Here is a 55050-nt window from a genome sequence, read left to right on the forward strand (position 1 = left end):
CACCGACAGTGAGCCAACCAGCACCGAGGGTACAAGGAACAGTGCCAACAGTGAGTCAACCAGCACCAGCGGTACAAAGCTCAACACCGACAGTGAGTCAACCAGCACCAGCGGTACAAGGCTCAACACCGACAGCGAGCCAACCAGCACCAGCAGCGGTACAAGGCTCAACACCGACAGCGAGCCAACCAGCACCGAGGGTACAAGAAACAGCGCCAACAGTGAGTCAACCAGCACCAGCGGTACAAGGCTCAACACCGACAGTGAGCCAACCAGCACCAGCGGTACAAGGAACAGCGCCAACAGTGAGTCAACCAGTACCAGCGGTACAAGGAACAGCACCAACAATGGGTCAAAAGAAAGTCGTTCAGCAAGAAAATAAGGTTATTCAAAAGACTGAGATTGTACAAGAGACAGAGGTAATTCAAAGAAATCATGTGAAGCAAGAAACAGAGAGTGCTTTACATGAGAATAATAAACGAACTGTGTTGGAAAGTGAGCATTTAGATGATAACGCAGAAAAAACGCCTAGCGTTCATGAAGATTTATGGTTATAAAGCAATTAAATAAAGGAAAGGTGAGGATCTAATTGAGTTATGAAATACCTAAAGAAATAAAATCACCTATCAAGTTAATTTTTTCGCTGTACGCAAAGGATTTATCCATTATTGGTGTAGGAACATTGTTCCTTTTAAATGTGGGCAGTGAATTTGTTCATAATTGGTTTGCCATTCCCTACTACATCGTAGGGTTTGGCGCTCTGCTTTTTATGGTTATGAGCTCTTCCACCAATCCAGGAAAACGCAACTATGTTGCATTATATTTTTTAATTAAACGTAATAAAACTACTTATCATCCTATTGATGCTAATGCGATAGAAAATGAATCTAAATACTCAAATGAAAATAAGGAGGAAAAGAGAAATGAGTACGGAGCAAAAATTAAATGATGTTGCAGGTGTTCCAACAATAGTTGTACCTGTAATAACAGATGAAGAAAAACCAGAGAAATCTGGTTTTTTTTCTATAAAGAAGAAAGAAAAGAAACCAAAAAAGAAAAAGAATATAAAGAGCGAAAAAAAAGAAAAAAAGCCAAAGGTTCGAGTGCCAAACCAAACTTTAAGCATGCTTCCTTTTGTAAGGTATGAGGGGAATCATATTGTTTTAAAAAATGGCGTTATGGATATTTTACAAATTACTACTACGGACTTAAATACACTGAATGAATCGGACGAAATGCTTATGATCTATCAAAGAGTTAGGTTCATGCGGAGTTATGCATATGATTATAAAGAAGTATCTTTAAATTTTCCTTCTAATACATCTATCCAACAAGAGTATTGGAGAAAAAAAAGAGAAGAAACGCAAGATCCTATTAATCACAAATATATTGATCGTAAATTATTTGAATTGAACTTTTTAGAAGAAAAGAGAACGGATAGGGAGTTTTTCCTATTTATCTATGGTAGTAATAAAGAACAATTATCAGAAAGACGTAGAATGGCAGAGAACCATTTTAAAAATTCTTTTCCACTAGTAAGAATCACAAAAGAAAAGAAAATAGATGTGCTGTGTGTATTAAATAACCAAAATTCTAAATTGTAAGGAGGACTAATCATGGCGTTTGAATTAGCTAATATCATTCCTATGTTAGAAAAAAAGAAGCAAAGGGAAAATAAATCTGAGAAGAAGCAGAAATATGATCTAGAATTTATTGCAAAAATTCAGCCGAGAGGTGGCATAAAGTTTGGTGATAACTTTATAAAAAAAGGAGATGGTTATGAAGCTATTATTCACATAGTGGACTATCCTACAAACGTAGATGCGAAGTGGATGAAAACAATAGCTACAATGAAGAATGTTATAGTGGCTACAGATGGTTCTACAATGGAGAGAAGTGAGTCGGTGACGAATATTAATAAGTCCATGTTAGAACAAAAAATGCGCTTTAGTAATGAAAAACAAGGGATTGCTCAATTGGATGCAGTTCAAAAACATGATGAGTTAACCAAACTATATCATCAAATATCACAATTGGGAGAAGTCATTAAGTTAGCTCAAATTCGTTTATACGTTCATGGAAAAACGATTTTGGAATTAGAAAAGAGTGTTGGGGATGTTTTAACGGAACTAGAGGCACAAAGCTTCAAGGGGACTGTACTTTTAAATGAACAAGAGCATGAGTGGAAAGCTTTGTTTAGCCCGTATGAAGAACAAATTACATACGCTAATAAGAGAGAAGGAAAGGGAATGCCTGGGCTTACATTAGCTGCTGGCCTTCCCTTTCATTATGCACAATTACGTGATCCAAGAGGATCTTATTTAGGTACTACATTTACTGGTGGTAGCGTGTTATTTGATTTGTTTCATAAAGATAAGCAACGTAGATACTATAACGGTGTACTTATTGGAGAAATGGGTTCAGGGAAAAGTACACTTCTTAAAAAGTTGTTTTTAGATAATAAAATTAGAAATAACTTTATTAGGGGATTTGATGTAACAGGAGAATTTGAGACGTTAATTAAAGAAGTAAACGGGCAAATGGTAGCACTTGATGGTACACAAGGTTTAATTAACCCGTTGCAAATTTATCGTTCCAGGATAGACGATGAAGATAAAAAAACAAAGGCAGAAATAGAAAATCATTCTTTCTTACAACATCTTTCTAAGGCAGCTACTTTCTATTGCCTGTTATCTCCACAAGTTACAGATGCAGATATTCAAGAATATAAAAAAGTACTTAGAGAATTCTATGAATCATTAGGGTTCTTAGAGAAAATAAAAACAACAGGTATAACTAATCTAAAAAATGAAGAGTATCCTATCTTCTCACAATTACTTGAATACGTTAAGAAAGAGCTGTATTCGAATGTAGAAGAAAGAATTATTAACCCAACATTATCTCTTTCTAGATCGGCTCGTCTAGAGAAGATTGAATTAGCACTCGATGATATTGTAAATGGGTATGGTCATTTATTTAACGGGCATACAACTTTAGAAGATTTAACAAATGAACAAGTTGTATTCTTCTCTGTAAAATCATTACGTAGTTTGGAGAAAAAAGTTTTCAATGCTCAGATGTATAATGCATTTAGTCTAATTTGGGATCACCTAATTCAAATTGGTGAACCACAACGTAAAGCTGTTTATAAAGAAGGTTTTGACTTTGATCTTATAAGACGTTTATTAGTTATTTTAGATGAATCGCATTTAACGATTAATACTAGTAACCCAATTGCAGTAGACTTTATATTGGAATTTGCACGTGAAGCTCGTAAGTATTTTGGTGGGCTTCTTTTTGCTTCACAATCAATTCGAGATTATGTTTCGGATACAAAAAAAGATGACAGTGAAGTAGCAACTAAGATTAAAACACTATTTGAATTAACGCAGTATAAGTTTGTTTTACAGCAAGATGCCAACTCATTAGATACATTAAGGTATATTTTCCAAGGTCAGTTATCTGAAAGTGAGCTAAGACAAATTCCATTATTACAGCAGGGAGAATGCGTTTTAGCCATTAAAGGTGTACAGAACTTAACAATGACAGTAGAAGCCTCCGAAGATGAAATAATCCTCTTTGAAGGTGGTCTATAGTGAATGGATATTAAAAAAATAATAATTAAAAAGATTTTTTTATGGCTTGGGATTCCTGGTGTTTTAATACTAGGAGTCCTTTTTATTGGGGCCATATCAGCAATATCAATATCTAGTTCTCATAAGTCCTCCAGCGGAAGTGGAGGGGGTTCTGGATTAATTATAGGGGCTGGTTGTAAATTAACAGGACAGGTTGATCGTGCGAAGTTTGATGCCAAAATAAATCAATCTGGAGCGTTTGCTAATCATGCAGATGGATTTATGAAAGCAGCTGAATCAGCAAAGATTGATCCAGTCCTATTAGCAGCAATTGCACTTCATGAAACGGGATACGGGAAGTCAAATGCAGTTGTTAATAAAAATAATCCTGGAGGATTAATGGACCCAAAAACGAACTGGCAAACCTTACAGACCTTCTCAAGTTTGGAGGAAGGGCTTGTATATATGGCAGGGAACTTAAATAGACTTTATATCTCACAAGGACTAACAACTATTGATCAAATTGGTGGAAAATATGCACCAGTAGGGGCAGACAATGATCCTGGTGGGCTTAATAAATATTGGATTCCAACTGTTACAAAAATTGCTCAAGAATTAGGTGGAGCAATGCAATGTGAGGTTGTAGAAGGTGGAGGAGCAGGAGAAATTAAAGTTGATGAAAATATGAAAGGAGACTTTCAATTTCCCTTTGTGGGAATCAATTATGTTGTTACAAGTGATTATGGCGGTCGTTGGGGAACACTTCATGCAGGGATAGACTTAGTGGCGTATCGTGGAGCACCGGTTAGTGCTGTAGGGGATGGAAAAGTTGTGGATGCTCGTTTATCTAGTTCGTATGGAAACATGGTTACAATTCAACATCCTAATGGAGTATTTACACGTTATGCGCACATGGATGGATTAAATGTATCAACTGGACAAGAGGTAAAAAAAGGACAACAGATTGGGATACAAGGAAATACAGGAGACTCAACTGGAACACATCTGCATTTTGAAGCTAGGAGAGGAAATGATTATAAGCAAGGAACTTCTTTTGATCCAAGACAGCTATTGCCATTTCCACCAAGCCAATCTGCCAATCACTAAATAAAAGGAGGCTTTCGCTTGTCTGCATATAGAGTTGGAAGTAATCAAAATAAAATTTACTATGCTATTATGATAGGAATTGTTTTCATTTTAACCGTTTGTTTAACATCAAAAGAGTTTATGTTTAATGACGATCCTATTGTTCAAACTGAATTTAATCGTCCGTTACCTGGGTTGAATTATACTACTGTTTATCTAAAAAAGTGGGAGTACAACCCAGATAAAGACATAATGCAAGTTCACCTTAAAACAGGAGAAAAAAGTGGAACGTATGTAAGTACAAAATTATCTTTTACAGCTAAACAAAAAGGAAATGCTAAAGAACTACCAACGAAAGTTGTGTTTAATCAAGGGGATATGTATGTTATCCAAATCAGTGAAGTGCCAAAAGAATATAAGGTCATAGGTTTATTTGTAAATGAAAAAGCAGAGATTGATTCATTTGAAAGTAGTACAACTATCGAAGGTGGAACAATTCAAAAAGAAGAAAATAATAATCTAAAAGAAAAGAAAATTGTTTTAACAGGGGATTATCGAAAGATAAAAACAAACAAAGAACTATTAAGAAAAAATGCTAATGAGTATGCTCAAGATGAAACGGAAGAAGAGTTACAATCTGTAAAGATAGAAATAAAAAATGTAAAGAAAACAATCCCATTACAAGATGAATTATCAGATAAAATTGTAAATGAGATTGAAAGGATTGAAGCAAATAAGGCATATCAAACTGAGGAGGAAAAAGAAAAAAGTGAATCAGAAATTCAAAAAAGAAAGCTTCAAATAGAACAATATAAAAAGAGAAAATTAGAGCTAGAAAGCAAAATAAAAGAGCTAGAAGCAAAAGAGAAAAATCTTCAGAAGAAATTAGAAGATCAGCGTAAAAAGTTTAATCTAGCAGAATGAAATTAAAAGATTTTAGAAGTTAGATAGAAGTATAAATATTACGAATATAATTATCTGATAATTTTTTGATTGTATTAAAAAGTTATCAGATAATTTTTTTTTGCCATTATAAAGATTTTTGTGGTTCAAAATAGATTGGAAAAATTACATTGAAACTACATTGGATAGTACATTGAAAATACATTGAAATCACACTGAAACTACATTGAATTTCTCTTTCTCATGATATCACGTTTTTGTTAGGCTCTGCCTAACCTGTCACCTTCGGTGATAGCAAAAAACCCTTATGCTCTTGCAATTAAAATTACTAATTTGGAGGTTTCCCCTATGGATGTGTTAATCCGTGATCTTGATGCTAGTTTAGTGAAACGAATTGACGAACAAGCAAAGGCAAAAAAGATTTCTAGACAAGAATTTTTGCATAGATACATTAGCAATCTTGCAGTACTAGAAGATATGAAAGATATGCAAGATAAATTTACAGAACTACAAAAGCAAAACATGATCCTCATAAAACAAAATTCACAAACCATGAATCGTATGTTGCGAGTTATTGAAGAGATTGAATTGGAAAATGAATAAATAAAAATATTGAAAGGGGTTTAAATATGTCTAAGAAAAAGATAGATAAGATTTATTATTTAAACGAAAATACGGTGGCATATATAAAAGAATATGCAGAGGAAAAAGGAATCAAGCCTAGCCATGCACTAGAAAGAATTATTGCTGAACATCAAAACCAAAATCATGATTTATTAGAACAAATTAAAGGAGCAGTTAAAGAAGTTGTTCATGAAGATTTAGGGAGAATTAGAGCTGGTACAAATCTAGCTGATAAACATACAAGGATGTTATTACAATTTGCAAATCACTATTTTACAGTGAATAAATTTGAACGATTGGCTACAACAAATCAGTTTATGTCTAAAGGCATGGTACAAGCAGAAGAGTTTGTTAAAGACCAAATTTCAAATGCTCGGATGAAAAAGTTAGAAAGACAAAAAGGAACAAGTGATTCAAATTAGGGAGGTAATATATGAATACGCCTGGTGTAGTAATTAAAAGTCAATTTGTATATTCCAAAAATGATTTTAGTAAAAATCAAGATAAAGAATTCGGGGATTATATTGATTATATCGGAAGAAAAGATGCTATTGAAAAAGAAAGAAATGAATTTAGTTCCTATCAAGATTATATGGGGAATGAGGAAAAAACGTCTTCGCTTTTTACAAAAGAGGAAGACGTAGTTTCATTAGATGGTAAGAATAGATTAAAAGAAGCCTTTAAAAAGGCTCAAAATAATAAAAGTGTTTTATGGCAGGATGTAATTAGTTTTAACAATGAATGGCTAGAGAAACACGGTATTTATGATTCAAAAACCAAAACGTTAGATGAAGAGAAATTAAAAGATGTAACAAGAAAAGCAATGGATGTTATGACGACAAAAGAACGATTACGTGATACAGCAATTTGGTCAGCAGCCATTCATTATAATACGGATAATATTCATGTTCATGTAGCAATGGTCGAACCTGTACCGAGTGCTGGAAGGATAATTTCAAAAGGCAGATTTAAAGGAATGCATCGAGGAAAAAGAAAACAAAAATCAATTGATGCAATGAAATCAAAAGTAGTAAATAGCATTATGGATCGTAGCGAAGAGTACAAAAAAATTAATGATTTAATACGAAATAAAATTGTTAAAAGTAAAAAAGATGTGCAGCTTTCTGAAAAAAGAAAAATGAAAAAGTTGTTTGTCGAAATTATGAAAGAGCTACCTGAAGATAAAAAACAGTGGCAGTATAACTATAATTCTATTAGCCATGTAAGGGATAAGATAGATCAATTAAGTGATATGTACATAGAGAAATACCATAAGAAAGAGTTTAAAGAATTAAAAGAGAAATTAGAAGAAGAAATGAAGATTATGAAAGAAGCTTATGGAGGGAGTGAAGAAGATAAAAAACGTTATAGTCAATTTGGTGATACAAAGGTTAATGATTTATATACTAGATTGGGGAACGCTGTCTTAAAAGAAATGAAGCAGGTAGCAAAAGAACAACAACAAGCTAAATTTCAAAAGAAGAAAAATATTTTTTCTCGTGGTAAACGTATACGATCTGGTTTTAAACAACGTACCAACATTATGAGAAGCTTAAAAAATATGAACTATCATATGAATAATGAATATGAAAAATGGAAGAACCAGCGACAATATGAACAATTGCAAGAACAAATTGAAAATGGATACGAGAGATAAAAATGAGAGTTTATTGGGAGTATAGTGAGAGGGAAGTACCTGTTTTTAAAGATATAATTATATTATGAGGTTTAAACTAATAATTTCTTTTAAATAAATTAGAAGGAGAAATATAATGTTAGCTTTCTTTAAAAACAAGAATGTTAAGGACGATGTTTATTTAACAAGTGGTTATGATTCTGTTGTAAAAAAACTAAAACATTATCCAGAAGTAAAAAATAAGTTAGATTCATTTTCAGAAGAGATTTTATTTGAATTAGGATACAGTGTTCTTATGGATGCAATTCTTAACATAAGAAATTTATCCTATGGAGAAGATACTTTACTTGGGAAAAATTTTGCTTCATGGATGTACTTTATTAGTAATGCTGTTCATAATATTCCAGCTAAATTAAAAGAAAAAGAAGTTAGTCATTTAAAAGAAGAGTTAGTACAAACCATTATGACGCTATACTCTTTAAAAGAATCTCAAATAGATAAAAGTTATATAGTGATTTCAACAACAAATATTGATTTGTTTTTAAGAAAATATAGTTAAGTAGGAGACTTTTAATATAAAAGTCTCCTTTTTATATGGAAAATATAATTTTATCTTTCTTAAAAAATAAGATTGTTAAGGACAATATTTTTTATTGTAATAGAATTTGAATTTTGTACAAAAGCTTTACTATAAACACCGTTCAAAAGGGGATTATCTAATGAAAAATAGAAGGTTTTTTATAAAATTGTCATGTGTTATAGCACTTTCTATGGTAGGAGGATGCACTAGTTTTAACATATCTAATAAAGAATCAACAGTACAAAATTCTGTTGGGACTAAATCACAATTACCAAAAGAAAGCGACTATTCAAATTCAAGATTCAAGGCAATAGAGCTTGATAAATATACACTTGTTTTAATTGATAAACAAACAAAAGTTCAATATTTAAAAGTGGTTCGAAATGCAGGATTTGATGGTGGATTAGATATTGTACCTTTGTTTCAAGCGAATGGTAAACCATATGTAGGTGACGAAGTAAAAAATAATCGTTTTTCCACAAAAAAATTAGATGATCATACTTTTATTATCACTGATGAAGAAACAAAAGTTCAATATTTAAAAGTAGTTCGAAATGCAGGAATGGATGGTGGAGTTGTAATAGAACCTTTATTAAATCCAGAAGGGGGATTACTTACAACTCAATAAAAAGGAGAATGGCCATGAAGTTTTTATTAGTTAGATGTATTAAAGATGTTGTTATTATAGGTAGAAATACAGATGGAACTCCAGATCATTGTTTTATTAAAGGAAAAGAATACGATATGTGTTTGGATGAACGAAAAAATGAATGTTTCACTTTGAATGAAGTTAAAGAAATGCACTTTCTTAGTTATAAAAATGATTGGTATTTCGATGAAAATTTTGAATTTGTGAAACCTTTAAAAGATGAGGACTTTGAGCGTAATGAAATTAGGTTGCAAAGATTGCGAAAGATGGCTAAAGAGAAAAACAACTATAAGGAATAGAAACTATAAGACTAAACCAAAGTGTTATTTATTTAAGTTCATTAGAAGATAGGGATTTATCCTGGGATTAAATATAAAAGAAAGGGTGAATTGAATATGAGGATCTTCATGAAGAATGGTGATATTACAAGATATGATAGTAAAGTTGATGTAATAGTTAATGCATGGAATAGAAACTTTTTACCACGTTATTTTTTAAATGAAGCTGGTGTTTCAAAAGCAATTAGGAAAAAGGCAGGTCATGAACCATTTAAACAATTGAAAAAAGAAGGTCTATTAAAGCTAGGTGAGGCGGTTATTACTTCATCTGGCTTTTTAAATTGCAAAGCATTAATTCATGTAGCTGGTATTAATGCTTTGTGGAAAGCAACAGAGTATTCAATTAGGCGGTCAATTTATAACGCATTACAATTAGTAATCAAGAAAAAATATAGTTCGGTTGCAATGCCGATTATAGGTAGCGGTACAGGAGGATTAAAAAAAGAAAAATGTTTAGCGATTATTAAAGATGAATGTAAGAAGTTTATTCATCATGAAGTGGATGTATATATTGTAGATTTTTGTACCTCGTAGTCGATCTATTAGTTTAACAAGTAAGAATTGAAAGGAGGTGAATAAGTGAATAATTGGTTATTTGCGTTATGCATGGTAGCTGTTGCATGTGTTTTAAATGTAATTGTTTCTTTTTTTATTAAAGGGGGTAGGTTACTTAAGAAAAATCGGAAGAAAAATAGAAAGGGAAAGGCACATAGAGCATGATTTTCGATGATATGCATTGGAACATTCTAATAATTATAGCGCTAATTTTTATAGTAATTTTTTCTTTGTATTATGTATCTAATTTAATAGTTAGATTTACTACATGGTTATTTTTAAATGGAAATACAATGAAGAGAATCGCAATAAATACAGAAGAATTGGATAATCTGTCTCAAAAATTTTATTCTGGTTTTGGTGAAAAGGAAGACATAGTAACGTGGAATGAAATTTTGTATAAAATGCAAAATGAGTTAATACGAGTAAGAAGTCATACAATAAATACTCATGAATTAAAATTTTTAGCAAAAATAGAAGAAATACAAATGCAGTATATCTACTATAAGGGAGTATTCAAAAATTACCTGGTTATATATCATCCTGATCATAAAGATTTAAAACATATCGTAGATCCTTTGGAATATAAGATTGAGATGTTTAAGGAAATGGCATATAGCCTATTATATGAATCAGTAATATTTCTGAATCAATCTAAGACCATTGATGCTAAAGAGTTGATTAAAAAAATTTCTGGAATTATTGATTTAGACAGTAGTAATAAACGTGCGATTATGACAAGGCTTCATTCAGAAGCTTACCCAATACACGAGTTAGCAAAAATCTTGTGTGAAGTTCGAAAGCATTTACCTAGTAGTGGAATTGAGTCATGGCATGAAACATTGGTTTTTTGTTTATCCGGATTATATGGGGATATTTAAAGAGTAAAAAAGGTAAATTTACACTTTTACACTTGTGTAAAAGTGTAAAGGTGATATAATAATTTTATCAATAAATTGGGGGTTTTAGCATGGAAAACAAAAAATCAATTGATTTTTTATCGGGTTATAAATGGAAAGGGAAAGAGAGAGAACAAATTATCAAGGAAATGGAACTTGAAGATTACGAACAAAAATATCTAGATCAAGCAATGAAAGAGTTAGCGGCAGAAGAAAAATATACTGGATACGATTTGGATAGAAGAATACTTTTACTAATTGATATGCATGAAGATGAAGATGATTTTGATGAAAATGATGTTGTTTATATCAGATAAAGGAATAGGTGAATCAAATGGAAATATATAATTCAGGCGATATTGTAAGGGTGTTTTATCCTTTTAAATCAAAAGCATTAAGTAACGATAATGAGGAACAGACAGGAAAAAGAAGATTCGGTCTTATTATAAATGCTGGGAATAACAGAACGCTAGCTTTACCAATTCTTCAAATAACTTCGCATGGAGGAAGAACAGAGCAAACTAATTATAAGTTGAGAGCAGATGAAATTAAAGTTCCAGAAAGTGTTACATATTACAAACGTTCTGCTCAAGGAAAAGTTCCTGTATATGGAGTAATCAAGACTGAAAGAATTGAGTTTTTTGATGATGATGAAATATCAAGGCCATTAACTAGCGTAGGTTTAGATACAAAAATTGCTGTACTTAACAATTATAAAGAGCTTTTGAAAAAGAGGAACTTTGTAGAAGTTTTAAACGAAGAATCACCAGGTCATATGGAGGCAATGAAATGTTTTGAACGTGCAATTATCGCTGAAAAGTTAAGTTTTTTAACTACAGATCTAGGGGAATGCAAATATGAGCATATGGAAGATAAAGTACTTAAAATAAATAAAATACAACCATTAGGGAAATCAGATACAAATAAAAGAATCCATTTCTACGCTGTTGAATTAACAGATGAAGAAAACATGGATTCTTTTTTTTATAGCATCGCAACAATGAAGCAGCCTAAACAGGTGGCCAGAGAATGGGGAAAGCCAAAAACAGCTGTTGATTGGTTAAAAGAAGATGAAAGGTTTTATAATTTACAAAAAGATATTAGTAAGGTGTTTAAAGATCTACCTAATCCACACCCTAATAAATATAAAGCTTTTTCCTTATTCCGAAAAAATATGTTAGAAAATGCTATGGAAAGATAAAGGGAATTTAATACCACGTTAAGTCTAGAGCAACTGATAGAGTTGGTCTTTTTTTATTATTTCTTTTTAAAAAGGAGGTGTAGACTTGCTTCTCATAGATGTTTCACCTTATATGTATTTTTACAGCATAATATTATTTGTGCTGTTGATGCTTTATAAGGTAATGCAAAAGCGTAAAGTGAAAAATATATTCTTAAAGTCAGGGATCAGAGACGTTGATCAAATGGATGGACGACAATTTGAATTCTTTCTTGATGCTATATTTACAAAGCTGGGATATAAGGCAGCTGTCACGAACAGTAGTCATGATTTTGGGGCAGATCTAATATTTGAAGGTGAAAATAAAGTTGTTATTCAAGCGAAACGATATGGTTTTAAGAACAGAGTAGGAATTAAAGCTATACAAGAAATTTATGCAGCTAAAGCCTTCTATAAAGCTAATGAAGCATGGGTAATCACAAATAGTACATATACATCATCAGCAAAACAGTTAGCAAGAGCATGTGATGTGAAATTACTGGATAGATCATCTTTACAAGAATTTATTGTACAAGTAAATCCAGAACAGAAGCCAGCAGATATAAGAAAATCAGTAGAACCAGCAACAAGAAAGTGTCCGAAATGCGGAAAGGTATTGGTATCTCGGACTCATGATGGACGAATGTTCTTAGGGTGTTCATCATTTCCACAATGCAGACACACTGAAAAAGTGGCAAATTAATACTCGGGGGTATTAGAATGGGACGACTTTGTTTGTTAGAAGAAATTACACCAAAAGAAATGGTATTTTCCACGAGAGGCGAGAAAGTTTCAATACCAATTGGAGATTTTGCAATTGATCACCTTGAGCAACAATTAACAGCAGGTGAACCAATTATGTTAGAAATAGATATTGAAAAGAAAAGATTAGTAGGTTTTCATGAACAAATAATTCATCATGAGAGAGAAATAGAAAATATAGCCCTTTTAAGAGCGGATAATCCATTTGCAGGGGGGCAAAAGTAATGGCAAAGGCAACTTATAAGAAAAAGACACCAGAGCAGCAGAAAGCAGAAGTAGCAGCTTTAACAGAGAACATGGATAAAGCCATAGAGGGACATTTTTTTTCACCAGAAAATCTAAGGGAATACCTTCAATTTATGGCACAATTTTATCAATACTCGTCAAATAATGTCTCCTTAATTCAAAATCAGTTTAGAGGGGCAAGTGCCGTAGGTTCATTTAAATTTTGGAAGGATAAAGGTTATTCGGTCCAAAAAGGTGAGAAAGGTATTAAAATTCTAACTCCATGCCCTGTTAAAGGACGTTTTCAAGATGCAGAAGGAAATTGGAAGCTTTTAAAGGAAGCAAAACCAGATGAAAAAAAGAAAATAAAAAGTAAAGAGTTTAAAAGTTATCCAGATTATATGAAGTACTCTATAGGGCATGTTTATGATATTAGTCAAACAAATGCCCCAGCTAGTGATTTACCTAAAATTTTTCCCAATAGATGGCTAGATGGAAAGGTAGATAATTATGAGGTATTTCAAAAGGGATTAGAGAAAGTGGCAGATCATATTGGTGTTAAAATACAACCATGTAGAACAGATTTAGGGGCTGCAAAAGGCGTATTTTATCCGATGGAGAACGCTATAGAGTTAAATCATCGTAATTCAGAAGTGCAAAATGCTACAACACTTATACATGAATTAGCTCATGCTAAGCTTCATTCTGGAATGAAAGTCTTTAATATTGAAACACATGAAGCAGAATTTCAAGCAGAAATGGTATCCTATGCCGTTTCTGCTTATTTTGGTTTGGGTGGCGGAGATAAAGAAGAGAAGAGTCTTCAATATATCTATAACTGGACGAAAGATCAAACTTTAGATAATAAAGAAAAATTATTAAAAGAGGTCCGAGCAGCTAGTGTGGAATTTATTGAAATCATTGAGAAAGAGCTTGTAAAAGCTAAAGAAATAGAAGCAGAGCGTATAAATGACCAAGCAGGTAATAAAGTATACTTAGTACGTTATGAGGGGATAGACAACGCTAGAATTGAGGAAATGGGGAAGGAGCAATTTGTAAACTGGTCAATAACAAATGAGTTTGCTCCAGAAATGTTTAAAGATAAACATGATCTTCTAATTAAACGTTTTAATGGAAAGAATAAAGAAAAATTCTTTGCGATCAACGAAGAGGATTGGCCGACTACACAAAATAATGTCAAACGTCCTCTAATGTTGGTAAAGTGGTCTGAACATCATCAGCTCTCTGGTAATTCAGCTATGCCTTTTGGACAGGCAAATGAATTAATTTCAAGATTAGAAAAAGAAGTGCAGCTGGATAAAGAGGCAGGAAGGGAAGAACTAGGTTATTATAAGACACGTTACAATGTGCTAGTTCCACAAGAAGATAAAGTTTCTATTATTAATCCCCAACGATATGATATTGGGGATTATTTTTATTCTGGACCAATGGAACAAATGGTGAAGGATCAGGAACAGTATGGAATTCAGTACTTAACAGATGATCAAAGAAGTATTTTATTAAATGAAATTGTATACCATAACGAATACTCAAAATTAGATGTTAAAGAGGATTTAAAACATGGCCAGTTAGAACGGGAAAAACGAGAACTGGAGTTTTCTAGATAAATTAAAAATAGCAGGGTGATTAGATGTGTGAAGGAAAAGAAGATATAAGAATTCCGTTAGATTATGATGAAATTGGGGAATGTGATCTTTGCGAAAAAGAAAGTCGTTACTTAAAACATGGTTATGATAACTTTGGTGTACATGTCATAAATCATTGTATGTTTGGTTGCAATAATGAAAAAAGTACTTTTCACAACTCTAAATGTGATATTGAAAAAGAACTGAAGCTAAATAATAAACATTTATAGTAATGGTCCCTTTCCTTTATAGGTAAGGGACCATTTTTTATTTATAAAAATGAGAGTTTTATGGGAGTATTTTGATAGCCATGTGATCGGCATCATACGTAATGTCGAGTTAAAATTAATTGATGTATAAAAATGTTAGATGAAAATAGAAGTTAATACAATTTGAATTTTATAGGAAAGTAGGGATGAAAATGGAACTATATTATTGGGAAAAACAACTTATTTTATATACAAAAGGACATTTTAAACGTATTGATTACAAAAATGATATAAAACTATTTACTGCTAAATTATATGGTTTGGGTTTAGAGGATGTAGGGATACAAAATGTTTTGCATATGGTATTAGATGTATACAATACATTGTGTGAGAACGGATTTATTAACTTTAATTTAAAAACGTTTATTTTCTCCCTTTTAAGGGAATCCTCTTTTAAAAGTGAACCACATAAGATTGATGAGTATGTCATTTTACATAAACTGTTAGCAGAAATTCAAGGTATTCCTGTTTTGAGCAAAGGATTAGATTTGGGAGAAGCCGATAATGAATTGTTAGAAAAAATAATAGCAGATCAATAAATATTTTATTTAATAGATTGCTATAGTATTTGAATTTTGTCGAGAAGGGGGATGGAAAGAATGTCAACTAAGTACACGGCTTTACGTGGAAAGGTAGTTATTAAAGAAGAGTATAAAGGGTTAATTAATTTGATTAATAATGGAAAATGGGAAGATGCAGTTATCCAATATCCATTTTTAAAAGATAATTATGCAATTGAAGGGAGTAAACTGATTCCGTTTAGTAAAAATACTATTAATGATTTAACTAATCTAGAGTCAAGCGGAAGTCTATATGGAGAATTAGATTTAGAAGCAGATCCTAGTTATTGGGCAGAGGATAAAAGTTATTTCACGGATTTACAAGGGTTAGAGTGGAGTTTTATTACCTGTGTAAGAGATTATCCAGACAGAAAACAGTTTAATAAAACACCAATTGCTTCCTTTATTGATATGGTTTTAACGAAAGTAGTCGATCGTATTATACGAGTGGAAGAATACTACCAAGAATGGGACTATGAATCCGTAGGATATGAGTTTGATAAAACAGTTGTAAATAAGATCGTAGGAACATCAAGATATAGTTATATCTGTAACAAGTGTGAAAGACCTATTTATATGTGTGATGGAGAATGCTAAAGGATTAGGCATTATTTTATAGATTGTAATCAAATTTTAATTTTATTAAGCAATGAGGTGACGACAGATGGATAATGAAAAAAATAAAACGGTAAGTTGCGAATGTAAAAGTTGTGAGTGTGATTTTTTGGCGATAACTGGGACCAAAGAATTCGAATTGAAAATTTGTTATAGATGTTTTCTGAACGGAATGGCAGAATCATATTTAGCTAGACAAAAACGAGTAATGGACGAAGAACAGTATAAATAGTCTAACCAAATTTGAATACAATAAGGAGATAGAAAATGAAAATAAAGAATGAATTAATTCCAAAATTAGATGGGGTTATAGCTATATTTGTAGGGGTACTTATTACTAGCGGTGCATTAGCTGGTTTATGTAGAGTAGTTACTTATAAAACAATTGAAAAGATTAGTGGCGTTACTTTTAGTTTATCAGTAATTATAATAGCTCTTATGATACTTTATCAAGATAAAAAGAAATAAATTGAAATGCTTGAAGCCGTGTTGTCCTGAATGTGAATAACCTCTTTATTTTGAACATATTTTCAGTTGATACAACCAAGAGTTTGTATAAGCCAAATAGACATTTTTCTTTAATTAAAATGATTTAAAGATAGACTTTCACTTATGTTAGTGAAGGTCTATTTTTATTTATGAATAAAAATGAGAGTTTTACGGGAGTTTTTGGCTAGTTAATTGGTCGGCAGCATGGGAAATGAAGAGTTAACCTAGTAGTATGGTAAAACAAAAAAATTTAGAGAAGGGGGAGGGTATATATGAGCCTTACACCAAAAGAAAAGATTTTACAACGGATTGCAGAGAAAGAAATTCATATTAAAGAGAGTTTTATACATTCGGTTCTCTCCGTAGAAATGGGTGGTCTAACAGGCTATCAATTTGGTGGAGATAGTCAGAGCGACAAAGGGGAAAAATATAGTGGAGTTATTACGATACCAAAATTTAGTGATGCAAATGACACTGTACAAGTTATTGATTTAGCTTGGGCATTAGCAGGTTATGAGTTATATATATGCCAGAAAAAAAGAGTGAAAATAATAGCTGAATTGTTAGGAAATCAATCGTATTTTTATCAAAAAATACTATGGGAAAAGGCAGAGGAAATATGCGTACAGGAAGGTTTTATGGATGCTAGACCTAAGTGGCAAATAGAAAATCTTAAGGGTCTATTTAAAATAGAAGGTTCGGAGAGAAAAAAGAAAAATCCAGAAGAAAAACAAAGATTTCGATATGAATTTGAATACCGGAAAAATTTGTTGTTACAAAAGGCTAAAGCAGAATCTTTTTCATTAGGAAAAGAAATTCCAAGAGTAGCGAGCTTTATTGTTAAATCATATGTACGAGTTTTATTCATACTACTGTTTTGTGCGCTTTTAGATAAAGCAGCTCTCTCCGTTCCTATTATTAAGGGTCTAGGGAATTGTACACTTCCAGAATTGGTATTAGGGGCTTCACGAATCACTTTTGCATTTTTAATATTTAACTCCATTTGGATGCTTATTAAGAAGAGATGCTGGATTTAGGAAGGGAGAACATTATATGGAAAACATAGTGCAAATTGAAGAAAATCCATTTGCTTTTATAGAAGGATGTATTAATGCTTTCTTCTTAGTATTCCCCTTTTGGCTAGTAGTATTTTTAGTCGTTTATTGGAATTTGTTTTAAACCTCTAATTGATAATAATTAAATTTAAATGTAAACAGGAGTGAATTATGATGAAAGAATTATTTGTCTGTGAAAAACCGTCGCAAGCGGAGGATTATGCAAAAGCCTTAAGTGGTGGTTCTACAAGAAAGAATGGTTATTATGAAGGCAATGATGGACGGATATATACATATGCATTTGGTCATTTAGTTGAATGTGTAAATCCAGATCAGATTAATCCTGATTTTGGTTGGAAGGGTGATCCATCAAATTTACCATTTTTTTTAAGGGATATTCCTTTACAAGTAAAGGATGATGCAGGAGTTAGAAAACAGTATAAGATTGTTGTTGATTTGATGAAGCAAGCAGAATTAATATATTGCTCAACAGATGCTGGGAGAGAGGGACAGCATATATTTTCTAAAATTTTCAAGAAAGGAAATATCGGCAATAAAAAAGTAATGCGACTTTGGGTCCGTGATCAAACGGAGAGTGGTATTAAGAAAGCTTTTCAAGAGGCAAAAGATAATAGTGAGTATGCTGGTCTAGTTCTTGCTGGTAAGCTTCGTGAAGAGAGTGACATGTTAATTGGTTTAAATGCAACGCAATTGCTTACGAAATTAAGTAATAGCCCTTCTGTCTTATCTCTTGGACGAGTACAAACACCTACATTGGCTATGATTGTAAAAAGGGACTATATAATTGAAAACTTTAAAAAGGTAAAACACTTTACCATTGTTGCTCCGGTAATGAATTTAGGAAAGGATTCAACAAAATTATTTGAAATGGTATTAGAAAAGGACGAGCAGCTGACACAAGGGGATGCACAAGCTAGATTAGATGTGCTGGGGAATCGTACAGGCTACTCGGTTAAATCGGAACGAGTAAAGGAAAAACCTCGTAAGCTCTTTAGTTTAACGTCCTTACAGGTATATATGAACAAAAAAGTAGGATGGAGTGCATCAAAAACATTAGAAGTATTACAAAAATTATATGATAAAAAATTTGTATCGTATCCACGTACCAGCAGTGAATATCTAGCAAATGATGAAGAGTTACCAGGACTATTAGCGTGTCATTCGTCAAATGAATGGGTTAAATCGATTATTGATAATGGATGGGAAATTGAACAAACATTTGTAGATCCAAGCAAAGTATCAGACCATGAAGCAGTTATTATTACCACTGAAAAACCTAATAATCTAGTTTCAGATGAAAGAAAGCTATATGATGAAATTTTCTTACGTTTTGTAAGTGCATTTTATCCTCCAGCAGTATTTGAGAAAGTAACAGCATCTTTTCAAGATGGCCCAGAAACATTTAAATCAACCGAGAAAGTGTTAAGAGAACAAGGTTGGTTAGTCTTAGAAAATAAAGAAGTTCAAGAAAGCGTATTACAAAAAACTACTTTAGATATTATTGGAGATTACTCTTTAAAAGAGAAAGAAACTAAGCCGCCAGCTAGGTATAGTGAAGGTACAATACTTGAAGACATGGAGAAGGCTGGGAAGTATGTTGAAAGTAAAGAAAGTAAGGCAATACTAAAAGCTGCAGAAGGTGTAGGTACTCCAGCAACGAGGGCACAAATTCTTGAGACATTAAAAAAACGAAATTTTATTGAAGAAAAAGGAAAGCACTTGATCTCAACAAAATTAGGTAGAACAGTTATTATGATGATGCCACCGTCATTCTGCTTATATAGTGCGGAATTAACAGCAGAATTTGAGACTTCTTTAGCTCAAATAGAACGAAATGAGAAAACAGAGCAAGAGTTTTATGATGATTTAGAGAACTTAATTGGTCGTATAGCCGCTGAAATTAGGGCAAACATCAAGAATGTACAAGGTGCAGTAAAAGCAGCTACAGCTAGAGAGGTTATTGCAAAATGTCCGAAATGTGGAAAGCCAATCTATGAAAATACTAAGTCATTCTCATGTAGTGGATATAAAGAGGGATGCAAGGTAGCTTTATGGAAAAATGGACTAGAGAAATTGGGTAAAAAAAATATAACAAAAAATGAAGCGGCAAAGCTTTTATCTGGCCAAGTAATTAAAGTTAAATTAAAAAGCGCAAATACAGGTAATCCATATAGTAAAGAAGTTAAGTTTAACCTAGAAAAGTGTTGGATTGAATTTGCTAAATAATTAGGAAAAGGGGATCTCTTAAATTTAAAGATATCCCTATTTCTATCGTTAATTTGGAGGAGAAGATTAATGAGTGGCAATGAAAACATTATTTTTAAGAATCCATTTAAAGGAAGCTTCCGTATAAATTCACAGGATGTTTATACCTGGGAACAGAGAAATTTAGTGTTTTGTAGTAATTGCAATAAGATTTCGGATGCTTTTGAGCTAGAAACGGGAAGACATAAATACTGCTGTCCTATTTGTAAGAAAAGAATAATTAAACATTTTAAAAAAGCAACTTATATTACTAAAGTGTACGGGAAGGTTTTTGATTATCAGGATAAGATAGTATATAGTTGCGCATTTTACCATCATATTTTAAAGTTTCATTTTAACAGCAGAAAGATGCAAAAAATGTCTTTGTTATATAAATACAATGTTACTCATAACAAGAAGACCAAACATACTTATTTAGTAAGAAAAGCTAAAAATCCTAAAAACAATAGAATTGCAAATTTGACATTTGGATGTATTCCTAAAGAATGGGCTTTTATTTTTGAACATTTACAGTATATGCAGCAAGATCCAGCTTGCAATGAATTTATGGAGGCTCTTTTGCCTTCATGGTTAATGCAAAAGCAGTCTCTAGGTTTAAGTGATTTTCCGTTGTTTATAATGTATCCGCAGTTAACTGCGTTACCTATAGATTTCGCTTTAAATAGTAAATTTCGTAATGAATTTAAAAAAGCAAAAGAAAAGAGAAAACAGCTTTTAGAGGTTGGATACAAACAAGAAAAAATATTAGAGTGGTTAACTGAGGAATCATCTACAAAAAAAGAGCGGAAATATATAGCTGATAACCCCAAAATGCTATTTTTATATAAGTTTACCTTGTCAATATTTAGAAATGTGGATATTAGACAGTACTTCTTACGAGAATTTGAGAAGGTTATGCGTAATGGTGGTTACGGGATGTTTATTGAGGGTATGTTTAAAAAGAGGTATTTAAAGGAATTTTTAGATCTGAAAATGTATTTTTCGAGTGAAAAGCAATATGCAAATGCTCTTATTGATTTTATGAATGATATAGTAACAGGCTATTACCATAGCCCATCAGAATTCTTTACAATAGTGAAAGATATTTTCAAAATGAAGAAGAAATTAATTAAAGAAATTTCTGATTATCAAACTCCCAAATTTAGAAGTATTGGCTCTTTTCATGATCAATTAGCTAGAGATTATAGAAAAATTAAGGAAAAGTATATAGAAATACAATACACCGATGAAGAACAGAGAAAATTAGAAATGGAAACAGATACACATAAATTAGTATTAGCTAAGAGTAATCACCAATTAGTAGATGTAGGATCTCGGTTAGGGATTTGTGTTGGGTCTTATGCGGATGCTGCTATAAACAAAAAATTATTCATTGTTTTGGTAGAGGATAAAGTAGAAGATAAAATTACTCATTGCTTGGAAATTAATTATGATCGTAAGTGGAAAATTGTACAAGCAAAAGCAAAGTATAATGATTGTCCTTCAGAAGAGGTTACTAGAATGCTTATAAGTTATTGTAAGAGAAAGAAAATTTTAATAGACACTTATGATATTCGAATGGAGTTAGCAAGCTAATAAGGAGTTCAGATAATATGAAATATGTACTAGAAGGTGCTAAAAAGCTTTGGTGGAAATGTAGGACTGTTTGTCTAATGATAGTGTGTTTTTGGTTAATGATGTTTTTAATAGCTGGTGAACATTTTTTTTAAAGTTTTATAGAGGTTACTAAAAATGAGCTTTCAAATTAATTTGTAAGAGTTTTTAATAATGAATGTAATACCATAGGGTTTAATGGATGTAAAACCTCGTATATGGAATATAAGAGGGGTATATTTTGAAATGATTTTAAAAATAAGAAAGATCCCCATTTAAAGTAAGAAATTTAACTTGAATGGGGATCTTTCTATTTTGGTGTATTTAATGTTATTTGAAGTTTTTCTAATCCCATAGCATACAATTTTCCCAGAATGATATGAGAATCCAATTATAGAAAACTTTTTAACAAAAATAAAAAACTCATATTTTACCTTCTGCCTTATTTTTTTCTATCTCGTTCTTTGCTTGCTGTATTAAAATACTGTTAGCAATAATACCTCCAACAGATAAAAGCATAATTACAGGTGTAATAATAATAGCGAACCGCACATAAATTACAAAAGGCGAAAATTCTTTTAGGTATTGTAAACCAATATCTATGATTAAAAACGTTATTGAAGAAAGCATAAAAAGAATAACCATTAACATTCTATCTCTATAAATTCCATCAAGTCTTTCCATGATTTTTAAATTCCTTGCTGTATTATTAATTTATTATAAAATATTAATTATTAAATAAAAAATAATTATTTGGATAAATGAAGCTAATAGCATTTTATTTAGATTGAGCAGCATAAAGCTGAACCTCCCTAATCGTTGATTTTAAATTACAGTTTGGGCAATTTTACAGTTTTATTTTTTAAGAGTATAATAGTTGTATACAATGGGTTAAAGGACAAGAAGAGTCTTGTCCTTTACAATATACTTCAACACCTGGAATGTGAGGGTAGGATCTCGCATTCTATTTTTTTGTTTTGGAAACCTTTTATGGGGTCATTAGTTTGCATAATGTCGTCTCACATAATCAGATGCAATTTCCTCTAGACAGCTGTTAATATCACGTTTTTGAGCAGCATATAATTGTAATTGACGTTTAGCGTATTCACGTTCTTTAGGTGCAAATTGTTTCATCATTGAAATGATATTTTCACTTTCAAAAATGAAGTGTTTCTTGTTAAAAATAATTACAATTACATCGTTTTTTACAGGGTGTTCGCTAAAGAATTTTGGGAAAAACGGATCGGACTCTGTACTAATTAACATTGTTTGCATAGTTTTACACTCCTTTTATTTGTGTAGGCATATGGCTTTATGCCTACCTCTATTATAACACTTTTACACTTTTACACAAGTGTAAAAGTGTAAAAATAAACTTTAAGTGGATTTTTTTAAGCGTAAAAAACAAAGAAGAAGCATAACTTTGCATTTATGCAAAGTTATGCTTCCTCATTTCTGAACTATGATAAGGAATTCCTTATAAGAGCTATTTTATTCTACTGCAATATATCCCAAAGAGTCTATGGGCTTAGAATTATCAACTTTTTTCATTTCCTCATGGCAATGGATTTTATATAATTCTGAAACTCTTTTAAACTGATATAACTCACACATCATTGAAATGACTTGTTCAGCATCAATATTTTCTCGTGGACCTGTCTTTTTTGTTAACTGTTCAATAGCAAAGTTATATTTTTTAATAAATTCCTCTTGGTTAAATTTTTCCTCGTGAAATAGATAATAATCATTCCTATTGTTATATAACCCTTGTGCTATGCTATAAAAGTTCATTTTTATGACTCCCTTCTTGTATATATAAAAGAATAACATACCTTGACTGCAATAAAGCTAACTCCCTTTATGATTTCTTACATATTAAAATATTAATTAGTTACTAGATAATCCAAAAGTTTATCTAGTAAGCCAGTGCTAGTAATATAGTACATTATTAAGGGAAATTCTATTAAAATTAATGTACGTAAAACGAAAGCATTGAACTTATCAATATCTGATTGGAAAAATAAAGCATTACCCCAAATTAGACCTAGTACAGATATCATAACTAGGAATAGTTGTAGGATTCCAGGCAAATCTATTATTCCCTTCAATGTTGAATTCATTTAATAAAGTACTCTTCTTTTGAAATGCCATTAAGTTCTGCGATAAAGCAAATTTGTACTGGTATTTTATGATTAGATATAAGTTCAAGCTCAAATTTTGTATCATTTATCCATTTTAAAGTTGAAAAATCTGTTGAATAACCCATTGTTCTAAAGGAAAAGGAATACTCATTAAATGTTATTAAGTTTTTTTCTTTATTGATTTCCGCAATGTTTAAATCTTGAGTATTGACTAAAATAGTTTTGGTTAAAGGTCCAACAGTTATAGATGTTGTGACATTATCTTGATGTTTTTTTATACATTCAATTATTTGTAAAGCACGGTTACAGCTAATATCCTTTTGCATATTGTTTATTTTTTCAAACATCATGCCACTTCCTTTTATTGGTTTCTTTATAAGCTCATATGTGCAAGGACCACGTTTGTTTGTACTGGAATCTCTTCTATTTCATTAGAAATTTTAAAGGAAACCTCGCCTTCTTTTAGCCCTCTAACGGTTTGAATCTTTTGATTCTCTTCATGTGTTATTTCCGATAAATATAGCTTGTTCTGGTAGGCAAATAGATCTTTATGAGTATTGTTTCGGTTAATATATATACTACCTACCTTTTCGCAATTTTCATATTTGATGTATTTTGTAATAGCATCTAAAGCTTTTATTAACTCGGTTGAGTTAAACTTAGGGAATATATTTAAAAACTTTTCTTTTAGGTCAATAGATACATCAACGGTAATGTATCTATTGACTATATTAAATCCCATCTTTTCTTCGGAGGACTCTGGTTTTTTTAATCTAGATAGCCTTTTAAAAAACTTATCTACTACCTTGCAAAAATCCTTTTCTGTTAGTTTATGTTGATCTAAGTTCATTTCTAATTCTAATCTAATATAGCTCATGTTTTCCTCCAATAATGGTAAGCATTTTGTAATTGACAACCAGTCATTACAAGTTTTTATTCTGTTGTAATACCTATAAACATTGATAAGTTCCCTGTTATTTTTTCACCTACTCGTAAGAATAGCCCAGCGGCTTCACCACCAATTAGGTGTGAACCAATTAATAGTTTACCTGTGTAGTCACCATCCCAGGTATCAATTGTACAATCAGGCATTTCTATATATTTTTGATAGATTTTATGCTGCTGATCATAGTAAGGTGTTTTATCTGCGGCTACTTCTTTCCCTTGATTGATGATTGAAACACCGCCTCCTTCTCTTCCAAAAGTTGCTTTTTTCACATAGTCTATATTATTTTCTTCAAATCTGTCTTTTGAGAAGTAAGTTGGTAAGAAGTACTTTTCGATAATGGCATGTTCCTGTTCTGTAAACCATTGATTTTGCTCATGGAGTTGCCAAATCAATGCTAAGACACCTTTATTTTGAATAAGAAAGGCAGAAGGGGGATTAATGATTTTTACTCTCCCCTGTGCAATATGATCTAAAAACATAAGCCCAATTCGTTTTCCACTTGAATCCTTATCATCTAATAAGTACTCTAATGGATACAGGCGATATAAATATTCAATTTTAATTCCATCTGGTGTATATAGCCCATCGTCCTTTACAACAATACTTTGTATGCCTACATAATCATTTGGTTGTGGACAATGCTGCTGAATAAATTTTACTGTTTGAAAATCTTCTTCATGCCAATCATAGCTAGTAAAGTGTATAAGGTCATTGGGCCTTAACTGATAGTCAGCTATAATTTTATTCCATGCTTTATGCAGTTTCTCTTCTAAGCAGTTTGGATTTATAACATTGTGATGATCGCATAATACTTGATTTGCTACAGACGGTTCTAAATAGCCAGTTGGGGTATCTGCATTAATTTCTATTAGTTTGATTTCGCCATTGGTAACGATAAAGTCAAATCTAGTGAAATAAGAGAATAAACCTTCATAATGTGTTCTAGCTACTTCCCATAATTCTGTAGGTAATTTTAATTGCAAGAATCCCTCATAGCTTTCTAATAAGTATTCATAAATCCGCTGGAAGATTGTTTTTACTAAATCTGTCGCCTTTATAATATCATAATATTCCTCTTTTTTGATTTTCTTTATGCTTGTAGACATGTATTGACACCATTCATTGTTCTCTAATAAGCTCGGCCAAGTAAAACGATGCATACTAGCTTGTTCAGATAAAGTAAACCATTTTTTCATATAGTCCTGTTGTTGTTGTTCGTTTAACATTCTTTTACCTCCTATAAATTAAGATCCAGCTGGGGCTTTTGCATTTCCGATTCCGCTTGAACCACTAGATACTTTACTTGATGTGGATGGTTTTGATGGCTGATTAGGATTATTTGTTTTAGGTGTTGATGTGTTATTGTTATTTGCACTATCCTTATTTAGATTCACTTTATCATTTGTGTCATTTTTATTTGTAGAAGGAGGGGTGTTCGTTGAATTATTCTTATTTGAGTTCCCTTTATTACTTGCACCTCCACCACTTGTAACGGCACTTGTATTTGAACCTCGCCCTTTATCTTGTTCCTTTGGAGCTTCTGGTGTAGGTCTTTGTGTCATTGGGGGCCTATATGTATGATTGTTATTATTATTGATATGCCCAGGATTTTTTTTATTTAGTGAATTGGCTAACATCATTCCAGCAGCCCCAGCAGCAAAAGGAACTAAAGCAGAACTCCAACCATTATCATGTTCAATACTAGGGTTATCCTGTTTATCTTTGTTATTAGCATGGTTTACGGGTCCCTCTTTGGGAATCTCTTCAAAACACTCATTTCCATTTTCATCTACTTGATTAGAAGAACACTGTTTTTGAGATCCTACATCATTAGTTGTGTCTTGATCGGTTGCAAGCGAATTGCTCTCATCAATATCACTTACACATCCTGTTAATAATGCAGTTGATATACCAAGATTGGCAGCTATTTTCATAAATTTTTTATTGCTCATTTTCATTAAAAAAGAACCTCCTATATAAAATTTTTATGTCTTTATAGCAATTATAAACTTTTTTACACTTTTACACAAGTGTAAAAGTGTAAAAAAGTTTATGTTAAATAATATTATATTTTCCATTCTTAAAGTATAATAGTCTTATAATAGAATATTTTAGGTTAATAATAGTTAAAAGGAGAGCGCTAAATGTCCTATTTAATAGTCTTAGATACAAATGTTATATTTAATGATTTCTTTTTTAAATCTGCTGATATGAAAAAATTACTCAAATTTACAAAGAATTCACCTGTAGATCTTTGTATTACGGAATTCAACTATCATGAAATTTTAAAAAAATTTAAGGACGAAATTAGACCACTAATTAAAAAGGTAAGGAGTACTAAAAACGATTTGATAAGGTTAGAAGCACCTGAAATAATTGATTTTGGTAATTTAAAAGCTGATAAATTTGTTGAAAAATATCAGGTAACTTTGAATAAAATTATCCAGGAAAATAATATTGAGATTATTGATTTCCCTAAATCTGCTGATGTTGTGGAGAAAATTGCACTCAAATATTTTAATAATAAGAAACCATTTGATGAAAATAAAGTCTCTTTTCAAGATGCAATTATATGGGAAAGTATAGTTGAATATTGTCAAGATAATCAACCAGATCAAGTAGCATTTATATCAAATAATCATAAAGACTTTGCTAATAGAGAAAAAAATGCTATACATGAAGAGTTAGCTGAAGATATTGAGAATTTATCGTATTATCATTCATTATCAGCATTTTTAGAAAAGGAAGAAGAAAACCTAAACAAATATTTTATTCCTGATTATTGGGAGAGTGAAGATCAATTAAATAAATTAGAAGCTGAATTGAGAAATTTCCTTGATGTAAATGATTATTTAGAAAATACTATGAATGATTTATTAATGAATAATACCTTTGAAGGCCAATATATTTTTGGAGGATGGGGTACTGATGGATATATTGAGAGCATAGATATTGAAATTAATGAGGTTTCTTTAGATATTGAGGATAAAACTTTGCTAATATCCTTTGACGTTGAAATGGATGTAAGTTTTAATATTGAAACAATAGATCCTTCGCATGATTATGGAGATCCTGGTGATGGAATGATGTCAGAAAGAAGCAGAACAAAAATATGGATACGAAGTAATGTGACCTACATATTAGAAAATGAGGATCTAATAGATTATGTTCAACTGGATAGAAGCTTAATTAGCTAGATAGAAGCTCTAAATAATTATTTAGGCTTGTAATGTGTTTTTTCATAAAAAGAGATAGCTAAAATTAGCTATCTCTTTTTATCTTCAATGAACACTAAATTATGAAATTCATTTACAATATTTTTTAGCAATCGCTGTTCCTAAGTCAATTGCCAATTGCAAAGTAGCTTGTTTCGAAGTGTAATCTATATTATCATAAAGTCCTAATTCTTTAAGAACACGCTGATCATTACAAGAAAAATAACGAAGGTTTTCAGGAACCTTTGTATTTTCTGTCATGAGATGAAAAGCAAAACGATTTTCCAAACATAGCAACTCTATTTTAAAATTTATTCCCAAACTTCCTTTATAGAAATGATAATATTCTATCGGATATAAGAAATCACCAAAATCACTATACTTTATGTTTTCTAACTCTGTCATTTAAAATACCTCCTAGTATGTACTTGCTGTGAACCTACTACTTCTACATAAAACACAAAAATCCTTTTCTATCACTTATGTATCATCATTAAAAAGTTTTATGTCTTTATAGTAATCATAAACACTTTTATACAAGTGTAAAAGTTATAACTACGCTTAAAGATTTATCACCTAAAATTCGTACAATTTTTAGAATAATGCTTGAAAGAGCTAAGGAATCTTTAATAAATATTGGTGATCTTCAGAAAGTAACATGTATACCTGTGAAACCTTTAAGTAAACATGTATGGTATTTGGAGGAAAATGGTTTGATTTCAAAAATAGAATCAGGTGAGCGTGGAATTATTATTAGTTACTTCTCATGGGATTTTTGGCATAGTATCAAGGGATTCTGTGAAATTTCATTAATTACCTTAGATGAGATAATTGATAATATTGATTTTTCATTGTTAGATTAGTTCTAAATCTGATTAAGTTATAGTATAGTATTATTGGGTATATTGTAGTCATTTTCAATGGTTATAATAAGAAAAGATGAGAGTGAAAACACTCTCGTCTTTTTTGTTTTTTATATTTAATTAGAAGTTAAATACTTGATAGGGCTTTACTAGTTTGTTAATTTGCTCATCCATTAAGTAAATTTCCGTAATACGCTCGGGAAGATCACTGCTAAAATGCTCCTTATATAGCTGGGTTCTTTCTAGTGCTAAATGTAGAGACATTTTTACCCAACACAATTTATTAAACTGTCGGGTTGTATATATATATTCTTGAGGATTATATACCTTTCCTTCATGAATAAAGGTTTTATAATACTTGGAGAAAAAGGGCTCATCTTTATAATTAACATTTCTCACCCATACAAGCTCTTTTTTGTTTATATATTTTATATTCCGTTTATGACCTTTACGGAATTGCATTGGACCATTAAATAGATTAGGATTATATTCTTTTAAAAATGCAAAACAACCTGACGAATGTTTATCATCAATTTTTGGTTTAATGATATATGTATCATTTTCTAAAATTTGATGGCTTGTTTGTAAATCTGTAACCTCTATATTTAAGAATGGTAGCACATGATGAAATGCATTAGAGGCATTATAAGGTTTTGATAAGAAACCTTCATTAGCAAAACGTATTACTGGTGCAAAATGTTTTGATCTATAAAACATCTAATAAAACTCCTTTAGTCTCTTTGAGTTAAACATTCTTTTTATTTTTGAATTGTGCCTCGTATTCCTTCACAACTTTGTAAAAATGAGTCTTTTTCATATTACACATTTGCATAGCTTGTACCGCTGTAATATTACAAGCTTTCCACAAACGATATGCTTCATAAAATTCTTCTGGAATCTCTTTTGGCTTTCTCCCTAACGGTCTACCTTCTTTTTTTGCCAGTTCAATTCCTTGCCTTTGGCGTACTTTGTTTTTTGTTCGCTCTTCTTCTGCAAGCCAGGACAATATTTGTAATACTAAATCAGTAATTAAATTACCGAGACTATCTTTATATTTCGTTGTATCTAGCAATGGCATATCCAAAACGATAATATGTGCCTTAATATCTTGTGTAATTTCTTTCCATTCTTTTAAAATTGCTTCTTTATTTCTTCCAAATCTATCTAATGAATGAATATATAAAATATCGCCTTCCCTCAACATTCTTTTCACTAATTGATACTGATCTCTGTTATAGTCTTTTCCACTTTTTTTATCTATAAAAATATCACGTTCACTTTCTACATGTTTTTTAATATCTTCGATTTGTCTTCCCTCATTTTGGTCTTTGGTACTTACACGAACATAACCAAATTTCTTAATACTCATTATATTCTTACTCCTATTACTCTTTTTTTCTTTAATTATATCATTTCACGTTCGTTAATTCCTGTTTAGAAAAAGAACGTCCCTTATTTTGTGTATAAGGCTTTTGCGGACGTTGTTTTCATATGTTTTAATACTGTACTTTAAAGTGTACCTTTAAGGATAGTTTTGATGATAGGATAAAAAATTTTAATGGTACAAAATAGGTTATTACAATATTATCCAATCCATTTAAATATTCCACTTGTTAGAATATTGTTACATTTATGTTAAATATTAGTTAAAATAGAAGAGTACCAAATATTGTTAAAGGGGATGAGAAAGATTATGAGAAATGTATTAAAAAGATTGGGAGTTTCTTCACTTGTTCTAACTTTAGGAGTTGTTTCATTTGGTGTACTATCACCTAATGCAAATGCGGAAGAAACTAGCAACACAAAAGTAGTAGAGGTAAAACAACCAACTCTTACGAAAGACCAAATCATTGAGAGATTCGAAGAAATCAACCTAAAGTACCCTAATAATGTGGAGTTCTCAAAAGAAGATGCAGACTTTGTAAGAACATATGCAAAATCTACAGTATTTGGGGAATCCGAAGCATCAACTCTCGCTAGAAAATCAGAATATTTCAACAAAGGTGGTGGCGGTTCTGGTATTTCGGCAACCATGAATGGTTATGTATGGGATGATATTGGTGTCGTTAATCACTCGTTTGGAGCTTATTTCTCAACAAGAATAAATTCAGGACAAGCCAATAAGATAACAAATTCTGTTACAATTACTGCATATGGTGCTGTAGGAAAAGATGGAATTGGAAAAGTTTATAGTAATACTTTAAGTGATTCTATTAGTAATACTAATTATCTCTACTCAGATTTAAGTGAAGGTTACACGGCTTATGCAGTTGCTTATACTAGTAAGTATGCAAAAACAACTGTAAATGGGCAATATGGAACATTTACGATTGCTACTTACTAAAATTAAATAATGAAGGCAGGTGAAAAACTTGTTTTCTAATTTCAGTTTAACAGGTGCAATAATTACAATTGTTATCATTGCAATTGTAGTGCTATTAATAAGATTTATGTTTAAGAGTAAGAAGAAAAAATAAAAAGAACCTATATTGGGTTCTTTTTATTTTGTTAATAATTATTTGTGTTACGCATTGTAATGGGGTAATGACATAACTTTTTAGTATTTTATTGTGTTAAATAGTTTCACCATGTGCATATTGAACAAAATCTACTTTTTCTTTTGATACAGATTGTAAGTTTGTATTGTCACTGAAGCTGAAAGATAAAAAACCCGTGACTATAGCAAAGACCAATAGAGATTTTTTCATTATTTTAAGGCTCCTTTCTCTGAAGCCTTTTTATCAGCTTCATTTGTCATGTGTAGATATTTGCTCGCTTTTTCATACGATTTTAACTCGTAAAACTTATTTCCTAAAACAGCTGAATAATCTTTTACGTATTTCCATAACTCTTCTTTCTTAAAATAACAAATTCCTGCCAAAATGATGTCTTCTAATTCATCTGTACTTATATTGTCATTTAATCCTTTTAGAATATTGAAATGATGAGTGTACTCTTCATTTGAAATTTTCAATCCGTTTTCAATATGCAACCTGACAGCGCTTGTATCATTTAATTTGAAATACTCCTGTGCTAATAAGAACAATGTTTTTTGGTTATTTACAAGTGATCCATCCAGGTATTTAATTGCTAGTTCGGAAAGATTTTGATCTGCATACAATAAACCTAAATTATGTTTCACTTTTGCTGATAGTTTATCCTCGTCGTGTTTGTTGAAAGTATTTAAAGCCGCAAGGAAGTGTTCTTCCGCACTTTCATACTGACCGAGGGAAGTACAAGCAAGACCTAGTGTGTTATTACAAGCAGCAACTTTGATTTCATACCCTGCATGCTTTGAAAATAATTCCTTTGCCTTTGTAGTATATTTGATTGATGGTAGTGGCTGATAAATATGATAGTGGAAAGAACCAAACATATAATTAAATTCAGCTATTTCAAGTTCATCAGGAATATCCTTTAATAATGTTTCAGCTTCTTCGTATTGTTCTTTAGCTGATGTGTAATCTCCTATATTAATTGAATAAATTGCTTTGAAAAAACTATGATAATATTTTAGGAAGGTGTCTGCTTGATCAGGTATACAATCTATCTTTTCTAAACTATCTTTATAGTTTTTAACGTCATGGGTAAGTAACTTATATCTAAAATCTAGTAATGAATAATAGATAAGAATATTTTGGTCTTCTTCAATTTGATGAATCTTACTATCAATTTCTTTCTTGAAATTTGTGGATTTTAGTACATGTTGTGAAATGATGGATTGATACCAATTGTTTAGTAGATTTGTTATTTCTCCTTTGGAGACAGTTTGCACATTCATATTTAATCCCCTCACCCTATTATTATATATTTCCATAATTTTACCATATTCCCTTAATTTGAAGAAGGTGTTCTTGTTGAAAAATAAAAAACTGATTATTCAGTTTTTTAAGGGGTGGTAGTTCTTCATTTGCTTTATTTTCGCATAATTCATTATGTTTTTTATCCAGTTGAAAGTTACTTATAGGTAACGTATAATTAAATTATGTGTTACCTATAAGTAACGAGAGGTGATGTGAATGTTATTTATGCTCGATGAAATTATGACACCGAGGGAAGCGTGCGATCGTTGGGGGATTACACAAGAAGCGCTGCGAATGAAATTGAAGCGAGGAAAAGATAATAAATTGATAGATACATTGATTGAGGGTGGTAAAGTTAAATACTACAAGCCTGAAGGGAAACAACGTGGAGAATGGATTTTAACGGTAGAAGCTATGGATTTTCTCTTTCCTAAAAGGAAGGGAAAAATTAAATGAATTATCCTAAAAGTGTTAACAAAGTTATCTGTTTTTGTTATAATAAAGATAACAAAGTTATCACTTTTGAAGGGGATGTTATAAATGGAAAAATACATTGTAAACTATCATACTGGTGTTACAGAAGAAGTTGAAGTAAGTGGTTTAAGTGAAGCGAAAAAAGTTGCTGAAGAAGGTATAGCTTACACGCAAGAAAAAATTACAATCGAAACTTTAGATGGTGAAGTAATAACAACCGCATATTGGTATGGAATATCTCCGCAAGAGGATGATAATGTACTTGAAACGGTTGGGGGCGGCTTTTATCAAGCGTGGAGCGATGAACTGGGGGAGTAATTCCCCCTCTCGTTGGTTTAAAAGAATTTGCTGAGATACTAGGTTGGGATAAAGCGCGTTTGAGCACAAAGTTTTCTCGACAACGAGATGGGAAGAAAGTAAGACCATTATTACCTGAGCCAATCCAGATCCTTGCTTCTACACCTGTTTGGACATTGAAACAGGCAAAAAAATATAAAGCTATAATTGATGGTAGGTCTGCTGAATAAGCAGACCTTTTTTATTTGAATTCAACATGATATTTTTTGTCTATAATTCCAAAAGCAACTGTACATGGAAACGGATTTTTTTCTACTGAAGCAGCACGCATACAAGAAAGAACCCAATGTTCTAGTTCTAAAGGTAAGCGATATGCTTGAATACTACCATCATTGTTTTTCACTGTTATAATCGGTGCATTTACCCTGGTAGTAGTGAAACTATCCGTTGTTAGCATTCCTACTGCATCATTAGTGTGAAAACCAGCACTTAGAACTTCATAAATCATTCCATCTTTTTCATTAATAATCATTGGTATATTTAAATGTGGATAATTATTTATATTGTTGTGAATAATTGCTCCTGCTGCGTTCTTCCTTACTTGAGCCTCTTGCATTGTTTACACTCCTTTATAATGGTTTAAACTTACTTACGTAAATATATTCTATTTTGTATCTATTATATTATAAAATTGCAGTTTCATCTTGTTATAAAAAGCATCGGTACATATAACAGCACTATTTGGTGGATCGATATCAACAACAGTCAAAGTGGGGTATGGAGATAATGTTATTTACGTTAGATGAAATTATGACACCAAGAGAAGCTTGTGATCGTTGGGGAATTACACTTGATAGCTTACATATGAAATTAAACAGATTGAAAAATAGTGATGTGTTAAACGGGTTGATAAAAGATGGTAAAGCGAAATATTATAAGCCTGAAGGGAAGCGAAGAGGGGAATGAATATTTACTGTCGAAGCAATGGAAGTATTGTATCCAGGGAAAAACGTATCCAATCTTTAATTTTGAATGCATTATAATTGAAAAGGAGGGATTCGCATGAAAAAACATTTGATGTATATATTGAAGAATTGAGTCGTAGAGAGGGAATAATTGCTATAACTAAATTAAAGTGGTCTTATCTTTTTCTTTATGATATAAGCAAACAGGCAGAGTACGAAAAGGACCGTGATGAAATGGTGCGCTCGCTAACGTGGGATGCTAAAATGGACTACAATGATGCGGAGAATCTAATAGATGTGTTTAATGAAAGTCTTTAATTCCTACTGGCCAAGATAGGAATTAAAACTAACCGGTTTGTAGGCTATCAATAACAATTATCAAAAATGAAAAAAAGACAAGGAGACCAATTGGTTCTGGTTAGTCAACCTTGATAGTATTACCTTTAAGATTTGTAAAAACAGTAAGTGGATATAATCCTTGCAATGGTTCATCTATCAATTGTAAATGTAAGAAAATCCCTTGACGTACAATTTTCTTTTTTTGATCATGTGCCCCCTATTATTTCGTTAGAATGTCTTCTCTTTACGAAATATACATGTTTACAAATTTCATTTAATTTATCGTACATCTGCCTAGAAATCAATACTGTTGCGGTGTATAAAAATATTTCGTGAATAAGGTATCTATAGTGCTCAAAAATATATGGACCACTTATATCTAAAGGGCCAGAAAAAGCATGTAGATCCTCAAAAAACCTTGTTCAAATTTTCTATCTAAGTCAATGTAGATACTACCAACCATGTGAACTGGGATATAGTCTATTCCTGATTCTTCTCTTTCTAAAATTACAGGAATAAACGTTTCTTGTTTTACTTTATTATACATTTTGGGCCCTATAATTTGAGTTTCTGTACCTACCCCACCTACATAATTTTCAGCCTTATCAGCATATGTCTTATTACATAAAACTAATACTTTATCGATTGTTGAATCAGTTACCATACTTTCCATGAAAGCATACATGTTATTTCCAGGTTTTAAATCCCACACGTCAATAATAACTTCAATACCGTTTTCCATAAGACGTGTTGCAAGGGCAACCACTTTTTCTTGGTAATCGTGAGATGTCCAAGCATATGATATAAATACTTTAGGAGCTCTTGAACCATTTTCAGTTTGTTGTTCCATATTATGCATCCTCCAGTTTTAACCAAACGCATCTGAATTTCCAACAATTAACTCCCGACTTACGTATTAAAAATTGCTATGTAGGTTGGGAGATAAAGGAAAGATAAACATGATCTTCTTATTTACAGATTAGTATACTACATTACTTGTAACACAAATGATGTTTCTAAAATCAAATTATGGAATCCTAATAATCTAAGATAAAGGGGACAACCTCTGAATCTTAGATTATTTGTTTGTTTAATGATTAAATATCGAAAAGCTGTATTTGTTAAGTGACAAAAAAGTTGTTTAATTTACAATAAAGTCGTTTCTGTAATGCTTAAAGAAATGACTTTATTGTTATATTTTTAACCCCATCCTAAATTTAGAACGGGGTTATGCTTGTTTGGGCTTTTAAAATTAAATAACTTTATTGTCATTTCAAAACAGGATATTTTAAAATTTTTTTACTTTTATAGGGAACCTATATGTGAACTGTACAAACACTAGGAGTCGAAATTTTCCATAAAGTGTTTAATATAAAAAGGAGGAGTGCAATTGGCTATTAATCAAAGATTTGAAAGTTATTTATCAGCTTCTCAGCCTTATATGTATCCTGAATTTTATTATGACATGGATATTAATGAAAGACCAACATCACAGATTTGCTATAAATGGGTTAACATTGCAGGTCATAAAGTCAAAGTTCCGACACCGTGCAATCCAGGTACAAATCCTGGAAAAAAAGGTTATGAACGAAAATTAGGAGAACTGAATTGGAAAGAACCTTACACCTACGAATGTTGGTATTATGTTGGTCCGATAAAGACAAAAGGTTTTTGTCCAGGGATGGCAAACAAAGGCATAGAATATTTTTATGGATTAACCTACCCTAACAACGTAAATACAATGGAAGAACTATTAATATTAAATTGTGCCAGTCAAGCAGGTGCAGCAGGGTGGAGTGTGCTGGCTCCAGCTGTAGGTAGTGGAAACCCAGCTGCTGTAGTTGTAGTATTACCACGTGCAAATGAAGTGACTCAAGAAACCATGCGAAAATGTATTCAAGCAACACCTTTAGCACCAGAAATCAAAAACAATATCACAATTGGAATTACACATAGAAGAAAATAGGTTCTGGTGCTGAGATAAAATAAAAGAGAATATAGCGCATATATTTCTAGCAGAATTGTATTTTATACTGTTAGTCCAAACAATTGATGGATGAATTTTTTCTGGTTTTGAACAGACTGATCTCGCAAATCAATCTGTTCTTTTTTAATCATACGCATGACTTCAACACCACTTAATTTAGAGATTGCTGTCTTAAAGGATTTTAATCCTACCATAGAATGAACTCGTCTTTTAATAAACCGGTGGTCGTATTCCACGATGTTATTAGATAATGTTTCCTTTTGAATAGATCTTGCTTTTTCATACTGATCACGTCCTTTTTTAGAATACTAGTATCAGTATGTCTAAGTTTGGGAGATTACTTCCAGATATTTCGAATTTTTACACCAGAACCATTATGAATAACTACTCCTGCTGCGTTCTTTCCTATCTGATTCCCTTGCATTTTTACACTCCTTTTTTAATTATCAAAACGTGATTACATCAACTTATTCTATTTTACATCTATTATATTAGAAAATTGCAGTTTTATCTTGTTATAAAAAGCATCGGTACATATAACAGTACTATTTGGTGGATCAATATCAACAACAGTCATATAGCTAGAGAGCAAATAACCATCCTCATAATATGTAATTAGTATTTCTTCTTCAGATAATAAGGAACATAACAACATGTTCTCAATTTGTACTTTTTCTTCATCTGTTAAGATCGGCCTAGTTACTTTGTTTTTCTCTTTGATGATTTCACGTATCCCAGCAAATTGTTCAGGAATTGCTGCAAACGGGGTGAATTTCACCATTCCTCTTCCTTTTGGCATATTAGCGTTATTCATGATTTGTGGCCTCCTATTAGTGTATTTCTGTGTCTAGCTGTAGCGCTATGCGTGTAGGAAATCCCTCGTAAAATACTGTTCTTCCCAAACTTTGTGCGGATTTCATCCATTACTTTTGTTAACTTCACTTCTTGTTCTCGTTTCGTGACATTATCAAAAAGAGAAATTTGTTCTTCCCCTTCTTGAATTAGGTTTGTTAAGGATATGTTTATGCTGCGAATGGGTTCGCCAGTATATTGTTGATGTAAAAAGTATGTACATATATGATAAATATCCATCGTTAGATTTGTTGGCCGGTTTAAAGTATGTGTTTTCCTAATACCACCTGTATAACTCTTGCTATAACCGACAGAAAAATGAACAGTTTGAGCAAGTTTGTTTTGTCTTCTAAGTCGATAACAAACTTCTTCAATATGTTCCAGTAGAATAATCGGGAATTCTTCTATTGTATAGTCACGCATTAGAATTTGGCTTTTTCCAATAGAAGTTGTGGCAGGAACATATTTTTCTGAAATGCGACTAAAGTCAATTCCGTGGCTATGTAAGTGTAATTCTTCGCCAATTTTGCCAAAGCTCTGTTTTAAGTATTTAAGGGGATAATTAGCTAGATCTCCAATAGAATGTATTCCCTTTCGATTTAACTTTTCTTCAGTTTTATATGATATGCCCCAAAATTTATTAAGGGGGCGTATGCTCCACAGCTTTGTTGGTACATCCTCGTACTGCCAAACTGCAATCCCGTCTGTGTTCTTCTTAGCATCAATGTCTAAAGCAACCTTACTCATGAGTGGGTTAGGAGCAATTCCAATTGTACATTCAACTCGTGTATGATCATATATTTCACGCTTGAACTTCATAGCGAATTCGTATGGATCGTTGGCAAATAAATGAATGCTATCGGTAATATCCATGAAAAATTCATCGATGCTGTATTGGTGAAAATCCTCAATAGGAACGTATTGTAAAGCTAGTTTTGTTATGTAGTTGGAGCATTTAATATAAGTTCCCATAATTGGATTTACAACTAGAATATCTTTACGACGAGGAATTTCGTAAAGCCTTGCCATCTTTTTTACGCCCAACGATTTTAATGGGGGTGTTGCAGCAAGAACGATTGAACCATTTCTATTTACATCGCCGACTACAGCCAACTTTGTATGCATAGGATCAAGTCCCATTTTGATGCAACTCACTGAAGCATAAAAGCTACGTAAATCAACACATAAGATGATTCTATTCGGTAGGATTGAATAGTCATACATCGTGATTCCTCCTAAAGTAAAAGAACGTTTGTTCCTATTATACACGAACCTACGTTCTTTTATGAAGAGGTTTTACAAATATAAATCGAATATAAATATTTTGTTAAGCAGAATATTTAACAAAAAGTTTGAAACCCCAAAAACGAATCTTTACATTTAATTTTTTCTTTCTTCCCTGTGTCTTTTTCATAATCATAATATCCTCCCTTAGAATAGCTGAATCGCTTACAGACCATATTATAATCATTCTTCATCTGGATTCTAAGGGTGATTTTTTAAAATATATAACTTTTTTGAGATAAATAATTTCGCGGGCTATTTCGTAGGATTCTCAATCTACCTATTCCGACAAAACTTAGCAAAGACTGTGCGAGCTTCGTCGATGGATTTCAAGAGGTATTAGACCTTTTAATATGGAATTTTCTTTATAGGAGGTGGCGTAGCGCTATGTCAGAAGCAGAGATAGTATATACCAGCAGTGAGGTCTATAGTCGTCTAGGTGTGAGTGGCAGCACACTTAGAAAGTATTCAGATGTTCTTGAACGTGAAGGGTATGATAGAAGAAATTAATAAGTTGCAGCAAGCAAATATATTAGAAATGGAAAAGAGATTAGGTGATCGCATAGATCAAAAGAATAAATTAATTGAAGAGGACATTAAAGAAAGAAATAGATTAATAAAGGAAGATATGAAAGATCGGAAGGAACGAGAAGAAAGGATAGAAAAAAGGTTAGAGTTAAGGGACGATAATCTTATGAAGATGGTCAGAGAGATACAAGAAGCAAAACGTACTATTGTATCGGCACAGAAAGAAATAGCGGCAGCTAGTTTGAAAAAGAAGTCATGGTGGATGTTTTGGAAATGAGTACCTTTGGTAATAAATGTGCAGAATTTGTAGAAAGAAATTATATAATACTCTCTTGTGGATCGTTTTTAATTTATCTTGAAAAGGGATTCTAATATAGGAGATTTACATTTGTATGTTGAACTATTAATCAAGAAGGAGGCGTTCTTTTTGGTGAAAGATAATGATGTTATCAATATTAAATATAAGCAAATGGATAAAGATCCTGAAATAAAAGAAATAGTTAATGGAATAGAGCGTTTGATTTTAGGAGATAAGGCTGTTGGATTATTGGAACATTTGGGTCTAACTCCTGGAAAGGTTCAAAAATCTTTAGATGAGCAATGGGAAAGAGAGTTTGATGATTTGTTAGTAGAGAATAAAAATTATATTTTTGAAGAAACACGGAATCGTTCTATTAATATGTTTCAAATGTGGATGAAAGAAATGAAAGGCACTGAAATAAAATTCACGGAAGAAACTATTTTTGCAAAGTTAGAAGAATTCCGGCAAGAGGCGGAGTTGCAAGTTATAAAAGAATTGGTAGAAGCGAATTTGTAAACAATAATGCGTATTTGTGTTATCAAATTACACATAACTTACCGCATCTAAAATTTAGACGTATAAAACGAAAGGAAATTGAGAATAATTATAATACGATTAAATGAAACTTTTTTTATGCATAAATTTCGATTGGTTAAACTACTGATCATAGTGTATTCAATCGAGAAGGAACAGGAGATCGTCACGAATAATCAACACATACATAGCCTGGTGCGCCTATATACATCAAGTGTTTGAAAAAATGTCACAATAGGGATATTATTGTTTTTAAAATTGTTAACAATACATATGTGAAAATTGCCTGGTTCAGTTGCCCTAAATTGATACTGGGCTATTCGTGTTTGTGGTAACCTATATCTATTTGCTATATAAAAGTTAAGGATACCCTATATTTAATGATTATTATCAAAAGGGTATTATTAGAAATTTTTCTCCAAGACGTACATCAATTTCAAATAAATTTATGATTCCATCAGATATAATCTTAGCTGAGATTTTGAATTTAATATTTACATCAGAAGCAAAATAAAAAGTTACCAGTTGGTTTGAGTGTAATTAAATGTAATATTTTCACAGAAGGGTTTTATGTGGTAATTCTAACTATGGATAATGCGATTATAAGAAAATAAAAAATCCCACAAGTTACCTTGCAGGATCACATACAAAATAGGGTATTCTGTACGTTCTTATTTTACATGAACAATCAAATATAGGTCTATAAATATGTGTCTAGTATTTTAAAGTTTTAGTGGCTTTTGAATAGACAAGACGTATTTTTATAAAGTGAATAAATACGAAAATTTATCAAGTTGAAATATAAATTATTTTAGTGGTATAATGCAATAGATAAATTGTTATTTTTCTTCATCAATCTCGTGTTTTAGTAAGAGTTTGTTAATCACAGCCCCTTTGCACGCACCGTAAGGGGTTGAACTCTTTTAAATAACTATTTTTATTAAACTGTTGCTAATTCTTTACGATAATCAGCCACTACATTTCCGCTTTCATCGTAATAAATTGTTTCGTAATACGGATGACAATTATATGAAGTCCACGGATCACTATAGTAAGCTACTAGTAAATTCAAGCCCGATGTACTTCCGACAATAATTCCCGCTTGGCCACATACCTCAATTTTCATGCCTTGATAAGCAAATTTGATTCCTCTTAACTCACACATACGTTCAAATTGCTCTTTATCGCCAAACATACATGTAATATCAGCGCTTCTTACCTTTCTACATCTCACATATTTCACAAATGTTTTAAAATCCGTTTCCCAAATCCCATCTTGTAAGTACTTATAAAATTGATACTTCGCTTTACCTGGTGTTTCTGCTAATTCTGTATGTTTAAATTCTTCGTCACCATCTAACCACAATTTGTAACTATTCACTTCCGATTCCCCCTTTTGTAGCCAAATAACGCTTTTGTTTAGTTTTTCGATTCCTCTTTCAATCTATCAATTTCTTTTTGTAACATTTTTATAGTATTAATAGCGCGGAAAGCTATATCTTGCGATTGATCCTCATAATCTGCATAAGTTAATAGCCCACCCAATCTTCCTCTAAGATGCCACAGCTCGGATACAGTTTTATCTATAAAATCTTGGTCGATCATTAACAACCACCCTTTTGTTTATTCATCATTAAGCATTTCACTATTCAACATGGAAACAGGAAAAGCATCCTGTATTGCTATATCTAAACCCTTCCTCGAACCTTTCGCATGTGCTTCTTCGATTTTAGAAAGTTTTTCAGCTTGTTCAATTAACCAATACCAATGTTTTAACATCTCTTCTGCTGGTAATTGGGTAACCTCTACATCAACTTCTTTTACCTTTTCTAATCTCCATTTCATTTTGTATCCACTCCTTTTTTAATAAAATTCAAAATCTATTACATTAATACTTGTATAGTTTAAAAGTTCAAATGTTCCCTTTAATTAGTAACATATTATCATCTTTTATCCCGCATTAACGGGCAGTAAGACCCCCACCTCAAAATTCACCGGAATCATAGAAGCTAGGTGGGGGATCAACTAATAATCAATGGGGAATGAACAATTTAAACGATATGGCATACATCCATTAGTAAAGATGTCATTTACTAAAATGCTCCGGCCGTCTGTTGCTATTGTATCAACATGTTTCATTATTTCTCACCCTTAGTTTTTGTCTTGTTAATACACCATAACACTTTTACACTTGTGTAAAAGTGTGAAAATATCTAGTATAATAATTCGGAAATGAAGTAAGTAGCAGCTGGAATTAGAAACATAAGAAATAGAGTGCCATAATAAATAATATGATCAGATAAACGTTCTTCAATTCCAAACCATAGATTTAATTTTTGGTATTGATTTCTCAAAGTAGAAGAAAAGAAAGTTTTAAATGATTCACTTTTACTTTGATTTTGTGATAAAATAATTTCACTAGTAGTTAACTTATATAGGGTGTTAGCCATTTTTAATCATCCTTATCATCTTTTATTGTTTAAAGAAAGTTCCTGTGTGCCGCCAAGCTAACAAGGAACTTTCTTTTTTTATTTGTTTTTATGTTATAAATTATAGTTTCATATAGAGCTTAAACATTGGTCCTAGGAGACTATTTATCATATAAATCATTATGCCGATAAACGGGAAGATTTTAGAGTATTTGGGTTGAAAAATTCTACAAATACCAAAACTTATAGAGCATAAAACAATAGGAATACCAATATACCATTTAGACAGAGGGGCTAATATGCCTTGTAAAAGTTCTGTCATTATAGGTGTTTGTGAGAACTCTATTAAGTTTATAGTACTGTATATGGTACAAAAGATTATTAGATATAGAGTTAAGTATTTTTTCATACGGACACCTCATATTTAATAGATTTCAATGTTTTAATTTTACACTTTTACACTTTTACAAAAGTGTAAAATTAAAATTTAAATAATAAATTCTAGCTGCTTTTCGTTATTCATTAAAGATTTATTCTCAAAGCCTTGTATATGTTCTGGATGAACAGCAAACCAGGGAGCATATAACATACACTGTATTTTAAGTAAGTCTAAAGCAGTTCTACTCACATCTTGAGCAAATCCTTTTAAAGAATAGTTTGAAGCAGGGAGAAATGTTGAACCGCAGCCAACACACGGATCATATACGGTCTTTTGTTTATATTCTTCTCGTTTTAAAGGGTTATTTATGTCTTTATATACTACGTAGGTCATCATAATATTTAGCTGAAAGGGGGTTGGAAAGTAGCCTAAACCTTCTTTATATCCCTTTCCTGTTTGTTCACATAAGATAATCGACATATAATCACTAGGGTGTTTTTGCATTAAGAAAATATTAAAGTGTTTATAATAGTGCTGACTCAATTTTTCTGTTATTTTTGGGGAGGTTTTAGTTAAAGCCAATCCCCAATGTAACCACTGGATAAATGTACTCATACTTGCTTCATGATAATCTAAACACTTTTGAAGCATTTTTATAGTTGTTTCAAATCCTTTATTATTAGCGGTTACCCATTCAATTTGTGGTATTGGACCAGCACTCTCTATTGTGCCAGCGTGAATAATATCAAACCAATAATCCCATCTTTTCCAAAGTAGACTATCATATCCATATAAAAAAGGTAATAACCAACCTCTTTTCAGTAGAGAATCTTTGTGATCAGCTGGTAAGCCATTGATTGCTTTTGCATAACACAATACGTCTTCATTTAGTTTTATTAGTTCTTTCCTGCTGTATTCCTCTAATTTGGTATATTGTTGTTTTTCCTTATGATTCATAGAGAACCACCCTTCAAGTTAGGTATGAGAAGCTTTAATAAAATAATACACCTTTTTACACTTTTACACAAGTGTAAAAGTGTAAAAAATAAATAATAATTACTAAGATAGATAAATTAGTAGATGATATGGGGATAGAAATGGTAAACTTAAGTAAGTAATTGTATATTGTGAGGGCGGTCGAGTTGCTATCCTTTCTCTTATTTAAGAGAGAAAGGAGGTGACTTTACATGGATTTTTTACTTAATTTATTGCAAGATGCTGTAAAAATCTTTTTTACAGTATTTGTGACAGCTTATGCAAATAAGCTTGTCAAAAAGATCGGCAGTAAACGTAAAAGAACCGCCCCTAAAAATGCCTGCAAGCGAAAGGGCGGTTCTAAAAAAAGATAATTTAATTTAGCAACCGACCACCTTGCGGTAGCAGTTACTTGGACAGGATGTTGACGCATCCTGTCTTTATTAGTTTATACACACTGTTTAAAAATATACTAGCTGCTAATAATTATTATAACAAGTATTAAACAAATTGTTAATTAATTTATCTGAAATTCTAGCGATAATGGGTGGTTTTTTACTATTTTTGATAAGGATGAATTGTAAGGGGGCTACACTCTTATTTATAAGCGTTTAATACGTTTGAATATAATTACATTAGATAACTATAAAAGAACTGTTAAAAACGAATATGAAAAGAACTTTTTAAAATGTGTTTCTTAATTACAACTGATTAGAATTAAAATTTAACATTTAAAATAAATTTAATTGAATTTCTTGTTTTGCATATTCGACTCGGTATAGGGCTAACATTTTTTCCCTAAATCTTGGGTATAAATCTAAAATAATAAATTGAAGTTCTTCTTTGGTGAGATTGTTTAAAACGCCACCTTTACTTCTTTTATAAACATCAGTTTCAAAATGTTTATTTATTTTTTCATATAGTTTGCTATAAAGAAGGCCAACATTATTATTTTTTGTATTTATTAATCCTAATGATTTTATCATATGTTTTATGGCCCTTTTATATCTTGTGTATTCATTATCTTTTTTTAAGTAATTATTATCCTTCATACTTTCTTTGAAATGACTTTTAGAAGTGACATTCCAGCCTTTACTTTTATAAAATTCCATAGCTTCATGCTCGAATCTATAAAAATCTTTTGTTGTAAATTTATTTTTATTTAGTTCCTTAAGAATAATATATTTTGTATCTTGATCTAGATATAAAATTGTTCTATCTGCATTTTCGAAAAAGCTAGGTATTCTTGAAATATGCTCAATCCATCGGATAAGAAAAGCTTCTTCAGTTTCGCCTACATATACCATTTTCATTTTTTTATTAATGATGGCGTATATTCCAGGTTGAAAAGAATTTTTATCATCTACCATTTTTAAGCCCCCTTTCATTAAATTATACACGTCATTCTAAAAATACTTATTTGTTATTTAAAAGATTTAAAGAAAAATTATTTGTAAGAATATGTCCTAAACTACATTTTTTTATGTCATGTACATCAAAATTGACCGCTTTTCTTTGAAAAATCATGGTCTTTCATCTCCATAACATTCCATTTGTACTTTTAATTGCATGTTTGTTATATTTACTGTAGTAGTACTGTAGTATTACTCATTGGTATATAATAAAAAGAGGGATGTTGGCGCATCCCTCTTGGTAACTGTTATCGTAAGCTCGATTGGTTACTAAAATATTATTTCTGTTTAGAATCGTCCGTAGGCTGGCAGGCATTTTGGACGGTTCTTTTATTTGTTTTATCTACCAAACTATATGCAAGTGCTATGAAGTATACCTTCAAGCCTTTCTGAATAGGATCGTGCAATAGACCCAATGAGTAATCAAACAAGTCTTTCATTCCCATGTGTATCCCTCCTTTCTTGTAAATTATCAAAGAAAGGTTAGCAACCCAATCAGCTTCCGATATAGTGATTTTAGCATACCATGAAAAATGGTAAATTTAATAATCCTATTTAATAAACCTTATTTCATTAATCCTTACAAAATTATTAACCTCCAATACTTTAATAGTGGTACGGCAACAATTCATTCTTTTTTGGGACACGTTTAAAAAACTTTCTAATTTATAATAAAACAATGAATTTAAGGAACTGGTTGCTCATTATAAGTATTATTTGAAATTAGAAACACCATGAGTTTTTCTTTGTGAACTTGTCATAAATTGCGCAACAAATTCTAAATCAATTAAACTAAGATTTTTTAGCTGTTCTTGCTCCTTTTCTTTTCGTAAACGTACTTTAACAATACTTTTAAAAGCTCGTTGTCCCATATCATCAAGTGTTGGGTAGAAATTGTGTAAGCATTTTAATTGATTAGGTGTTAATTTGCCATCTTTTTTAATTGTTTTAGCAATATTCTTGTAAAACTCACTGTTTGAAGTTGCTAATCGTTTATCCAATGCTTTATGTAAAACTTCTTTCAAATATGCTTTTTTATCTTTTGTTAAGCGTTGCTCATTAACAAGATTGCCCTCTGTATCGTAAAAATCTGTTTTAAAATCATCTGTGAACTTCTGAATGCACTTGGAACCTACAATCATTATATTGTTATTCAATTTATTTTTTATTATATATTCATAGCGTATTTCCTCATGATTACATAATTCACATTCGGCTTCACAATATTCATTATCCTCTAAGCCTTTGTATTGCCATTCCTTACGCGCTTTTGGAAAATCCTCTTTTTCTACACTTTTTTCCAATAAATTTTTCTTGGCCCTTTTAATCCAATCTTTACTCATTTTTCTCCCATTCCTTTCTATCAAGTTAATATGATATACGACCATTCATTTGTAGTACAAAGGGACATAAAAAAACCACCCGTATCGCAAAACATGGGTGGTCTTCTAAAATTAGAAAATAGTATTTAATTGTGACCATGCACCTTGTGGTAGCGATAGGTAAAAGAGATGTTCTATCATCTCTTCATTTATAATATGTACGTACAAAAATCGTTAAAATATCATTAAATAAATTATAACAAAAATTCTAAATAAAGAAAAGACACCCCTAAGGTGCTTTTCTCCAACTTGAATCATCCTATAAAACTATACTTTTGAAATAAATCCTACTATTCATTTACTTCAAGAGTTTCATTACAATCACCACATTTAATATTTACACCTAATTTAGTAGTTCTAACAATGAGATCACAATTAGGACAAGTCCATCTAAAATAGGATTTTCTTTTCTTTTTTTCCTGGGTCGCTGGTGACGTAGCAATTGAATCATTTTTATTTGAATCAATTAATGCAGCTTCTATTGAGTTAATAGTGTCACTTATTTCTTGAATGCGTTGAAATTGTTCACGCCCCTTTCGAGAAATAGTAAAAATAGATTGATCAATCTCCATTTTTGAAATGATTTTTTTTGTTTCATCACTGAGTTTTGCAAAGGACCAACCGTAAACTGGATCTGGTTTATCAGTTTCATACATAAATCCACTCTTAATAGCCCTTTCCTTAAAATTTTTATTATGATATGTATTATTTCTTGAAGTATCTTGAATATCATGTACTTTGTTGTACAAGTGAACCATTTCATGGAGAAGTGTATCCATAGTTTCATAGAACTCATAATCTATGTATTCTGCGCTAATATTAATCTCGTATAACTTATTATTGCCCTCTTTATCGCCCCATATTTCCTTTGTAGTGCACCATCCCATTGCCAATTTATGATGATAAGAGCTTTGAATTGTAATTGCTGCAGAAGGTAATGTTCCTTCAAAGAAATGATGATTAAATATATTATAAGCTTTATATAATTCAGCATTAATTTTATCAATTGTAATCATAAGTAGAATCTCCTTTTATTTTTGAATACTAGTATTCAAAAATATTATAGTTTTCCGCTTTTTGAAATTAAACATTGAATACTAGTATTCAATGTTATTATTCGGATTTAGCAGCTGTTTACCTGGATACCAGGGCTAGATAAAGTTCGTGATTTGGGGCATTCAGGAATTTTGGCCAAGAAATATTGTTCGTGTTTTAAATTTTATTTTTACTTACTAATTCATTGAAAAAATTGATGTAAGGGTATAGAGATTTGGGACTTTTTAAACCTAACATTAGTTTGATTTGAAGCGGATCTATTCCATCACGAAGAGCATTTAATACAAAACGGTTTCTTAAAGTGGTTGGGGTAACATGTATATTAGCTCTTTTATTCTCTTTTTGAAGCATCCGCTGTATAGCAACCTTTGTAAAAGGTTTTGGTGCATCTAGACCATAATCCCATCGAAATGCTTTACGTGCGAAATCAAATGCAATAAACAGGGAATGATCAGAATGATGTTGAGGTCTTAATATATCTGGAATCTCCTTGTAATAGGCGAATAACAGCTTTTGATCGTCCTTTGAAAGTTGTATCTGTCTAGGAAGCGATGAATCTTTACCAGGTGTAATCACACCTGTACCTAAATTTACATTTTTCATTGTCAAAGTCACCAAATCATTAATAGAAAGCCCGTAATAAAGCATGAAATGTACTAATAGCGTATTTCTATTTATGATATAGGGTCTTCCTGTTGCTTGGTTTTCTGAAAGTCCATCGTAGCTTTTTATGATGGTTAAGAGCTTATGTATTTCTTCATCAGTAGCAAAGTTACTTTCTTTTAAATTAGATGAAGGATTTTTGTTTACTTCAATTTTAGCATTGAAATAATCTAAGAAGCTTTTAATGTGTATATATTTTTGTTTCAGAGTCGAAGTCTTGTACCTTTCTAACGATTTAAGAGAGGATAAGTACTGTTCAATATCATTACTATCTAATTCTTTTAAAAGTGATTTTGAGACATTCTGTTGAGTTTGAAGCCAATTTAAAAATGAATTGATATCATAAAGGTAACGGGTAATGGAAGAATCCCTACGTCCAATATTCCTCATATATAACCGGTATTCTTCGGTTAGCTGGTCAAAAATCATTTTATATACTCCTTTTTAGTCAAAATCGTGTACCGTATTATAACATAAAAAAAGAAACCAAGTAATAGGGGATTCTTGGTTCGGTCATTTCCTTCTATAAAGTTCTTTCTACTATGCTCAACATTATCATGCATGTAAAAATTGCCGGAAATACAATTCTTATTACCTTTTCTAAGGCAGCTGGGAGTTCCAGCACTACATATAGTAAACTGAAAAATATATATAGAATAAAGAAGCACATACAAGAAATACTTAAGATCCATAACACTGAGGCAAACATTATTTCTTCCTCCACTTAAAACATAAACATGCTTTTCATAAATTCTAGAATACCACTCAGAAAAATACCTGTTTTACCATTCATTATTGCTATAATTCCGAAACAAATAATAATAGGGGCAATAACCCACTTTATAAGTTTCCAAATTGCATTTAGAAAAAAATATAAACAAATTATGCAAAATATAAATTTAAAAATATTAAAACTAAATTGAGGAAAAACAAATGCAAACTTTATTAATATGATGCTTACTAACAGTACTTTTATACATGAATAAGACCTTTCTAACATATAGACCATCTCTTTTCCTCCCAAACACTTTTCTACTTTTACCCTTTTCTCTTTTTACACTTTTATTTTTATCAACTTTATAGATTAGTATATTAAGGTTACTGTTTAATAAGCTTAATAATCTTTACTGGTTCATACATTTCTATTTCTTCATTTTTTGAATCTACTCTTTTGGTTTCAAAAGATACCATATAACACTCACCATTTAGTTGTACTTCAGCTTCTAAAGCTTTATCTATCCAATACGATTCTGAATTTGAATCTAGGTATGTTCCAAACAAGAAATAGTTACCTGACCTATTTATCATTTAAAAATATTTACTACTAGTATTCAGTTCTTTTTCAACCATTTTTTCTGCCATCTTCACGTTTTCTCTACTCTGTTCTATCGTTATAGCAGACTCTTTATTACTTTCTTTAAGAGAATTGGCCCCCCAATCAGCAAACGTCATTATCGCTAAACCAATTGCGATTATCATTAGAACTCTAACCAAGAATTTAATTAATTTTTTATCTTTCGCTTTTATTTTCAATTTATTCATATTTAAATCACCTTATAATTAATTTCTGACTTTAATTTTTTTCCCATAATAATTCTACCTGTTTCATCTACCGATCCTTGATATTCACAATTGCAAAGAGGACACCATAAACGGAAAACCCTATGGTCCTTTCCTATAGACAGGCCAACTTGACTTGGGCGACCGTTACTATCAATTGATGCAATAACTGATAAATCACCTATAAATCTAAGATCAGCCCCACATTGACAGTGAGGCTTTTCATATTTAGTTTTTTTCACTTGTAAGTCCCCTCTCTATTAATGTTTTAACAAAACTTCAACAATTGCTTTGGCTTTTGGGTTTTCCACTCGGTAATAAGATTCCTGTCCTAATTTATCGAACCTAACAATACCTGTTGTTCTTAGCTTTGTTAAGTGCTGTGATACTGTTGACTGTGGAATATTAATTTCCTCAACTAGTTGTGAAACATTGCAACCACCTTTTGATAAAAGTACATCTACTATTTCTAATCTAACCGGATGTGCTAATGCCTTTAACATATCAATATCTTTTTCTGGAACAATATTTATCATAATGAATCTCTCCTTATCAACTTATAATTCTATTATAACACTTTTACACTTTTACACAAGTGTAAAAGTGTAAAATAATGAACTTTTGAGTACTTTTTTTACTTTAAGTATAATCTATAATTGTATTTGGCTATATATCTATACTTATTAAACTTTATTTGATTTTTCACACTCTTATATACTAATTGCCCACTACTATTTCTCTAAAAAGATTAAGTTACATGATCTTCACTCCCAATTACTTTGTTATTTTTACACTTTTACACTTTTTGTTTAGTGTAAAAGTGTGAAAAATATCTATGTATCAAACTCACAAAAATAATTTCATTTGCTCATGATTTTCACTTATGTTAGAAATGACTGTCTTTCCTTCCAAGCTAACATCAAGCTCATTTCTTAATTCGGGTTTATCACGTAATATCTTCTTAGGGTGAATATAAACCTCATGAGATTTATTCCCAAAAACCTTTAGTTTTAACCAGCCCTTCATTTTACTCACTTCAGCATTATTGTCTAATACCTCATGTACATGACCTTCAAATTCAAATTTCCGTCCAAGATAGAAAAATTCTTTAATCATGTATTGGTTGTATTTTTTAAACCAATCATTTGCAATAGCTTTTTTCCATTCTGCGTGATCTGTATATATTTTTTCATCTAAATGATATTGCGTTGCCATAATAACTCTCCCAACTAATTATTAAGATTATGATATATTTATTATAACACTTTTACACTTTTATACAAGTGTAAAAGTGTAAAAACTATTTATATTTATCTATCCATTCATTTATAGCTCCAGGGATATTCTTTGTATTACTTTTTACCTCTTCAAAAATATAAGACATAAATTCTGTCCAAGAAAACTCTTCTTCATATGGATTATTTTGATTAATAAACTTTATAATCCTTTTTAACTCCCTTAGCCTTCCAGGATCTAATTGTTCTTGTAAATACATTTTTAAATACTTGTTTGTAATAGTTGAGTTTTTTAAACTCACTTCCAACAATATTGCTGTAGCCTTAGAAGGTGTTACATCTAATGCATAAGCCAAACTATTTATCTTTTCAGCTATTTCTTGTGTAAAACGAATTGTAATACGATCTGTCAGACCGTCTATCTTTTGACGTTGTAAAGATGTTCTTTCTAAGTTACCAACATAGCATGTATTTCCAAATACTAAATCCCTTCTAAAGTATTCTGATAAAAGATCCATTACTTGTTTAGAATATAAACCAATTGAACAAATATGCTCGGATACATCTTTTACTGGAGTAGTAGTTATATAGGAAATACGTGAAATTGTTTCTTTAAGATTAATAGAAACCGTTGGCTTAATGTCCCTTTTTTTATCTGAACGTGTCTTCCTCTTTTTTTCTTCTGTTTTCATTTTGACCTCCACTTTCATACTTTAGGTTTTAACCAGTGTCCTAGTGTCCTAGATTTATTTTATGTATATGTGGTAGGGAAGAGGGGTATGTATAAATTTTTACTAATCTGTTAAACATGGAAATAAATACGGAAGGGGAGAGGATCTTTATGCGATTATCAAAAGAAGAAGCTAAAAAAATCGCAAAAATAGGGATTGAAGCGAGAAAGAAATATAATTTACCAGGAAAGCTAAAAAAGAAAAGAAAAATTATTTTAGACAATAAAAAATAACACGAGAACTTTGTGTTATTTTTATCTATTTTACATCCTTATATATAATTATAATAATTAATTAACAAATTTAATTGTAATTTTGAATACTTCTATATCGTTAATAATAGAAAAATAGGGATTTATATCTAAAATATGTTATTTTATAGAAAAGGAGATGATAAATATGTGGGATTATATTGCAGCCGGAGCAAAACTGTTATCATTTTTTGTTACCGCAACAGTACTATTAACAGTAGTCTTTACTGTCTTTGATTACAAAAAGCTACGGAAATCAGTGGAAGTATTCCCTGATGGTAGTATTCGTAAAATCGTTGATGTTTCTGTTGGAAGTGTGGTCAAATCGACTGCTTTGAAATTTTTAATCTTTTTTTTCAATTATGGCCTGTACAAAGATTATCTATTGAAGGCGAAAAACAAAAAATCAGGAGCATCAAAAGAAGAATTTGCTGTTACTGAACTTGTTATAAGACATAATGCCAAAAATAACACTTTGGCGTACATATTAGGTGGTCTTAGTATTCTAGCTTATATAGTAGGGATTCAATTGGATCTTTTCCAACCTAATTATATTTTTCAATTTCTAACTATATTTATGATTTTCGTTGTCTTCATTAAACAAAAGATTTTACAATTCCGATTGAAAAAAGGGTACTTTGGCACTAATGAATATGAATTGAGACAAATACTACGTTTCATCGCCGATGAAAAAAATAAAGACTATTTTAAAGGTGATGGCAAAGGAAGAAAAATATTTTCTTCTACGGAAGATACTGCTGAATTTAAAGAGGAAATCAGTGGATTTGAAGCTTGGGGAGGAAAAGTATAATGGATCAGTTAACAGAGACTTTATCAAAGGTTCTTGATCATCTTCTTTTAAGGAATCCCAAAGGAACGATTTTAGGAATATTTTTAGGGGTATTAACGCACGGAATCATTTTACTCTTTCTTCCATTATTAAAAGCAAAAGAAACCTTTAAAAACATAAGTATAGAATCTCTCGTGATTTATCATTACGTTATTTTTTGGGTCGCTATTTTAAATATCCCTTATTTCTTTAAAAAAGAAACATTTGATCCAGAGATAGAAACAGCCATTAAAGGAATTGAGCTATATAAAGAACAAGGTGCAGCAGCTTGGGAAGTACAACAAGCTTATAAAGATTTAGCCTATGCGGTGATTAATAAGGTTCACCCTGTTGAATCTTCAGAAAAACAAACCGCTGAACAAAATCCAACAATGTTTGGATAAAATCATCAAAATAAAAAAGAATTCATTTTGAGAATCTTTCTTCAAAATGAATTCTTTTTTATTAAAAATAAGGATATACCAATATATTTTATATTTAAAACTATATTGCATAAAGCTTTGAACAATTACTTACTATTTTTTAATAATTCAATTGCTTTAGCAGCAGCTTCATTAGTTGAAAGACCTAACTTTTTACCCTCATTATGGAAAATTTCATACATTTTAAGTGCATCATGTGCGACTTCAAACATCTTCTTATCGTCTTTAAAAGCATATGTTTTAAGACGAGCATGATCTTCTTCTAATACTTTAGTTGTATGTGTAGCGTATATTGCTTTTGACTGTTGCTCGCCTTTTGTTAAAGGGTTTGATTTTCCTGATTTAAACTCATTTGTATCAATATCTTTAAAACTCATTCTTTTCCAATCCTTTCTAATAACTCATTAACTACATTTTGATACATTTCTAATACTGCTTTATCGTGCATATCTTCATTAGTAATACCGTTTTTACTAAACAATTTTATGCGTTCACGTTTCATTATTTGTGAATTAAATAAGTGATCATTAAATATCTTCTTAGAGTCTTCAAGCACTTCATTATCGACTTTTCCCTTTTTTGTAACCAAATAAGGAATAACTCCAGCCAATTTAATATTCTCATTATAGTCAAGAAGGTCTTTTAAATACTCAATAAATTTTACAGATGATGCAAAGGACTGTTGATGTGTTTGCATAATAAGAGCCACATAATCACTAGCTACAATTGCATTATTGGTAAATTCACTGATTGTTGGTGGAACATCAATAATAATGTAATCGTAATTTTCTTTGATTTGATCAATTAGATATTTTAATAGGTAAAATCTCTTTGCTTTATCACTAGTTAAGTCATATAAATGTGCTGGAAATCCTACTAAATCTAAATCACTTGGGAAAATATCTAACTCTGAATTTGCTTTAACAACACATTTAAGCAAATCTTCTTGTTGAATTGCTTCAAAGAGGCTAGTCTTTACATTTGAATCCATACTAAATGTATTAAACATAATTTCAGTAGCATTAGCTTGTGGATCAAAGTCAATTAATCCCACCTTTTTTCCTTGCTCTTGTAATAAGTATGCAAAAATAGTTGCAAAAGTTGTTTTACCAACTCCACCTTTGAAATTTGAAATTGTAATTACTGTCATTTTTCATTTCTCCTTTTGTGTTATTCTACTTAATTTTACACTTTTACACAAGTAAAAAAGTGTAAAAACATTTAATAATCATCTTTAATTTCGCCACTAACCTTCTTAACTGATAACATATATCTTTTTTCAAGTTCTTCATCTGATAATTGCATGAGAGCATTCAAATGGATTTCATCAATTAAAACAATCCACTCTATCAGATGTAGTCTTTCTTTTTCAACCACTTGGTTTTCACCCCTACAAATAACTTTACACTTTTCTATTTTTACACTTTTACACTATTTGATATTAGAAAATATCTATTTTCTTTGCCCCTTTAAACCTACGCTTAATTTCTTTCTTTACTTTTATCTTAGCGATTTCTCTTGATGATGCATAAACCAAACATGATCCGCTTGATACCTCTAAACTTTTATGTATTTCATATGCTATTTCATATTTACTCAAAATTAGACT

General features: G+C 31.2%; 74 protein-coding genes and 4 pseudogenes (1 of these 78 only partly in view). 41 read left to right on the forward strand and 37 right to left on the reverse strand.

Annotated features, from left to right (window positions below):
• The 28 genes and pseudogenes from AB6801_RS28265 to AB6801_RS28400 form a co-directional block, all read left to right on the forward strand.
• Positions 1-557 (forward strand): annotated as a pseudogene (locus tag AB6801_RS28265) (hypothetical protein); the annotation flags it as partial.
• A gap of 32 nt (positions 558-589) precedes the next feature.
• Complete coding sequence (locus tag AB6801_RS28270; protein ID WP_000119567.1) at positions 590-949, forward strand: DUF5592 family protein; 360 nt, start codon at positions 590-592, stop codon at positions 947-949.
• The gene (locus tag AB6801_RS28275; protein ID WP_370941260.1) at positions 924-1604 is read left to right on the forward strand and encodes a hypothetical protein; all 681 of its coding nucleotides are present in this window, start codon (positions 924-926) and stop codon (positions 1602-1604) included. Before AB6801_RS28270 ends, AB6801_RS28275 begins: the two co-directional genes overlap by 26 nt.
• A gap of 12 nt (positions 1605-1616) precedes the next feature.
• Entirely contained in the window at positions 1617-3596 is a 1980-nt protein-coding gene (locus AB6801_RS28280; protein WP_370941261.1) for a VirB4 family type IV secretion system protein, read from the forward strand.
• Positions 3597-3599: 3 nt separating this feature from the next.
• Positions 3600-4682, forward strand: coding sequence for a peptidoglycan DD-metalloendopeptidase family protein (locus tag AB6801_RS28285; protein ID WP_370941262.1), 1083 nt, complete (start codon positions 3600-3602; stop codon positions 4680-4682).
• 18 nt (positions 4683-4700) lie between these two features.
• On the forward strand, positions 4701-5585 hold the full coding sequence (locus AB6801_RS28290; protein WP_370941263.1) for a hypothetical protein: 885 nt from the start codon (positions 4701-4703) through the stop codon (positions 5583-5585).
• 327 nt (positions 5586-5912) lie between these two features.
• Positions 5913-6167, forward strand: coding sequence for a hypothetical protein (locus AB6801_RS28295; protein WP_098769968.1), 255 nt, complete (start codon positions 5913-5915; stop codon positions 6165-6167).
• A 26-nt stretch (positions 6168-6193) separates the two neighbouring features.
• Positions 6194-6610, forward strand: a complete 417-nt coding sequence (locus AB6801_RS28300) for a hypothetical protein (RefSeq protein ID WP_370941264.1) — start codon at positions 6194-6196, stop codon at positions 6608-6610.
• A gap of 11 nt (positions 6611-6621) precedes the next feature.
• The gene (mobP2, locus tag AB6801_RS28305) at positions 6622-7845 is read left to right on the forward strand and encodes a MobP2 family relaxase (protein WP_370941265.1); all 1224 of its coding nucleotides are present in this window, start codon (positions 6622-6624) and stop codon (positions 7843-7845) included.
• Between the two features lie 115 nt (positions 7846-7960).
• On the forward strand, positions 7961-8383 hold the full coding sequence (locus tag AB6801_RS28310) for a hypothetical protein (protein ID WP_370941266.1): 423 nt from the start codon (positions 7961-7963) through the stop codon (positions 8381-8383).
• Between the two features lie 160 nt (positions 8384-8543).
• Positions 8544-9032, forward strand: coding sequence for a hypothetical protein (locus tag AB6801_RS28315; protein ID WP_370941267.1), 489 nt, complete (start codon positions 8544-8546; stop codon positions 9030-9032).
• 14 nt (positions 9033-9046) lie between these two features.
• Positions 9047-9352 (forward strand): hypothetical protein, encoded by a 306-nt coding sequence (locus tag AB6801_RS28320; RefSeq protein ID WP_370941268.1) that lies wholly within the window; start codon positions 9047-9049, stop codon positions 9350-9352.
• A gap of 96 nt (positions 9353-9448) precedes the next feature.
• On the forward strand, positions 9449-9925 hold the full coding sequence (locus AB6801_RS28325) for a macro domain-containing protein (RefSeq protein WP_370941269.1): 477 nt from the start codon (positions 9449-9451) through the stop codon (positions 9923-9925).
• Positions 9926-9970: 45 nt separating this feature from the next.
• The gene (locus AB6801_RS28330; protein WP_158080535.1) at positions 9971-10111 is read left to right on the forward strand and encodes a hypothetical protein; all 141 of its coding nucleotides are present in this window, start codon (positions 9971-9973) and stop codon (positions 10109-10111) included.
• Positions 10112-10239: 128 nt separating this feature from the next.
• Entirely contained in the window at positions 10240-10827 is a 588-nt protein-coding gene (locus tag AB6801_RS28335; protein ID WP_370941270.1) for a hypothetical protein, read from the forward strand.
• A gap of 89 nt (positions 10828-10916) precedes the next feature.
• A complete protein-coding gene (locus AB6801_RS28340) occupies positions 10917-11162 on the forward strand; it encodes a hypothetical protein (protein ID WP_370941271.1) in 246 nt (81 codons plus the stop codon).
• Positions 11163-11179: 17 nt separating this feature from the next.
• Positions 11180-12046, forward strand: a complete 867-nt coding sequence (locus tag AB6801_RS28345) for a hypothetical protein (RefSeq protein WP_370941272.1) — start codon at positions 11180-11182, stop codon at positions 12044-12046.
• A 112-nt stretch (positions 12047-12158) separates the two neighbouring features.
• Positions 12159-12767 carry a restriction endonuclease gene (locus AB6801_RS28350; RefSeq protein WP_370941339.1) on the forward strand — a complete coding sequence of 203 codons (609 nt, stop codon included), beginning with the start codon at positions 12159-12161 and terminating at the stop codon, positions 12765-12767.
• Between the two features lie 17 nt (positions 12768-12784).
• Positions 12785-13051 (forward strand): hypothetical protein, encoded by a 267-nt coding sequence (locus tag AB6801_RS28355; protein WP_370941273.1) that lies wholly within the window; start codon positions 12785-12787, stop codon positions 13049-13051.
• Complete coding sequence (locus tag AB6801_RS28360; protein WP_370941274.1) at positions 13051-14679, forward strand: LPD25 domain-containing protein; 1629 nt, start codon at positions 13051-13053, stop codon at positions 14677-14679. Before AB6801_RS28355 ends, AB6801_RS28360 begins: the two co-directional genes overlap by 1 nt.
• A 23-nt stretch (positions 14680-14702) precedes the next feature.
• On the forward strand, positions 14703-14927 hold the full coding sequence (locus AB6801_RS28365; RefSeq protein ID WP_370941275.1) for a hypothetical protein: 225 nt from the start codon (positions 14703-14705) through the stop codon (positions 14925-14927).
• A gap of 191 nt (positions 14928-15118) precedes the next feature.
• Positions 15119-15505, forward strand: a complete 387-nt coding sequence (locus AB6801_RS28370; protein ID WP_370941276.1) for a hypothetical protein — start codon at positions 15119-15121, stop codon at positions 15503-15505.
• Between the two features lie 60 nt (positions 15506-15565).
• Positions 15566-16123 carry a hypothetical protein gene (locus AB6801_RS28375; RefSeq protein ID WP_370941277.1) on the forward strand — a complete coding sequence of 186 codons (558 nt, stop codon included), beginning with the start codon at positions 15566-15568 and terminating at the stop codon, positions 16121-16123.
• Positions 16124-16408: 285 nt separating this feature from the next.
• Positions 16409-16609 carry a hypothetical protein gene (locus tag AB6801_RS28380; protein ID WP_370941278.1) on the forward strand — a complete coding sequence of 67 codons (201 nt, stop codon included), beginning with the start codon at positions 16409-16411 and terminating at the stop codon, positions 16607-16609.
• Positions 16610-16902: 293 nt separating this feature from the next.
• On the forward strand, positions 16903-17667 hold the full coding sequence (locus tag AB6801_RS28385) for a hypothetical protein (RefSeq protein ID WP_370941279.1): 765 nt from the start codon (positions 16903-16905) through the stop codon (positions 17665-17667).
• A gap of 16 nt (positions 17668-17683) precedes the next feature.
• Positions 17684-17809: a hypothetical protein gene (locus AB6801_RS28390; protein ID WP_000428055.1), complete on the forward strand. Its 126-nt coding sequence runs from the start codon at positions 17684-17686 to the stop codon at positions 17807-17809.
• 50 nt (positions 17810-17859) lie between these two features.
• Positions 17860-19932 (forward strand): DNA topoisomerase, encoded by a 2073-nt coding sequence (locus tag AB6801_RS28395; RefSeq protein WP_370941280.1) that lies wholly within the window; start codon positions 17860-17862, stop codon positions 19930-19932.
• A 69-nt stretch (positions 19933-20001) separates the two neighbouring features.
• A complete protein-coding gene (locus AB6801_RS28400; protein WP_370941281.1) occupies positions 20002-21546 on the forward strand; it encodes a PcfJ domain-containing protein in 1545 nt (514 codons plus the stop codon).
• A 441-nt stretch (positions 21547-21987) separates the two neighbouring features.
• Here the strand turns inward: AB6801_RS28400 and AB6801_RS28405 are convergent, their stop codons facing one another.
• The 7 genes from AB6801_RS28405 to AB6801_RS28435 all read right to left on the reverse strand — a co-directional run bounded on the left by AB6801_RS28405 (position 21988) and on the right by AB6801_RS28435 (position 26612).
• On the reverse strand, positions 21988-22248 hold the full coding sequence (locus AB6801_RS28405) for a hypothetical protein (protein WP_370941282.1): 261 nt from the start codon (positions 22246-22248) through the stop codon (positions 21988-21990).
• Positions 22249-22563: 315 nt separating this feature from the next.
• Positions 22564-22839, reverse strand: coding sequence for a hypothetical protein (locus AB6801_RS28410; protein WP_317460915.1), 276 nt, complete (start codon positions 22837-22839; stop codon positions 22564-22566).
• A gap of 216 nt (positions 22840-23055) precedes the next feature.
• Positions 23056-23355 (reverse strand): hypothetical protein, encoded by a 300-nt coding sequence (locus AB6801_RS28415; RefSeq protein ID WP_370941283.1) that lies wholly within the window; start codon positions 23353-23355, stop codon positions 23056-23058.
• Between the two features lie 325 nt (positions 23356-23680).
• Positions 23681-24052: a hypothetical protein gene (locus AB6801_RS28420; RefSeq protein ID WP_370941284.1), complete on the reverse strand. Its 372-nt coding sequence runs from the start codon at positions 24050-24052 to the stop codon at positions 23681-23683.
• A gap of 26 nt (positions 24053-24078) precedes the next feature.
• A complete protein-coding gene (locus tag AB6801_RS28425; protein WP_370941285.1) occupies positions 24079-24582 on the reverse strand; it encodes a hypothetical protein in 504 nt (167 codons plus the stop codon).
• Positions 24583-24638: 56 nt separating this feature from the next.
• Positions 24639-25880, reverse strand: coding sequence for a glutathionylspermidine synthase family protein (locus AB6801_RS28430; protein WP_370941286.1), 1242 nt, complete (start codon positions 25878-25880; stop codon positions 24639-24641).
• Between the two features lie 18 nt (positions 25881-25898).
• A complete protein-coding gene (locus AB6801_RS28435; RefSeq protein WP_370941287.1) occupies positions 25899-26612 on the reverse strand; it encodes a hypothetical protein in 714 nt (237 codons plus the stop codon).
• A gap of 186 nt (positions 26613-26798) precedes the next feature.
• Here AB6801_RS28435 and AB6801_RS28440 point away from each other — a divergent pair, with 186 nt between their 5' ends.
• On the forward strand, positions 26799-27851 hold the full coding sequence (locus tag AB6801_RS28440; protein ID WP_370941288.1) for a PIN domain-containing protein: 1053 nt from the start codon (positions 26799-26801) through the stop codon (positions 27849-27851).
• A gap of 108 nt (positions 27852-27959) precedes the next feature.
• Here the strand turns inward: AB6801_RS28440 and AB6801_RS28445 are convergent, their stop codons facing one another.
• Positions 27960-28274 (reverse strand): hypothetical protein, encoded by a 315-nt coding sequence (locus AB6801_RS28445; protein WP_370941289.1) that lies wholly within the window; start codon positions 28272-28274, stop codon positions 27960-27962.
• Between the two features lie 308 nt (positions 28275-28582).
• Here AB6801_RS28445 and AB6801_RS28450 point away from each other — a divergent pair, with 308 nt between their 5' ends.
• Positions 28583-28732, forward strand: a complete 150-nt coding sequence (locus AB6801_RS28450) for a hypothetical protein (protein WP_370941290.1) — start codon at positions 28583-28585, stop codon at positions 28730-28732.
• Positions 28733-28852: 120 nt separating this feature from the next.
• Here AB6801_RS28450 and AB6801_RS28455 read toward each other — a convergent pair whose 3' ends face one another.
• Together AB6801_RS28455 and AB6801_RS28460 are read right to left on the reverse strand one after the other, a co-directional pair.
• Complete coding sequence (locus AB6801_RS28455) at positions 28853-29449, reverse strand: hypothetical protein (RefSeq protein WP_370941291.1); 597 nt, start codon at positions 29447-29449, stop codon at positions 28853-28855.
• Positions 29450-29477: 28 nt separating this feature from the next.
• A complete protein-coding gene (locus tag AB6801_RS28460; RefSeq protein ID WP_086390057.1) occupies positions 29478-30101 on the reverse strand; it encodes a recombinase family protein in 624 nt (207 codons plus the stop codon).
• 324 nt (positions 30102-30425) lie between these two features.
• On the opposite strand from AB6801_RS28460, the gene AB6801_RS28465 reads away from it, so the two are divergent.
• Complete coding sequence (locus tag AB6801_RS28465; RefSeq protein ID WP_098293162.1) at positions 30426-31076, forward strand: hypothetical protein; 651 nt, start codon at positions 30426-30428, stop codon at positions 31074-31076.
• 363 nt (positions 31077-31439) lie between these two features.
• On the opposite strand, the gene AB6801_RS28470 is transcribed toward AB6801_RS28465, so the two are convergent.
• The gene (locus AB6801_RS28470; protein ID WP_370941292.1) at positions 31440-32513 is read right to left on the reverse strand and encodes a response regulator aspartate phosphatase; all 1074 of its coding nucleotides are present in this window, start codon (positions 32511-32513) and stop codon (positions 31440-31442) included.
• A 238-nt stretch (positions 32514-32751) separates the two neighbouring features.
• Here AB6801_RS28470 and AB6801_RS28475 point away from each other — a divergent pair, with 238 nt between their 5' ends.
• Together AB6801_RS28475 and AB6801_RS28480 are read left to right on the forward strand one after the other, a co-directional pair.
• Positions 32752-32991 carry a helix-turn-helix domain-containing protein gene (locus AB6801_RS28475; protein WP_370941293.1) on the forward strand — a complete coding sequence of 80 codons (240 nt, stop codon included), beginning with the start codon at positions 32752-32754 and terminating at the stop codon, positions 32989-32991.
• Between the two features lie 84 nt (positions 32992-33075).
• The gene (locus AB6801_RS28480; protein ID WP_370941294.1) at positions 33076-33327 is read left to right on the forward strand and encodes a hypothetical protein; all 252 of its coding nucleotides are present in this window, start codon (positions 33076-33078) and stop codon (positions 33325-33327) included.
• A gap of 220 nt (positions 33328-33547) precedes the next feature.
• On the opposite strand, the gene AB6801_RS28485 is transcribed toward AB6801_RS28480, so the two are convergent.
• Together AB6801_RS28485 and AB6801_RS28490 are read right to left on the reverse strand one after the other, a co-directional pair.
• The gene (locus tag AB6801_RS28485) at positions 33548-33922 is read right to left on the reverse strand and encodes a hypothetical protein (RefSeq protein ID WP_370941295.1); all 375 of its coding nucleotides are present in this window, start codon (positions 33920-33922) and stop codon (positions 33548-33550) included.
• 48 nt (positions 33923-33970) lie between these two features.
• Positions 33971-34093, reverse strand: a pseudogene (locus AB6801_RS28490) (YolD-like family protein); the annotation flags it as partial.
• Between AB6801_RS28490 and AB6801_RS28495 the strand changes: the two are divergent.
• A complete protein-coding gene (locus tag AB6801_RS28495) occupies positions 34093-34272 on the forward strand; it encodes a helix-turn-helix domain-containing protein (RefSeq protein WP_370941296.1) in 180 nt (59 codons plus the stop codon). The pseudogene AB6801_RS28490 and the gene AB6801_RS28495 overlap by 1 nt on opposite strands.
• Positions 34273-34989: 717 nt before the next feature.
• Here the strand turns inward: AB6801_RS28495 and AB6801_RS28500 are convergent.
• On the reverse strand, positions 34990-35460 hold the full coding sequence (locus AB6801_RS28500) for a toll/interleukin-1 receptor domain-containing protein (protein WP_370941297.1): 471 nt from the start codon (positions 35458-35460) through the stop codon (positions 34990-34992).
• Between the two features lie 540 nt (positions 35461-36000).
• On the opposite strand from AB6801_RS28500, the gene AB6801_RS28505 reads away from it, so the two are divergent.
• The gene (locus AB6801_RS28505) at positions 36001-36576 is read left to right on the forward strand and encodes a hypothetical protein (protein WP_370941298.1); all 576 of its coding nucleotides are present in this window, start codon (positions 36001-36003) and stop codon (positions 36574-36576) included.
• A 62-nt stretch (positions 36577-36638) separates the two neighbouring features.
• Here the strand turns inward: AB6801_RS28505 and AB6801_RS28510 are convergent.
• From AB6801_RS28510 to AB6801_RS28520, 3 genes and pseudogenes are all read right to left on the reverse strand, one after another.
• A pseudogene (locus tag AB6801_RS28510) lies at positions 36639-36887 on the reverse strand (DDE-type integrase/transposase/recombinase); the annotation flags it as partial.
• A 182-nt stretch (positions 36888-37069) separates the two neighbouring features.
• Positions 37070-37411 carry a YolD-like family protein gene (locus AB6801_RS28515; RefSeq protein WP_370941299.1) on the reverse strand — a complete coding sequence of 114 codons (342 nt, stop codon included), beginning with the start codon at positions 37409-37411 and terminating at the stop codon, positions 37070-37072.
• Positions 37408-38673 carry a Y-family DNA polymerase gene (locus tag AB6801_RS28520; protein ID WP_370941300.1) on the reverse strand — a complete coding sequence of 422 codons (1266 nt, stop codon included), beginning with the start codon at positions 38671-38673 and terminating at the stop codon, positions 37408-37410. Before AB6801_RS28520 ends, AB6801_RS28515 begins: the two co-directional genes overlap by 4 nt.
• 447 nt (positions 38674-39120) lie before the next feature.
• On the opposite strand from AB6801_RS28520, the pseudogene AB6801_RS28525 reads away from it, so the two are divergent.
• Positions 39121-39538, forward strand: a pseudogene (locus AB6801_RS28525) (DUF3967 domain-containing protein).
• Positions 39539-39691: 153 nt separating this feature from the next.
• Positions 39692-40078 carry a hypothetical protein gene (locus tag AB6801_RS28530; RefSeq protein WP_086390135.1) on the forward strand — a complete coding sequence of 129 codons (387 nt, stop codon included), beginning with the start codon at positions 39692-39694 and terminating at the stop codon, positions 40076-40078.
• Between the two features lie 958 nt (positions 40079-41036).
• On the opposite strand, the gene AB6801_RS28535 is transcribed toward AB6801_RS28530, so the two are convergent.
• From AB6801_RS28535 to AB6801_RS28555, 5 genes are all read right to left on the reverse strand, one after another.
• Complete coding sequence (locus AB6801_RS28535) at positions 41037-41477, reverse strand: hypothetical protein (RefSeq protein ID WP_370941301.1); 441 nt, start codon at positions 41475-41477, stop codon at positions 41037-41039.
• Between the two features lie 38 nt (positions 41478-41515).
• The gene (locus tag AB6801_RS28540; protein ID WP_098605144.1) at positions 41516-41701 is read right to left on the reverse strand and encodes a hypothetical protein; all 186 of its coding nucleotides are present in this window, start codon (positions 41699-41701) and stop codon (positions 41516-41518) included.
• 18 nt (positions 41702-41719) lie between these two features.
• Entirely contained in the window at positions 41720-41941 is a 222-nt protein-coding gene (locus AB6801_RS28545; RefSeq protein WP_098605146.1) for a hypothetical protein, read from the reverse strand.
• A 368-nt stretch (positions 41942-42309) separates the two neighbouring features.
• Positions 42310-42546, reverse strand: coding sequence for a hypothetical protein (locus AB6801_RS28550; protein WP_370941302.1), 237 nt, complete (start codon positions 42544-42546; stop codon positions 42310-42312).
• Between the two features lie 466 nt (positions 42547-43012).
• On the reverse strand, positions 43013-43861 hold the full coding sequence (locus AB6801_RS28555; protein WP_370941303.1) for a hypothetical protein: 849 nt from the start codon (positions 43859-43861) through the stop codon (positions 43013-43015).
• A 230-nt stretch (positions 43862-44091) separates the two neighbouring features.
• Here AB6801_RS28555 and AB6801_RS28560 point away from each other — a divergent pair, with 230 nt between their 5' ends.
• A complete protein-coding gene (locus AB6801_RS28560) occupies positions 44092-44253 on the forward strand; it encodes a hypothetical protein (protein WP_162841993.1) in 162 nt (53 codons plus the stop codon).
• A 357-nt stretch (positions 44254-44610) separates the two neighbouring features.
• Here the strand turns inward: AB6801_RS28560 and AB6801_RS28565 are convergent, their stop codons facing one another.
• From AB6801_RS28565 to AB6801_RS28615, 11 genes are all read right to left on the reverse strand, one after another.
• Entirely contained in the window at positions 44611-45249 is a 639-nt protein-coding gene (locus AB6801_RS28565) for a hypothetical protein (RefSeq protein ID WP_370941304.1), read from the reverse strand.
• Between the two features lie 320 nt (positions 45250-45569).
• Positions 45570-45737: a hypothetical protein gene (locus tag AB6801_RS28570; RefSeq protein WP_370941305.1), complete on the reverse strand. Its 168-nt coding sequence runs from the start codon at positions 45735-45737 to the stop codon at positions 45570-45572.
• 267 nt (positions 45738-46004) lie between these two features.
• The gene (locus tag AB6801_RS28575) at positions 46005-46634 is read right to left on the reverse strand and encodes a hypothetical protein (RefSeq protein WP_370941306.1); all 630 of its coding nucleotides are present in this window, start codon (positions 46632-46634) and stop codon (positions 46005-46007) included.
• Between the two features lie 329 nt (positions 46635-46963).
• Positions 46964-47689, reverse strand: a complete 726-nt coding sequence (locus AB6801_RS28580) for a SprT-like domain-containing protein (protein WP_370941307.1) — start codon at positions 47687-47689, stop codon at positions 46964-46966.
• Positions 47690-47885: 196 nt separating this feature from the next.
• The gene (locus tag AB6801_RS28585) at positions 47886-48821 is read right to left on the reverse strand and encodes a tyrosine-type recombinase/integrase (protein WP_370941308.1); all 936 of its coding nucleotides are present in this window, start codon (positions 48819-48821) and stop codon (positions 47886-47888) included.
• Between the two features lie 669 nt (positions 48822-49490).
• Complete coding sequence (locus AB6801_RS28590) at positions 49491-49673, reverse strand: hypothetical protein (protein WP_370941309.1); 183 nt, start codon at positions 49671-49673, stop codon at positions 49491-49493.
• A gap of 27 nt (positions 49674-49700) precedes the next feature.
• Positions 49701-49934 carry a hypothetical protein gene (locus tag AB6801_RS28595; RefSeq protein ID WP_370941310.1) on the reverse strand — a complete coding sequence of 78 codons (234 nt, stop codon included), beginning with the start codon at positions 49932-49934 and terminating at the stop codon, positions 49701-49703.
• Positions 49935-49936: 2 nt separating this feature from the next.
• Positions 49937-50194 (reverse strand): hypothetical protein, encoded by a 258-nt coding sequence (locus AB6801_RS28600; protein WP_370941311.1) that lies wholly within the window; start codon positions 50192-50194, stop codon positions 49937-49939.
• 18 nt (positions 50195-50212) lie between these two features.
• On the reverse strand, positions 50213-50488 hold the full coding sequence (locus tag AB6801_RS28605; RefSeq protein ID WP_086390125.1) for an ArsR/SmtB family transcription factor: 276 nt from the start codon (positions 50486-50488) through the stop codon (positions 50213-50215).
• 310 nt (positions 50489-50798) lie between these two features.
• A complete protein-coding gene (locus AB6801_RS28610; RefSeq protein ID WP_370941312.1) occupies positions 50799-51167 on the reverse strand; it encodes a hypothetical protein in 369 nt (122 codons plus the stop codon).
• 85 nt (positions 51168-51252) lie between these two features.
• Positions 51253-51879, reverse strand: coding sequence for a hypothetical protein (locus tag AB6801_RS28615; protein ID WP_370941313.1), 627 nt, complete (start codon positions 51877-51879; stop codon positions 51253-51255).
• A 149-nt stretch (positions 51880-52028) separates the two neighbouring features.
• Here AB6801_RS28615 and AB6801_RS28620 point away from each other — a divergent pair, with 149 nt between their 5' ends.
• The 3 genes from AB6801_RS28620 (at position 52029) to AB6801_RS28630 (ending at position 53402) form a co-directional block, all read left to right on the forward strand.
• Positions 52029-52151, forward strand: a complete 123-nt coding sequence (locus AB6801_RS28620; RefSeq protein WP_370941314.1) for a hypothetical protein — start codon at positions 52029-52031, stop codon at positions 52149-52151.
• 166 nt (positions 52152-52317) lie between these two features.
• Positions 52318-52980 carry a hypothetical protein gene (locus AB6801_RS28625; protein WP_370941315.1) on the forward strand — a complete coding sequence of 221 codons (663 nt, stop codon included), beginning with the start codon at positions 52318-52320 and terminating at the stop codon, positions 52978-52980.
• Positions 52980-53402, forward strand: a complete 423-nt coding sequence (locus tag AB6801_RS28630; protein WP_370941316.1) for a hypothetical protein — start codon at positions 52980-52982, stop codon at positions 53400-53402. Before AB6801_RS28625 ends, AB6801_RS28630 begins: the two co-directional genes overlap by 1 nt.
• Positions 53403-53527: 125 nt before the next feature.
• On the opposite strand, the gene AB6801_RS28635 is transcribed toward AB6801_RS28630, so the two are convergent.
• From AB6801_RS28635 to AB6801_RS28650, 4 genes are all read right to left on the reverse strand, one after another.
• Entirely contained in the window at positions 53528-53818 is a 291-nt protein-coding gene (locus tag AB6801_RS28635; RefSeq protein WP_370941317.1) for a hypothetical protein, read from the reverse strand.
• Positions 53815-54591, reverse strand: coding sequence for a ParA family protein (locus AB6801_RS28640; RefSeq protein ID WP_370941318.1), 777 nt, complete (start codon positions 54589-54591; stop codon positions 53815-53817). Before AB6801_RS28640 ends, AB6801_RS28635 begins: the two co-directional genes overlap by 4 nt.
• A gap of 71 nt (positions 54592-54662) precedes the next feature.
• Positions 54663-54818, reverse strand: a complete 156-nt coding sequence (locus tag AB6801_RS28645; RefSeq protein ID WP_370941319.1) for a BH0509 family protein — start codon at positions 54816-54818, stop codon at positions 54663-54665.
• A gap of 64 nt (positions 54819-54882) precedes the next feature.
• On the reverse strand, positions 54883-55050 hold the 3' portion of the coding sequence (locus AB6801_RS28650) for a hypothetical protein (RefSeq protein ID WP_370941320.1). Its footprint extends 15 nt past the window's final position; 168 of the gene's 183 nt are visible here — the last part of the coding sequence; its start codon lies off the right edge, out of view — the gene reads right to left on this strand; the stop codon is at positions 54883-54885.

The organism is Bacillus sp. RCC_6_1 (assembly GCF_041360755.1).
GTDB classification, from domain to species: domain Bacteria; phylum Bacillota; class Bacilli; order Bacillales; family Bacillaceae_G; genus Bacillus_A; species Bacillus_A cereus.

Bases quoted from the DNA above. Each gene is read 5' to 3' on its own strand.
- AB6801_RS28275 (WP_370941260.1), top strand. From the start codon at position 924: ATGAGTACGGAGCAAAAATTAAATGATGTTGCAGGTGTTCCAACAATA.
- AB6801_RS28280 (WP_370941261.1), top strand. From the start codon at position 1,617: ATGGCGTTTGAATTAGCTAATATCATTCCTATGTTAGAAAAAAAGAAG.
- AB6801_RS28285 (WP_370941262.1), top strand. From the start codon at position 3,600: ATGGATATTAAAAAAATAATAATTAAAAAGATTTTTTTATGGCTTGGG.
- AB6801_RS28295 (WP_098769968.1), top strand. From the start codon at position 5,913: ATGGATGTGTTAATCCGTGATCTTGATGCTAGTTTAGTGAAACGAATT.
- AB6801_RS28300 (WP_370941264.1), top strand. From the start codon at position 6,194: ATGTCTAAGAAAAAGATAGATAAGATTTATTATTTAAACGAAAATACG.
- mobP2 (WP_370941265.1), top strand. From the start codon at position 6,622: ATGAATACGCCTGGTGTAGTAATTAAAAGTCAATTTGTATATTCCAAA.
- AB6801_RS28310 (WP_370941266.1), top strand. From the start codon at position 7,961: ATGTTAGCTTTCTTTAAAAACAAGAATGTTAAGGACGATGTTTATTTA.
- AB6801_RS28315 (WP_370941267.1), top strand. From the start codon at position 8,544: ATGAAAAATAGAAGGTTTTTTATAAAATTGTCATGTGTTATAGCACTT.
- AB6801_RS28320 (WP_370941268.1), top strand. From the start codon at position 9,047: ATGAAGTTTTTATTAGTTAGATGTATTAAAGATGTTGTTATTATAGGT.
- AB6801_RS28325 (WP_370941269.1), top strand. From the start codon at position 9,449: ATGAGGATCTTCATGAAGAATGGTGATATTACAAGATATGATAGTAAA.
- AB6801_RS28335 (WP_370941270.1), top strand. From the start codon at position 10,240: ATGAAGAGAATCGCAATAAATACAGAAGAATTGGATAATCTGTCTCAA.
- AB6801_RS28340 (WP_370941271.1), top strand. From the start codon at position 10,917: ATGGAAAACAAAAAATCAATTGATTTTTTATCGGGTTATAAATGGAAA.
- AB6801_RS28345 (WP_370941272.1), top strand. From the start codon at position 11,180: ATGGAAATATATAATTCAGGCGATATTGTAAGGGTGTTTTATCCTTTT.
- AB6801_RS28350 (WP_370941339.1), top strand. From the start codon at position 12,159: ATGTATTTTTACAGCATAATATTATTTGTGCTGTTGATGCTTTATAAG.
- AB6801_RS28355 (WP_370941273.1), top strand. From the start codon at position 12,785: ATGGGACGACTTTGTTTGTTAGAAGAAATTACACCAAAAGAAATGGTA.
- AB6801_RS28360 (WP_370941274.1), top strand. From the start codon at position 13,051: ATGGCAAAGGCAACTTATAAGAAAAAGACACCAGAGCAGCAGAAAGCA.
- AB6801_RS28365 (WP_370941275.1), top strand. From the start codon at position 14,703: ATGTGTGAAGGAAAAGAAGATATAAGAATTCCGTTAGATTATGATGAA.
- AB6801_RS28370 (WP_370941276.1), top strand. From the start codon at position 15,119: ATGGAACTATATTATTGGGAAAAACAACTTATTTTATATACAAAAGGA.
- AB6801_RS28375 (WP_370941277.1), top strand. From the start codon at position 15,566: ATGTCAACTAAGTACACGGCTTTACGTGGAAAGGTAGTTATTAAAGAA.
- AB6801_RS28380 (WP_370941278.1), top strand. From the start codon at position 16,409: ATGAAAATAAAGAATGAATTAATTCCAAAATTAGATGGGGTTATAGCT.
- AB6801_RS28385 (WP_370941279.1), top strand. From the start codon at position 16,903: ATGAGCCTTACACCAAAAGAAAAGATTTTACAACGGATTGCAGAGAAA.
- AB6801_RS28390 (WP_000428055.1), top strand. From the start codon at position 17,684: ATGGAAAACATAGTGCAAATTGAAGAAAATCCATTTGCTTTTATAGAA.
- AB6801_RS28395 (WP_370941280.1), top strand. From the start codon at position 17,860: ATGAAAGAATTATTTGTCTGTGAAAAACCGTCGCAAGCGGAGGATTAT.
- AB6801_RS28400 (WP_370941281.1), top strand. From the start codon at position 20,002: ATGAGTGGCAATGAAAACATTATTTTTAAGAATCCATTTAAAGGAAGC.
- AB6801_RS28405 (WP_370941282.1), bottom strand. From the start codon at position 22,248: ATGGAAAGACTTGATGGAATTTATAGAGATAGAATGTTAATGGTTATT.
- AB6801_RS28410 (WP_317460915.1), bottom strand. From the start codon at position 22,839: ATGCAAACAATGTTAATTAGTACAGAGTCCGATCCGTTTTTCCCAAAA.
- AB6801_RS28415 (WP_370941283.1), bottom strand. From the start codon at position 23,355: ATGAACTTTTATAGCATAGCACAAGGGTTATATAACAATAGGAATGAT.
- AB6801_RS28420 (WP_370941284.1), bottom strand. From the start codon at position 24,052: ATGTTTGAAAAAATAAACAATATGCAAAAGGATATTAGCTGTAACCGT.
- AB6801_RS28425 (WP_370941285.1), bottom strand. From the start codon at position 24,582: ATGAGCTATATTAGATTAGAATTAGAAATGAACTTAGATCAACATAAA.
- AB6801_RS28430 (WP_370941286.1), bottom strand. From the start codon at position 25,880: ATGTTAAACGAACAACAACAACAGGACTATATGAAAAAATGGTTTACT.
- AB6801_RS28435 (WP_370941287.1), bottom strand. From the start codon at position 26,612: ATGAAAATGAGCAATAAAAAATTTATGAAAATAGCTGCCAATCTTGGT.
- AB6801_RS28440 (WP_370941288.1), top strand. From the start codon at position 26,799: ATGTCCTATTTAATAGTCTTAGATACAAATGTTATATTTAATGATTTC.
- AB6801_RS28445 (WP_370941289.1), bottom strand. From the start codon at position 28,274: ATGACAGAGTTAGAAAACATAAAGTATAGTGATTTTGGTGATTTCTTA.
- AB6801_RS28455 (WP_370941291.1), bottom strand. From the start codon at position 29,449: ATGTTTTATAGATCAAAACATTTTGCACCAGTAATACGTTTTGCTAAT.
- AB6801_RS28460 (WP_086390057.1), bottom strand. From the start codon at position 30,101: ATGAGTATTAAGAAATTTGGTTATGTTCGTGTAAGTACCAAAGACCAA.
- AB6801_RS28465 (WP_098293162.1), top strand. From the start codon at position 30,426: ATGAGAAATGTATTAAAAAGATTGGGAGTTTCTTCACTTGTTCTAACT.
- AB6801_RS28470 (WP_370941292.1), bottom strand. From the start codon at position 32,513: ATGAATGTGCAAACTGTCTCCAAAGGAGAAATAACAAATCTACTAAAC.
- AB6801_RS28475 (WP_370941293.1), top strand. From the start codon at position 32,752: ATGTTATTTATGCTCGATGAAATTATGACACCGAGGGAAGCGTGCGAT.
- AB6801_RS28480 (WP_370941294.1), top strand. From the start codon at position 33,076: ATGGAAAAATACATTGTAAACTATCATACTGGTGTTACAGAAGAAGTT.
- AB6801_RS28485 (WP_370941295.1), bottom strand. From the start codon at position 33,922: ATGCAAGAGGCTCAAGTAAGGAAGAACGCAGCAGGAGCAATTATTCAC.
- AB6801_RS28495 (WP_370941296.1), top strand. From the start codon at position 34,093: ATGTTATTTACGTTAGATGAAATTATGACACCAAGAGAAGCTTGTGAT.
- AB6801_RS28500 (WP_370941297.1), bottom strand. From the start codon at position 35,460: ATGGAACAACAAACTGAAAATGGTTCAAGAGCTCCTAAAGTATTTATA.
- AB6801_RS28515 (WP_370941299.1), bottom strand. From the start codon at position 37,411: ATGAATAACGCTAATATGCCAAAAGGAAGAGGAATGGTGAAATTCACC.
- AB6801_RS28520 (WP_370941300.1), bottom strand. From the start codon at position 38,673: ATGTATGACTATTCAATCCTACCGAATAGAATCATCTTATGTGTTGAT.
- AB6801_RS28540 (WP_098605144.1), bottom strand. From the start codon at position 41,701: ATGATCGACCAAGATTTTATAGATAAAACTGTATCCGAGCTGTGGCAT.
- AB6801_RS28545 (WP_098605146.1), bottom strand. From the start codon at position 41,941: ATGAAATGGAGATTAGAAAAGGTAAAAGAAGTTGATGTAGAGGTTACC.
- AB6801_RS28550 (WP_370941302.1), bottom strand. From the start codon at position 42,546: ATGGCTAACACCCTATATAAGTTAACTACTAGTGAAATTATTTTATCA.
- AB6801_RS28555 (WP_370941303.1), bottom strand. From the start codon at position 43,861: ATGAATCATAAGGAAAAACAACAATATACCAAATTAGAGGAATACAGC.
- AB6801_RS28560 (WP_162841993.1), top strand. From the start codon at position 44,092: ATGGATTTTTTACTTAATTTATTGCAAGATGCTGTAAAAATCTTTTTT.
- AB6801_RS28565 (WP_370941304.1), bottom strand. From the start codon at position 45,249: ATGGTAGATGATAAAAATTCTTTTCAACCTGGAATATACGCCATCATT.
- AB6801_RS28570 (WP_370941305.1), bottom strand. From the start codon at position 45,737: ATGGGAATGAAAGACTTGTTTGATTACTCATTGGGTCTATTGCACGAT.
- AB6801_RS28575 (WP_370941306.1), bottom strand. From the start codon at position 46,634: ATGAGTAAAGATTGGATTAAAAGGGCCAAGAAAAATTTATTGGAAAAA.
- AB6801_RS28580 (WP_370941307.1), bottom strand. From the start codon at position 47,689: ATGATTACAATTGATAAAATTAATGCTGAATTATATAAAGCTTATAAT.
- AB6801_RS28585 (WP_370941308.1), bottom strand. From the start codon at position 48,821: ATGATTTTTGACCAGCTAACCGAAGAATACCGGTTATATATGAGGAAT.
- AB6801_RS28595 (WP_370941310.1), bottom strand. From the start codon at position 49,934: ATGAATAAATTGAAAATAAAAGCGAAAGATAAAAAATTAATTAAATTC.
- AB6801_RS28605 (WP_086390125.1), bottom strand. From the start codon at position 50,488: ATGATAAATATTGTTCCAGAAAAAGATATTGATATGTTAAAGGCATTA.
- AB6801_RS28610 (WP_370941312.1), bottom strand. From the start codon at position 51,167: ATGGCAACGCAATATCATTTAGATGAAAAAATATATACAGATCACGCA.
- AB6801_RS28615 (WP_370941313.1), bottom strand. From the start codon at position 51,879: ATGAAAACAGAAGAAAAAAAGAGGAAGACACGTTCAGATAAAAAAAGG.
- AB6801_RS28620 (WP_370941314.1), top strand. From the start codon at position 52,029: ATGCGATTATCAAAAGAAGAAGCTAAAAAAATCGCAAAAATAGGGATT.
- AB6801_RS28625 (WP_370941315.1), top strand. From the start codon at position 52,318: ATGTGGGATTATATTGCAGCCGGAGCAAAACTGTTATCATTTTTTGTT.
- AB6801_RS28630 (WP_370941316.1), top strand. From the start codon at position 52,980: ATGGATCAGTTAACAGAGACTTTATCAAAGGTTCTTGATCATCTTCTT.
- AB6801_RS28635 (WP_370941317.1), bottom strand. From the start codon at position 53,818: ATGAGTTTTAAAGATATTGATACAAATGAGTTTAAATCAGGAAAATCA.
- AB6801_RS28640 (WP_370941318.1), bottom strand. From the start codon at position 54,591: ATGACAGTAATTACAATTTCAAATTTCAAAGGTGGAGTTGGTAAAACA.